58 protein-coding genes, 3 rRNA genes and 1 pseudogene are annotated in these 56992 nt (G+C 37.9%); 50 read left to right on the forward strand and 12 right to left on the reverse strand.

Going from position 1 to position 56992, the window contains the following annotated elements; all coding sequences use genetic code 11:
* The 4 genes from A37Q_RS0104060 to mutT form a co-directional block, all read left to right on the forward strand.
* Positions 1-103 (forward strand): 23S ribosomal RNA (locus tag A37Q_RS0104060); the annotation flags it as partial.
* 39 nt (positions 104-142) lie between these two features.
* A 5S ribosomal RNA gene (rrf, locus tag A37Q_RS0104065) occupies positions 143-257 on the forward strand.
* Between the two features lie 307 nt (positions 258-564).
* Positions 565-1638: an aldose epimerase family protein gene (locus A37Q_RS0104070; RefSeq protein WP_154648616.1), complete on the forward strand. Its 1074-nt coding sequence runs from the start codon at positions 565-567 to the stop codon at positions 1636-1638.
* Between the two features lie 37 nt (positions 1639-1675).
* Positions 1676-2083: an 8-oxo-dGTP diphosphatase MutT gene (gene mutT / locus A37Q_RS0104075; RefSeq protein WP_018299000.1), complete on the forward strand. Its 408-nt coding sequence runs from the start codon at positions 1676-1678 to the stop codon at positions 2081-2083.
* Between the two features lie 12 nt (positions 2084-2095).
* Here the strand turns inward: mutT and A37Q_RS0104080 are convergent, their stop codons facing one another.
* On the reverse strand, positions 2096-3157 hold the full coding sequence (locus A37Q_RS0104080) for an AI-2E family transporter (RefSeq protein ID WP_018299001.1): 1062 nt from the start codon (positions 3155-3157) through the stop codon (positions 2096-2098).
* 118 nt (positions 3158-3275) lie between these two features.
* Between A37Q_RS0104080 and A37Q_RS0104085 the strand changes: the two genes are divergently transcribed.
* From A37Q_RS0104085 to ispD, 4 genes and pseudogenes are all read left to right on the forward strand, one after another.
* A complete protein-coding gene (locus A37Q_RS0104085) occupies positions 3276-3698 on the forward strand; it encodes a hypothetical protein (protein ID WP_018299002.1) in 423 nt (140 codons plus the stop codon).
* A 112-nt stretch (positions 3699-3810) separates the two neighbouring features.
* Positions 3811-5163, forward strand: a pseudogene (gene eno / locus A37Q_RS0104090) (phosphopyruvate hydratase); the annotation flags it as partial.
* Between the two features lie 178 nt (positions 5164-5341).
* Positions 5342-5659 (forward strand): septum formation initiator family protein, encoded by a 318-nt coding sequence (locus tag A37Q_RS0104095; RefSeq protein WP_018299004.1) that lies wholly within the window; start codon positions 5342-5344, stop codon positions 5657-5659.
* Position 5660: 1 nt separating this feature from the next.
* On the forward strand, positions 5661-6353 hold the full coding sequence (gene ispD, locus A37Q_RS0104100) for a 2-C-methyl-D-erythritol 4-phosphate cytidylyltransferase (RefSeq protein ID WP_018299005.1): 693 nt from the start codon (positions 5661-5663) through the stop codon (positions 6351-6353).
* Here the strand turns inward: ispD and A37Q_RS0104105 are convergent.
* Positions 6350-7537, reverse strand: a complete 1188-nt coding sequence (locus A37Q_RS0104105; RefSeq protein ID WP_018299006.1) for an MFS transporter — start codon at positions 7535-7537, stop codon at positions 6350-6352. The two genes, ispD and A37Q_RS0104105, sit on opposite strands and share 4 nt — an antisense overlap.
* A gap of 131 nt (positions 7538-7668) precedes the next feature.
* Here A37Q_RS0104105 and nudE point away from each other — a divergent pair, with 131 nt between their 5' ends.
* The gene (nudE, locus tag A37Q_RS0104115; RefSeq protein ID WP_018299008.1) at positions 7669-8235 is read left to right on the forward strand and encodes an ADP compounds hydrolase NudE; all 567 of its coding nucleotides are present in this window, start codon (positions 7669-7671) and stop codon (positions 8233-8235) included.
* A 58-nt stretch (positions 8236-8293) separates the two neighbouring features.
* Positions 8294-9181, forward strand: a complete 888-nt coding sequence (locus tag A37Q_RS0104120; RefSeq protein ID WP_018299009.1) for a 2-hydroxyacid dehydrogenase — start codon at positions 8294-8296, stop codon at positions 9179-9181.
* 14 nt (positions 9182-9195) lie between these two features.
* Here A37Q_RS0104120 and A37Q_RS0104125 read toward each other — a convergent pair whose 3' ends face one another.
* Positions 9196-10416, reverse strand: a complete 1221-nt coding sequence (locus A37Q_RS0104125) for an amino acid permease (protein WP_018299010.1) — start codon at positions 10414-10416, stop codon at positions 9196-9198.
* A gap of 215 nt (positions 10417-10631) precedes the next feature.
* Between A37Q_RS0104125 and rrf (A37Q_RS0104130) the strand changes: the two genes are divergently transcribed.
* The 11 genes from rrf (A37Q_RS0104130) to A37Q_RS0104180 all read left to right on the forward strand — a co-directional run bounded on the left by rrf (A37Q_RS0104130) (position 10632) and on the right by A37Q_RS0104180 (position 19052).
* Positions 10632-10746, forward strand: a 5S ribosomal RNA gene (rrf, locus tag A37Q_RS0104130).
* Positions 10747-10849: 103 nt separating this feature from the next.
* Positions 10850-12100: a lipoprotein-releasing ABC transporter permease subunit gene (locus A37Q_RS0104135; RefSeq protein WP_018299011.1), complete on the forward strand. Its 1251-nt coding sequence runs from the start codon at positions 10850-10852 to the stop codon at positions 12098-12100.
* Entirely contained in the window at positions 12093-12776 is a 684-nt protein-coding gene (locus tag A37Q_RS0104140) for an ABC transporter ATP-binding protein (RefSeq protein ID WP_018299012.1), read from the forward strand. The genes A37Q_RS0104135 and A37Q_RS0104140 overlap by 8 nt, the downstream gene beginning before the upstream one ends.
* A gap of 79 nt (positions 12777-12855) precedes the next feature.
* Entirely contained in the window at positions 12856-13665 is an 810-nt protein-coding gene (locus A37Q_RS0104145; protein ID WP_018299013.1) for a methyltransferase domain-containing protein, read from the forward strand.
* Positions 13666-13800: 135 nt separating this feature from the next.
* A complete protein-coding gene (fdxA, locus tag A37Q_RS0104150; RefSeq protein ID WP_018299014.1) occupies positions 13801-14124 on the forward strand; it encodes a ferredoxin FdxA in 324 nt (107 codons plus the stop codon).
* Positions 14125-14132: 8 nt separating this feature from the next.
* Positions 14133-14690 (forward strand): D-glycero-beta-D-manno-heptose 1,7-bisphosphate 7-phosphatase, encoded by a 558-nt coding sequence (gene gmhB, locus A37Q_RS0104155; RefSeq protein ID WP_018299015.1) that lies wholly within the window; start codon positions 14133-14135, stop codon positions 14688-14690.
* Positions 14691-14830: 140 nt separating this feature from the next.
* Positions 14831-15430: a lysophospholipid acyltransferase family protein gene (locus tag A37Q_RS0104160; RefSeq protein WP_200403459.1), complete on the forward strand. Its 600-nt coding sequence runs from the start codon at positions 14831-14833 to the stop codon at positions 15428-15430.
* Positions 15431-15439: 9 nt separating this feature from the next.
* On the forward strand, positions 15440-16315 hold the full coding sequence (gene galU, locus A37Q_RS0104165) for a UTP--glucose-1-phosphate uridylyltransferase GalU (RefSeq protein ID WP_018299017.1): 876 nt from the start codon (positions 15440-15442) through the stop codon (positions 16313-16315).
* Between the two features lie 8 nt (positions 16316-16323).
* Positions 16324-16920: a guanylate kinase gene (gmk, locus tag A37Q_RS0104170; protein WP_018299018.1), complete on the forward strand. Its 597-nt coding sequence runs from the start codon at positions 16324-16326 to the stop codon at positions 16918-16920.
* Positions 16921-16940: 20 nt separating this feature from the next.
* Complete coding sequence (locus tag A37Q_RS0104175; RefSeq protein ID WP_018299019.1) at positions 16941-17744, forward strand: hypothetical protein; 804 nt, start codon at positions 16941-16943, stop codon at positions 17742-17744.
* An 87-nt stretch (positions 17745-17831) separates the two neighbouring features.
* Positions 17832-19052, forward strand: coding sequence for an aminotransferase class V-fold PLP-dependent enzyme (locus A37Q_RS0104180; RefSeq protein ID WP_018299020.1), 1221 nt, complete (start codon positions 17832-17834; stop codon positions 19050-19052).
* A gap of 3 nt (positions 19053-19055) precedes the next feature.
* Here the strand turns inward: A37Q_RS0104180 and A37Q_RS0104185 are convergent, their stop codons facing one another.
* On the reverse strand, positions 19056-19331 hold the full coding sequence (locus A37Q_RS0104185; RefSeq protein ID WP_018299021.1) for a DUF6812 domain-containing protein: 276 nt from the start codon (positions 19329-19331) through the stop codon (positions 19056-19058).
* Between the two features lie 100 nt (positions 19332-19431).
* Positions 19432-20214, reverse strand: coding sequence for a response regulator transcription factor (locus A37Q_RS15780; protein WP_018299022.1), 783 nt, complete (start codon positions 20212-20214; stop codon positions 19432-19434).
* A 260-nt stretch (positions 20215-20474) separates the two neighbouring features.
* Here A37Q_RS15780 and aroA point away from each other — a divergent pair, with 260 nt between their 5' ends.
* Genes aroA through can form a run of 5 tightly spaced genes read left to right on the forward strand, consistent with a single transcriptional unit; the run spans position 20475 to position 24586 of the window.
* Complete coding sequence (gene aroA, locus A37Q_RS0104195) at positions 20475-21764, forward strand: 3-phosphoshikimate 1-carboxyvinyltransferase (protein WP_018299023.1); 1290 nt, start codon at positions 20475-20477, stop codon at positions 21762-21764.
* 47 nt (positions 21765-21811) lie between these two features.
* The gene (locus tag A37Q_RS0104200; RefSeq protein ID WP_018299024.1) at positions 21812-22417 is read left to right on the forward strand and encodes a class I SAM-dependent methyltransferase; all 606 of its coding nucleotides are present in this window, start codon (positions 21812-21814) and stop codon (positions 22415-22417) included.
* Positions 22407-22877 carry a ribonuclease HI gene (rnhA, locus tag A37Q_RS0104205; RefSeq protein ID WP_018299025.1) on the forward strand — a complete coding sequence of 157 codons (471 nt, stop codon included), beginning with the start codon at positions 22407-22409 and terminating at the stop codon, positions 22875-22877. The genes A37Q_RS0104200 and rnhA overlap by 11 nt, the downstream gene beginning before the upstream one ends.
* Positions 22852-23907 carry an asparaginase gene (ansA, locus tag A37Q_RS0104210; protein WP_240402934.1) on the forward strand — a complete coding sequence of 352 codons (1056 nt, stop codon included), beginning with the start codon at positions 22852-22854 and terminating at the stop codon, positions 23905-23907. The genes rnhA and ansA overlap by 26 nt, the downstream gene beginning before the upstream one ends.
* Before the next feature lies 1 nt (position 23908).
* Positions 23909-24586: a carbonate dehydratase gene (gene can / locus A37Q_RS0104215; protein ID WP_018299027.1), complete on the forward strand. Its 678-nt coding sequence runs from the start codon at positions 23909-23911 to the stop codon at positions 24584-24586.
* On the opposite strand, the gene alr is transcribed toward can, so the two are convergent.
* Positions 24583-25722: an alanine racemase gene (gene alr / locus A37Q_RS0104220; protein ID WP_018299028.1), complete on the reverse strand. Its 1140-nt coding sequence runs from the start codon at positions 25720-25722 to the stop codon at positions 24583-24585. The two genes, can and alr, sit on opposite strands and share 4 nt — an antisense overlap.
* 165 nt (positions 25723-25887) lie before the next feature.
* Between alr and A37Q_RS0104225 the strand changes: the two genes are divergently transcribed.
* The 20 genes from A37Q_RS0104225 (at position 25888) to A37Q_RS0104320 (ending at position 48231) form a co-directional block, all read left to right on the forward strand.
* Entirely contained in the window at positions 25888-27009 is a 1122-nt protein-coding gene (locus A37Q_RS0104225) for an efflux RND transporter periplasmic adaptor subunit (protein WP_169710229.1), read from the forward strand.
* Positions 27010-27040: 31 nt separating this feature from the next.
* Positions 27041-30130 (forward strand): efflux RND transporter permease subunit, encoded by a 3090-nt coding sequence (locus A37Q_RS14585; protein WP_018299030.1) that lies wholly within the window; start codon positions 27041-27043, stop codon positions 30128-30130.
* A 159-nt stretch (positions 30131-30289) separates the two neighbouring features.
* Entirely contained in the window at positions 30290-30622 is a 333-nt protein-coding gene (locus A37Q_RS14590; protein ID WP_018299031.1) for a TrbC/VirB2 family type IV secretion system protein, read from the forward strand.
* Positions 30623-30649: 27 nt separating this feature from the next.
* Entirely contained in the window at positions 30650-30904 is a 255-nt protein-coding gene (locus tag A37Q_RS0104240) for a VirB3 family type IV secretion system protein (protein WP_018299032.1), read from the forward strand.
* A 5-nt stretch (positions 30905-30909) separates the two neighbouring features.
* Positions 30910-33372, forward strand: coding sequence for a conjugal transfer protein TrbE (gene trbE / locus A37Q_RS0104245; protein ID WP_018299033.1), 2463 nt, complete (start codon positions 30910-30912; stop codon positions 33370-33372).
* On the forward strand, positions 33359-33979 hold the full coding sequence (locus A37Q_RS0104250; RefSeq protein ID WP_018299034.1) for a hypothetical protein: 621 nt from the start codon (positions 33359-33361) through the stop codon (positions 33977-33979). The genes trbE and A37Q_RS0104250 overlap by 14 nt, the downstream gene beginning before the upstream one ends.
* Before the next feature lie 3 nt (positions 33980-33982).
* A complete protein-coding gene (locus A37Q_RS0104255) occupies positions 33983-34645 on the forward strand; it encodes a VirB8 family type IV secretion system protein (RefSeq protein ID WP_018299035.1) in 663 nt (220 codons plus the stop codon).
* Positions 34642-35682: a TrbG/VirB9 family P-type conjugative transfer protein gene (locus A37Q_RS0104260; protein ID WP_018299036.1), complete on the forward strand. Its 1041-nt coding sequence runs from the start codon at positions 34642-34644 to the stop codon at positions 35680-35682. The genes A37Q_RS0104255 and A37Q_RS0104260 overlap by 4 nt, the downstream gene beginning before the upstream one ends.
* Positions 35683-35693: 11 nt before the next feature.
* Positions 35694-36941, forward strand: a complete 1248-nt coding sequence (locus A37Q_RS14595) for a TraB/TrbI/VirB10 family type IV secretion system protein (protein WP_018299037.1) — start codon at positions 35694-35696, stop codon at positions 36939-36941.
* 11 nt (positions 36942-36952) lie between these two features.
* Positions 36953-37327 (forward strand): hypothetical protein, encoded by a 375-nt coding sequence (locus tag A37Q_RS14600; RefSeq protein WP_018299038.1) that lies wholly within the window; start codon positions 36953-36955, stop codon positions 37325-37327.
* 8 nt (positions 37328-37335) lie between these two features.
* Positions 37336-38469: a type IV secretion system protein gene (locus A37Q_RS0104275; RefSeq protein ID WP_018299039.1), complete on the forward strand. Its 1134-nt coding sequence runs from the start codon at positions 37336-37338 to the stop codon at positions 38467-38469.
* The gene (lepB, locus tag A37Q_RS0104280) at positions 38469-38981 is read left to right on the forward strand and encodes a signal peptidase I (RefSeq protein WP_018299040.1); all 513 of its coding nucleotides are present in this window, start codon (positions 38469-38471) and stop codon (positions 38979-38981) included. Before A37Q_RS0104275 ends, lepB begins: the two co-directional genes overlap by 1 nt.
* Positions 38978-39931: a P-type conjugative transfer ATPase TrbB gene (trbB, locus tag A37Q_RS0104285; protein ID WP_018299041.1), complete on the forward strand. Its 954-nt coding sequence runs from the start codon at positions 38978-38980 to the stop codon at positions 39929-39931. Before lepB ends, trbB begins: the two co-directional genes overlap by 4 nt.
* 78 nt (positions 39932-40009) lie before the next feature.
* Positions 40010-40966, forward strand: a complete 957-nt coding sequence (gene pilM / locus A37Q_RS0104290) for a type IV pilus biogenesis protein PilM (protein ID WP_018299042.1) — start codon at positions 40010-40012, stop codon at positions 40964-40966.
* A complete protein-coding gene (locus tag A37Q_RS0104295) occupies positions 40966-41535 on the forward strand; it encodes a PilN domain-containing protein (protein WP_018299043.1) in 570 nt (189 codons plus the stop codon). The genes pilM and A37Q_RS0104295 overlap by 1 nt, the downstream gene beginning before the upstream one ends.
* Complete coding sequence (locus A37Q_RS0104300) at positions 41532-42146, forward strand: type IV pilus inner membrane component PilO (protein ID WP_018299044.1); 615 nt, start codon at positions 41532-41534, stop codon at positions 42144-42146. Before A37Q_RS0104295 ends, A37Q_RS0104300 begins: the two co-directional genes overlap by 4 nt.
* Entirely contained in the window at positions 42139-42720 is a 582-nt protein-coding gene (locus A37Q_RS0104305; RefSeq protein ID WP_018299045.1) for a pilus assembly protein PilP, read from the forward strand. Before A37Q_RS0104300 ends, A37Q_RS0104305 begins: the two co-directional genes overlap by 8 nt.
* Complete coding sequence (locus A37Q_RS14605) at positions 42701-44614, forward strand: type IV pilus secretin PilQ (RefSeq protein ID WP_018299046.1); 1914 nt, start codon at positions 42701-42703, stop codon at positions 44612-44614. The genes A37Q_RS0104305 and A37Q_RS14605 overlap by 20 nt, the downstream gene beginning before the upstream one ends.
* Before the next feature lie 63 nt (positions 44615-44677).
* Positions 44678-45343: a tRNA (adenosine(37)-N6)-threonylcarbamoyltransferase complex dimerization subunit type 1 TsaB gene (gene tsaB / locus A37Q_RS0104315; RefSeq protein ID WP_018299047.1), complete on the forward strand. Its 666-nt coding sequence runs from the start codon at positions 44678-44680 to the stop codon at positions 45341-45343.
* Between the two features lie 74 nt (positions 45344-45417).
* Entirely contained in the window at positions 45418-48231 is a 2814-nt protein-coding gene (locus A37Q_RS0104320) for an ATP-binding protein (protein ID WP_018299048.1), read from the forward strand.
* Here the strand turns inward: A37Q_RS0104320 and A37Q_RS0104325 are convergent.
* From A37Q_RS0104325 to A37Q_RS0104350, 6 genes are all read right to left on the reverse strand, one after another.
* Complete coding sequence (locus A37Q_RS0104325; RefSeq protein ID WP_026196523.1) at positions 48219-48653, reverse strand: YcgN family cysteine cluster protein; 435 nt, start codon at positions 48651-48653, stop codon at positions 48219-48221. The genes A37Q_RS0104320 and A37Q_RS0104325 overlap by 13 nt on opposite strands.
* Positions 48654-48656: 3 nt before the next feature.
* On the reverse strand, positions 48657-49628 hold the full coding sequence (locus A37Q_RS0104330; protein ID WP_026196524.1) for a polyprenyl synthetase family protein: 972 nt from the start codon (positions 49626-49628) through the stop codon (positions 48657-48659).
* 103 nt (positions 49629-49731) lie between these two features.
* On the reverse strand, positions 49732-51081 hold the full coding sequence (locus tag A37Q_RS0104335; RefSeq protein ID WP_018299051.1) for a hypothetical protein: 1350 nt from the start codon (positions 51079-51081) through the stop codon (positions 49732-49734).
* A 91-nt stretch (positions 51082-51172) separates the two neighbouring features.
* Positions 51173-51772, reverse strand: a complete 600-nt coding sequence (locus A37Q_RS15785) for a TUL4 family lipoprotein (protein ID WP_018299052.1) — start codon at positions 51770-51772, stop codon at positions 51173-51175.
* Between the two features lie 120 nt (positions 51773-51892).
* Positions 51893-52264 carry an MTH938/NDUFAF3 family protein gene (locus A37Q_RS14615; protein ID WP_018299053.1) on the reverse strand — a complete coding sequence of 124 codons (372 nt, stop codon included), beginning with the start codon at positions 52262-52264 and terminating at the stop codon, positions 51893-51895.
* Positions 52265-52276: 12 nt separating this feature from the next.
* Complete coding sequence (locus A37Q_RS0104350; RefSeq protein WP_018299054.1) at positions 52277-52921, reverse strand: site-2 protease family protein; 645 nt, start codon at positions 52919-52921, stop codon at positions 52277-52279.
* A gap of 88 nt (positions 52922-53009) precedes the next feature.
* On the opposite strand from A37Q_RS0104350, the gene A37Q_RS0104355 reads away from it, so the two are divergent.
* The 4 genes from A37Q_RS0104355 (at position 53010) to A37Q_RS0104370 (ending at position 56924) form a co-directional block, all read left to right on the forward strand.
* Positions 53010-55049 carry a M3 family metallopeptidase gene (locus A37Q_RS0104355; protein ID WP_018299055.1) on the forward strand — a complete coding sequence of 680 codons (2040 nt, stop codon included), beginning with the start codon at positions 53010-53012 and terminating at the stop codon, positions 55047-55049.
* 1 nt (position 55050) lies between these two features.
* Positions 55051-55392: a YraN family protein gene (locus tag A37Q_RS0104360; protein WP_018299056.1), complete on the forward strand. Its 342-nt coding sequence runs from the start codon at positions 55051-55053 to the stop codon at positions 55390-55392.
* Positions 55389-56144: a hypothetical protein gene (locus tag A37Q_RS0104365; RefSeq protein ID WP_018299057.1), complete on the forward strand. Its 756-nt coding sequence runs from the start codon at positions 55389-55391 to the stop codon at positions 56142-56144. Before A37Q_RS0104360 ends, A37Q_RS0104365 begins: the two co-directional genes overlap by 4 nt.
* 135 nt (positions 56145-56279) lie before the next feature.
* Positions 56280-56924, forward strand: coding sequence for a PQ-loop repeat-containing protein (locus A37Q_RS0104370; protein ID WP_018299058.1), 645 nt, complete (start codon positions 56280-56282; stop codon positions 56922-56924).
* Positions 56925-56992: the final 68 nt, after the last annotated feature.

Here is a 56992-nt window from a genome sequence, read left to right on the forward strand (position 1 = left end):
TCCCCTAAAGGGTTGTTGAAGACTACGACGTTGATAGGCTGGATGTGTAAGTGCAGTAATGTATGAAGCTAACCAGTACTAATTGCCCGAGAGACTTGGTTATTACTCTATGATAGATTGTTAAAGCTTTATGCTTAAAAGTTTTGGCGGTAATAGTGCTGAGGCACCACCTAATTCCATTTCGAACTTAGAAGTGAAACTCAGTTACGCCGATGATAGTGTGGCATTCGCCATGTGAAAGTAGGTCACCGCCAAGTTATTCCAAGCCAGCAGGCTTTCATTATTTATTCAATAGCAAAAACAAAAATATACTAGAATCAAGTAAGATTCTCCATGTGAAAACTCTATATTCAATCACAAAAGAATAACACAATAAGCACATCATAAACACTACACTACACAACAAAATATTAATTATACGTTAATAGCACCAAATCATATTTGGGTGCCACACTTATTTGGGTGTGCCGTGTCTTAAAGAAATACTTTAATCTAATACCTAATAGCAGTCTCGTTGGGATAAGAAAGAATTTAATATTGAGTTTGTTTTGAGGGTTTGTTAATGTGAAGCAAACTATCTTACTAATGATCTTGATGTTTAAATCAGATAACGATACACAACTCATTGATGGAAAGGCTGTTGTTATAACACATATTAGCTCTCCTTCTATTCAAGGAATGTTTTTAAATATTGGTGCAGCGGTGCAGTCCTTGCTGGTAAAAGATAAAGATGGTTGCTGGCAGGATATTGTCCTTGGCTTTGATGATTTAGAGAGCTATCTATATAGAAATACGCCTTCACTAGGTGTGGTACATGCGGTCGTAACAAATCGTATTAAAGGTGGCACGTTTACTTTAAATGGCAATAAATACCTTTTAGCACAAAATGCTGATGGTCATGCACTTCATATTGGCAAATTGAGTGATAAAATTTGGCAAGTGGAGCTTGTGGAAGGTCAAAATCAAGTTGAAATTTGCTACTCAATTAATATTGAAGATGGCTATGGGGGTTTGCCGGGACCTTTGACGATTAAGGTGACTTATATTCTTACGGAAGGGGCTTTGAGTGTCTTTTATAAGGTGATAGCTTATAACCAGCCAGTTGTTGCAAATTTGACCAATCACAGCTACTTTAATTTAGATGGAAATATACAACAAGGGCTTAAAAACCATAGGCTGTCTATCAACTCCTCTAAGATCTTGGCAGTTGATGATAGTTTGATTCCAACAGGGGGGTTTGAAAGCCTTGATTCATGTTTGAGGTTCGAGCGTAAGCAGTTACTAGTAAATGAAGAATCCTGTCAGTTGCATCCGTTACTTTTGAAGGCCTCGGGGTATGACTTTCATTATGTTTTTGACAAGCACGCTAGTGCTAAACCTTGTGCAAGCTTATATTCATCTAAAAGTGGTATTGAAATGACTGTGAGAACTGACTGTCCGGGTTTGCAGCTTTATACTGCAAATTTTTTAAGTGGCATAACAGGGAAAGATGCTACAGAGTATACTCCCTATAGCTCCGTTTGTTTAGAAACACAGTATCCGCCTGATGCTATTCATCATCAAGGGTTTGAAAGTATTGTGATTCCAGCGCATTCTGAGCGGGAGAACTATACAAGTTTTCATTTTTCAATACATTAATAAACTTGAATATTGAAACATTAAATAGGATAAGTAGATGAGTAAAATAACAAAAGTGGTTGTGGGAATTGTTGTCAATGAAAATGACAAATCACTCTTGATCGCAAAGCGCCAACATGGAAAAGAGCTTGCCGGGTTTTGGGAGTTCCCAGGTGGAAAAGTTGAAAAAGAAGAACAGCCTCTGGAAGCATTAAAGCGTGAATTATATGAAGAAATTGGCATTATGTTAACTGAAGCAATGCTCTTTACAACGAAACAACATCAGTATAATGACAAAGTGATTGATCTTGCTTTTTTTATTGTATCTGCTTTTGAGGGCATTCCCTATGCAAAAGAAGGGCAAGCTTTAAAAGAAGTTGGTTTTGATGAGTTACATGATTTTCCTATGTTGGAAGCAAATAAAGAGATTATTGATTTATTATGTCAGCGTTATAAAGTCTCTTGATAGACTCTGGGGCTAGGTAAGGGGTTTTGGGTTTGCTTGTTGATTTTTTGTTTTTGCATTGCTAACAATCTCTTGCCACAGAAGGCTAAGCAGCATCATAATGACAGGTCCAAGGTAAATACCAATAAAACCAAATGCTTCAATGCCTCCCAGCACGCCAAAAACAGCAGCTAAAAAATGCATGTTAACATATTTTTCAATAATGGCTGGGCGAATCCAGTTATCAACAATGGTTGAAATAATAAAACCAATAATCAGCACGCTAATAGCGGCAACAAGGTTTCCCTGAACAAGCATAATCAAAAAAATAATCACCTGCACAATTAAAAGTGCAAATGGAATAGCTGTGGCAAGGGCGGTAAAGATTGCGAAAAAGGTTGGATAAGGCAAGGCAAATATATAATAAAAAATACCAAGGACAATGCCTGTTCCAATACCAGTGTAAATCATGCTATCAAGTACGCTTCTAATCACGAGCCTTGATTTTTCAAAATAGGTAGAAAAACTGGAAGCATAAGCCTTATTAATCTCTTTAAAAGAATCAGAGAGGCGAGCGCCATTTAAAAAGATAAAAAACATGATCAACAGCATTAATAAAAAATGCACACTTTGGCGAATGACAATAGCCGCAATTTCACTGGCTTGTTCATAAGGCAAAGTCAGTTTGGATGCAAGTGATTTTAAGCTATCAGGATTTAAAATGTACTGTTCCCATAATGAGTTTAAATGGGGGCCGATCCAAGGTAAATGTGCCAGAGTTGGCGAAATCTTGAGCTGGTTTTCTTGGGCATGTGATAAGAAAACTCCAAGGTTAATAAGCTCATTAATACCAACATACAGTACCCAAAATAATGGAAGAAGAATAATGACAGCAACTAGTAATGTGAAACTTAATGCTGCTATCTTTCGCCGATGCTGAAGTGCCTTCTCCCACCAAGTGTAAAAAGGCCAAACAGAGATGCAAATAATAATCGCCCAAAGTGCAATTTTAATGTAGGGGTAAAGTACCCATATAGTAAGAAGAATAATGGCAATATATAAGATAACAGGAATGGTCTTGCTGATTTTAGGCATAGGTGTTTTTTATAAAGCGTTATTGCTAACAGTGTAGTGAAACTAATAAGTTTTGACAAAGTGAATTATGCCTTCTAGCTTTAATAGTATGATATATCGATAGCATGGAGTGTTATGTATGCATAAATATCAAGGTGGTGATGGAATTGCTTGGTTGTACCGGACAAGTAATCGTTATCAGTGGCATCGTATCTTTGGCGCTTTTTTAGTAATTGTATGCCTTATTACTTGGGTTATGGAGCTTTATGGTTTAGTGGGCGTGTGCCCTTATTGTCAAACACAAAGAACGCTCCTTGGTATACTTGGGATTTTGCTTATTATTGACTCGATTACACTTCATTTTTTGATTTCTATTTTTCTCATTATCCTTGGTATTGATGTTGCTTGCGCACAGATATTTTTACATATTAAAACGGGGTCATTCCCTAATGGGATGTATACTTTATTGGCATGGGGATCGGCCTATTTGTTCCTGATTGTGAGTTTATTTATCATCGCAAGGGTCATTGCAAAGCTTTCCAAGAAAGCACAGCATGAATAAAACAATCGACAAAATCACAGGATATTGATGGAATAACTACCTTTTTAAGGAGAATATTGGTATTCTTGTCGGCAGTATTTTTTTGCAAAAATAACCTAGGATATAACTAATTATGATCTCAAGCATTGCTAATATTGTCGCAAGACAAATTATAGACTCACGTGGAAACCCAACAATTGAAGCTGATGTAATTTTAGAATCGGGCGCTTTTGGCCGTGCAGCGGTGCCTTCTGGAGCTTCTACTGGAACAAGAGAAGCACTAGAGCTACGCGATGGTGATAAGTCGGTATACTTGGGCAAAGGTGTATTAAAAGCAGTTAGCAATGTTAATGGCGCAATTAAAGATGCGCTTATTGGTATCGATGCATTGGATCAAAGACTTGTCGATCAGACAATGCTGACACTTGATGGTACCGAGAATAAAGAAAAATTGGGTGCAAATGCAATTTTGGCTGTGTCATTGGCTTGTGCAAAAGCAGCAGCATCACATTTAAGAAAGCCATTTTATCGTTATTTAATGAACTCAAAAGAGTATATTATGCCCGTGCCAATGATGAATGTGATCAATGGTGGTGAGCATGCTGATAATAATGTTGATATGCAAGAGTTTATGATTATGCCGATTGGTTTTGAGAAGTTCTCAGAAGCACTTCGTGCGGGAAGTGAAATTTTCCATACGCTTAAAAAAGTATTGGCTGAATCAGGTTATAACGTTGCCGGTGTTGGTGATGAAGGGGGTTATGCGCCTAATTTGCCATCTAATGAAGTGGCGATTGAAATGATCTTAAAAGCAATTGAAAAAGCAGGCTACAAAGCAGGTGAAGAAGTGTATATTGCGCTTGATTTGGCAAGTAGCGAGTTTTATAAAGATGGTAAATATGTACTTGCTTCTGAAAATAAAACACTGGATTCAAAAGAATTTGTTGCATACCTTGAACAATGGGTAGATAAATATCCAATCATTTCGATTGAAGATGGTATGGCTGAGAATGATTGGGATGGATGGAAGTTGTTAACTGAAAAACTAGGCAAAAAAGTCCAGCTTGTTGGGGATGATCTATTCGTCACAAATAGCAAAATCCTAAGTGAAGGTATTGAAAAGCATATTGCCAATTCTATTTTGGTTAAGTTGAATCAAATTGGTAGTCTAAGTGAAACTTTTGAAGCAATGGCTATGGCAGCTGAGGCAGGTTATACTTGTGTTATTTCGCATAGATCTGGTGAAACATCAGATACAACTATTGCTGATTTAGCTGTCGCAACAGGTGCTGGCCAGATCAAAACAGGATCGCTTTGCAGATCTGATCGTGTTTCTAAATATAATCAGCTTTTGCGCATTGAAGAAGAGCTTGGTGACAATGCAATATACCCAGGGATCAAAGCATTTAACTTTCTTGATGTAGCTGAAGAAGAGGTGACTACTGAAGAGGTAGTCATTGTTGATGAAGCAAAAGAAGTAAAGGTGGGTAAAACGCAAAATGATTCTCAAAATAATGCTTCTACTGTTGGTGGTGAAGATGTGCCAGCTAAGGAAAAGAAAGAAGCAATACAAGAAAATATCGAAATTGTTATCGAAGATGTAAAGCAAGAAAAAGCAGATAGCGCTGTGACAGTGGAACCTGAAGAGAAAGCATCAAAATAAAATGAGCATACGTTATAGTTTGTTCATTGCGATTTTAGTGCTTGTTATTTGCGTGCTACAATATGATTTTTGGTGGAGCAAAAGTGGATATTTTTCCATGAAAAGCTTACGCCAGTCAGTGGCACTAGAATCATCACAAAATCAAAAGCTAAAGCTGCGTAATGACAAACTATATGCTGAGATTCTATCGCTTCGCCATAGTAATGAAGTGCTCGAAGGAATGGCTCGAGAAAACTTAGGGCTTATCAAAGCCGGTGAAGTTTTCTATCAATTTATTCCAAAAAACCAAATTGCCACAGTATCATTAAAAGAAACTTAGTATGAAAAGAATTGCGATTATTCCGGCTAGTGGAATTGGCTCGAGAATGCATGCTAAAAAGCCCAAGCAGTATTTGTTATTGGATAATGGGATGACGGTGCTTGATACGACGATAGCAAGGCTGCTTGAGAGTCCTTTTTTTGACACATTGATTATTGCTGTTAATCGTAGTGATACTTATTGGAAGCATTCAATCCATACAAAAAATGAGCGTATTAAATTATGCTATGGCGGTGAAGAGCGCTCTGATAGTGTTAGAAATGCATTAATTAGTATTAAAGATATTGCTGAGGATGATGATTGGATATTTGTGCATGATGCTGCACGGGTATGTATTTCACTTGATGATATTAGAAGGTTATATGCCAGCGTTGTCGTTGAGAAATCTATTGGTGGCATTTTAGCCACAAAGGCAATTGACACAGTAAAAGAAGTTAACGATAAGGGTTATATCAGTAAGACTTTACATAGAGAGAAAATATACCTTGCGCAAACACCTCAAGTGTTTCGCTATAAAACCTTATTGATGGCATATTACTTCTGTCTTCATAACAATATTAAAGTGACAGATGAAGCATCTGCCATTGAAGCGCTCGATCATCAGCCAATGGTCATTGAAGGTGATAGAAGGAATATTAAAATTACCACTCCAGAGGATTTGGTTCTAGCAAATTATTTTTTGTCGACGCTCTAGCTATTATCTTGCGGGTTTGCCGGGAGCATTCTAATGGCAACAAGTGCGCTAATAGCAAGTGCTGAGAGAATGACCGCAAGTGGTAATTGACTATGAAGTGGAATTAACGCACTAAGTGCAGTTAAAATACCGGCGCCTAAATTTTGAGTTCCACCAAGAACAGCACCCGCTGTTCCAGCAATGTTCGGAAATGCTTCCAATGCTTTTGTTGTTGCTGTTGGAAAAATAATGCCACAGCCAAAAAAGTAAATTGATCCTGGTAAGATGATCGCAAGTAATTCAACACCAATGAGATAATAAAAACCAACCATGAAAATGCCGCTGGTAATTAACACTAAACAGCCTATGATCAATAAGCGATCCAATGTATAAAATCTTGCAAGCTTCCCAGCAACAAAACTTCCAATCATATAAAATGGTAAAGGAATAATAAATAGAAAGCTTGCAGTTGCTGGTGAGAGTTGTAATATGGATGTGAAAATTGCGCCTGAGCTCACTTCAAATATCGCAATGCCTCCATTTGCTACAATCAATAAAATTAAATTAAGCATAAAATTTGGGTTGGATAGAACAATTTTATATTTCTGCAAAAAGCTGCCCTTTATGCCTTTATATAAATTGGTCTCTTGAAAGAAGAGCATTTGAATGATAAGAAGGGCGATACCGTAAGCGCTTAAGAATAAGAAAATAACTCTCCAGCTATATAGATCAGTGAAAAAACCCCCTAAAATTGGCGCTAGTAATGGTGCGAGGATAAGGGCAATTGCCATAAGGCTATTGGCGCTATGAAGTGCTCGCCCAGAGTATAAATCACGCATCACGGTTCTTGCCATCACACCTGCCACTGCAATGCCTGACCCCTGAATAAAGCTTGCTAGAAGTAAAGTGGCAAAATGCGTTGCAAAAAGAGCGATCAATGAACCTAAAGTGAAAAGTGCAATACCAATTAAAATCAGTGGTTTTCTGCCAAAGTAATCTGACAAGGGGCCGTAGGCAAATTGAAAAAGGCCGTATGGGAAAAGATAGCACGCAATAACTGCTTGCATTCTGCCTGCATTAACTGAGAACTCTTCGGCCATTTGTGACAAAGCTGGAACATAGATCGTGTTTGTCATTTGTCCTGCCGCGGTTAAGATAATGATCAAAAATAAAATGCGGTAGAAGTTTCTGTCAAATTGCGCCATAGCCAGTGATTGCCAAGTTTATTGTGCGGCTATGATAGCTTATTTTTTGTGGAAATAAAGCTTTTAATAAGTATTTACAAGGCGAATAAATAAGATGCATAATGAGACATGCTTTCCTGAATAAATAACATATGACTATTAAAAATCCACCGGCTATTGACCAGAAAAAGGTGATTGCAAAAACAAGACTATTTTGTATTGAAGAGATAAATCTAACTTTTTCAAATGGTCAAAAGCGTGTTTATGAGCGAGTTGGACCAACAACGGCGTTACACCGAGCTGTTTTGATAGTTCCAATGTTAGATGATGAGACTTTTTTATTGGTAAAAGAGTATTCGGTGGGAGTTGAGGATTATACTTTGAGTTTTCCAAAAGGTGCGGTCGATAGTGGAGAGAAGCTCTTTGCAGCAGCTGATCGAGAGCTTATGGAAGAAGTTGGATTTAGCGCAGAGAAATATACTTTTTTAAAAGATGTGTATTTATCTCCCAACTATATGCGTCATCATATTTCTATTGTTAAAGCAGAAGGTTTAAGCGAGAAATCATTGATAGGTGACGAGCCAGAACCTTTAGAAGTTGTAAAGTGTAAACTTTCACAAATTGATGCACTAATTGAGAATCCTAAGTTTATTGAATGTAGAAGTTTTGCTGCGCTTTTATTTATTTGGAAAAATCATTTAGAAAGCGTGAGCGGTTAGTTTTATTTCGCTTAATCTTGACTAAGCTAGAAGTCATCGAAGATAATTGGATGTTAAAATGAAAAAAGTTGCCATCATAGAGCCTATTGGCCAGCCTTTTGAGGTGATCAAAGAAAAGCTCTTTCAATTTGAAGTTCATGAGTTTGATTTAAAAGAAGCATCAGACGATCTTTTGATTGAAACATTGCAGGACTTTGAAGTGATACTGTTAACTTATCGAGTCTTGTCTTCTAAAGTTATTATGGCACTACCAAAGCTTCAGATGATTTCAGTTGCTTTTGCTGGGGTGGATCATGTTGATAGCAAGGCAGTTAAGTCTAGAGGCATCCATTTAACCAATGCAACAGGATATGCCAGTATTGCTGTTTCAGAGCTGGTGATGGGACTTATGGTCTCATTGGCAAGAAGGATCCCGCAAAATAATACAGGCATTCGCGCCGGGATGCTGAGTAATACGGGCAGTGAGCTTCATGGTAAGACGCTTGGGATTGTTGGTTATGGACATATAGGTAAAGCGCTTGAAGTATTGGCTCGCGCCTTTTCGATGAATATTCTTCCTTATAATCACGGCGATGAGTATGCAGCTTTGGAGGCGCTATTTTTTCAATCAGATTATATCTCTTTACATGTGCCGCTTAATGGGCAGACTAAAGGGATGATTAATCAGCCATTACTTTCAAAAATGAAATCAACCGCTTTTTTAATTAATTGTGCAAGAGGTCCTATCGTTGATCATGACTCATTGATCTGGGCGCTTGAAAATAAAGTGATTGCCGGGGCTGCGCTTGATGTGTTTAATCAAGAGCCACCAATTAATAATGAACCGCTCCTTGGGTTTGATAATGTTATCGCAACGTCTCATATTGGGTTTAACACAAAAGAGGCGCTCATTAGAAAAGCCAATATTGCTATAGACAATGTGGTTAGCTTTTATCAGAAAAATTGATCTAGATTCGTATTTTAAGCAAAACGTATTAGGATGATAACAATGCCCGCAATAAATGCAATTGCCCAAAAAAGGGGGATGCGGCTGATTCTATAGTGAAACTCGTGCCCTTGGCGTGAGAGCTTGTATGCAATCACAGCTGGCATCATAAGAAGGAGCACAGCAATACAAACGCCGACATAGCCAATAGCGCTAATAAATAAGTTTGGATCTAATAGATTCACCAAAAGAGGAATAACAAACGTCAATAAAATTGCGATAGCAGTTTTCATCTTTATGTTAAGTTTGTTTAATTTGTAGCTATCAATATTAAAATGGTATAAGCCAAGACTCACGCCAAGATAAGAAGTCATGACTGATATATCAGTGAAAATATTTAAGCTAATAGTCGCCATTGAGGTGGTAATTTTTTCGTGTAAGGCAGATAGAATATCGCCAACATTTGCAGATTCAACGCTAACGTGGTTAAAAATGGATCCCATGAAGCTCACAGGCCCATGAAGGGGTAGTACTCCTAACACAGAAATAAGCCATAAAAAGTACAAAATAAGCGGGATGAGGCTGCCAAAAAAGATAACACGAAAAAGTGCCTTTGCATCTTTATTTAAGTATTCAGTTAAAGAGGGCACGATAATGTGTGAGGTAAATGAGGTGATAATAACAGGCACTGCAATCATTAAGCTGCTACCAAGGGCAATTGGGCTTGCGGTTAAATTTGTGATAGATACAAGCTTCAAAAATAAAAAGCAGACGATGACAAGAAATATTAGCTTAGCGCTGAGCAAGATTCGATTGATAAAGTCCACGGCGCTTACGCCTATAGTGACAATCAGTCCAAAAACAACCACAAATATTAAAGACCAAGCATTTTGCGAGATGCTTTGAGTCAGCGAGTGAAATGCAGAAGATGCTCCTGATATATAGGCAACCGAGATACAATACATTAAAAGGACAAAACTTATCCATGCAATAATTGCGCCAGGCATTCCAAGTGTTTTTTTTGCAATGGAGGCAAAGCTTGAGCTTTTTGGCATAGAGAGTGATATATCCGCAATTAAAAGCGCAGTATAAGTCATAATTAGCCAAGCTATTACCATAATAACGCTGCTAATTAAAAAGCCGAGTTTGGCGGTAATAATAGGGAGTGCCAAAATACCGGCGCCAATTTCTGTTCCAGTCACAATCATAGTGCAGCCAAGTTGCTTGGCAAAGCTGTTGTGTGCATTGGCAGTCATGAAAGTCGTCCTTTTTAAGAGAGTATCAAATACAAAACATTTATAATATAAGCAAACTCAAAACATGCAAGCGTAAATGCTTTTTTTGTCCTATATTTTGACTATTTTTTGTTTCAATAGGGTGGGCTATGCGGTAAATGATATTTTTTTGGATAAAGCGATAAAAGTAAAATTAATGCTAGATTTTTTCAATTTTTAAGTTACAATGGCCTGCATCTGACGATAATAGCAAGTTGGCACCACCTGATTCCATTTCGAACTCAGAAGTGAAACAATTTAGCGCTGATGATAGTGTGGCATTCGCCATGTGAAAGTAAGTCATCGTCAGATTTTTCATCTTTTCAATCGAGTTAGAATTCCAGATTAAATTTCACTTGATACAACGAATTTGTGTTATGATTCCATCATTCAAGATAGATAGAGCTTTAGTTTAATGTATCGTCCTTTACCACTATTTATTGGACTTAGATATTTGCGTGCGAAAAAAAGAAATCAATTTATTTCGATTATTTCTGCCATTTCGTTTGTTGGAATTGCACTTGGTGTTGCTGTGTTGATTACCGTTATGTCGGTAATGAATGGTTTTGATGAGCAAATAAAAGATCGAATCTTAATGATGGTTCCCCCTGTGAAAGTGTATCAAGCTGGTGGCAAGCTTTACGATTGGCAAGAGCTGTCAAATAACCTGAAAGAAAAGTCAAAAGAAATTACAGGGACAGCGCCAGTAATTGAAGGGCAGGGAATGCTCTCAGCAAATGGAACAAATGCCTTTGCCGCACTACAGGGCATTGACCCAAAATATGAAAATGAAGTTGTTCCCATTTCTGAGCATGTAACACAAGGAAAGTTAAGCTCTCTTCAATCTGGGAAATTTAACATTATATTAGGAAAGTATTTAGCACAATCTTTAGGTGTTGGGATAGGTGATAAGGTGACAGTTATCGTGCCTGAGGCCAATCTGACACCAGCGGGGATGGTGCCAAGATTAAAGCAATTTACCGTGTCAGGCATTTTTTCAGTAAGCTACCAATACGATAGCTATTATGCGCTTATTAATATTAAAGATGCAGCCAAATTACTACAAATGGGTAATGCTGTGAGCGCACTTCAATTAGGAGTAAATAATATCTATCAGGCGCCATTTGTGAAGTATTATTTAAACGCTAAGGTATTGCCAGATTTTTTTATTGCGCGAGATTGGACAGATGAAAATAAAAGCTTTTTCCAAGCGCTTCAAATGGAAAAAACAATGATGTTTTTTATTTTGCTTTTGATTATTGCAGTTGCTATTTTCAACCTTCTGTCCTCACTTGTCATGGTGGTAACTGATAAGCGTTCAGATATTGCTATTTTAAGGACAATGGGCATGTCATCAAGGCAGATTATCATGATCTTTATTATTCAAGGTCTTGCTATTGGTGTAATTGGCACGCTTTTAGGGATAGTACTTGGCATTGTTCTATCGCTTAATGCTACTGAAATTGTGAATTGGATACAAGTGATCTTTCATGTGCAGTTTTTAAGTCCAAGTGTTTATCAAATTGATTTTATTCCATCAAAATTAGTTTGGTCTGATATCTATCATGTCGGCATTGCTGCGCTTGTGTTAAGCTTTTTAGCAACGCTTTATCCTGCTTGGAGTGCTTCTCGTGTTCAACCGGTGGAGGCGCTTCGTTATGAGTGATTATGTACTAAGTTGTGAGCATGTATTTAAGAGTTATCAAGATGGTAAAAGCACCATTCAAGTCCTTGATAATGTGAGCTTTCATCTTAATCAAGGTGAGAAAGTGGCGATCTTAGGGCTGTCAGGCTCTGGCAAGACGACATTGCTGAACCTGTTGGGTGGGCTTGATAAGTTAGATAAGGGTGAAATTTATTTAAATGCTAAGCGATTTGATCATTTATCGGCAAATAAAAGAGCTTTGATGCGAAATAGGCATTTGGGTTTCGTTTATCAGTTCCATCATTTGCTGCCTGAGTTTAATGCGCTTGATAATGTTCTAATGCCGCTGATGATGCGCCCAAAAACAACAAAGCGTGACAACACTATTTTAGCAAAGGAGATGTTGGATGCGGTTGGATTATCTCATAGGTTTTATCATAAACCTGCTGCACTTTCAGGTGGCGAGCGCCAGCGTGTTGCAATTGCAAGAGCACTTGTTACCAAGCCAAGTTGTGTGTTAGCAGATGAACCAACGGGTAATTTAGATAGCCATAACTCTGAAAAAATACTGGAATTAATTGAAAAACTAAGCCAAGAATTTTCCGTGAGCTTTATTGTCGTGACACATGATAAACAGTTGGCAGCGAAAATGGATAAAATCTATGTTATTGAGAATGCAAAGTTAGCAGTGTTGTAATTTTAGGTGAGTAGGCTAGTCTAAAGTTATATCCCAAGTTGTTTTGATTTGTCTGATATTGACATAAGGAAGGTGAGAAATGGATGAGTATTATTTGGGCTCTTCAGAAGGTGAATTTAACCGCTTAAAAATACAATCAAATGTTTTTAACAGGACAAGCACCACAATTATCGATCAGTTTTTTTATCCCGGTCTTGATGTTGTTGAGCTTGGCTCTGGCGTGGGTGGTGCAAGCTTTATGATTGCACAAAAGCTGTTAAATGAAGGTAGCTTACGCTGTTTTGAAAGAGAAGAGCGCTATGCTGAGTATCTACAAAATCAAGTCAAGAGCTCGATTTTTACTAATATTGATATTTACCCAGAAGATATTACAACTTATAAACCTAACTTTAGTTTTGACCGACTTTACATAAGAGCAGTACTACATCATTTGAAGGCTCCATTTCCCAGCATTAGTTCATTTATTTCTAGTCTTAAAGTAGGTGGGCTTATGGTGATAGAAGAACCATTAATTCGCTATACAGGTCAACTTCCTACGAATAGCATTTTAATGAAGTGGGGTGAGCTTAATTTTCAACGAATTATGGATGTAGGTGGGAAATTAGCCGTTAGTTTAGATATTGCTGAAAAGTTAAAAGAGTATGTAGAGAAATATGGCTTTAAGGTGATCGTGCAACATATTTCACAGACAAATCTAAAGCTAAAAGAGGAGAAAAGTATTTTAACGCAATGGCTGGATATGCATAGAGATGAGCTCCTTAGAAAGAAGGCAGTAAATCAAAGTGAGTTTGATGATTTATATATACAGATGAAGAAACTAGTTAGCTGTAAGGATGAGCCCGTTTTTTACGTTCCAATGATGCAGATTGTTGCACAAAAAGTAGTGTAGTTTTCTTAATGGCTGGGGCAAATCGCGATAATTTTGAAGGTAATCTCTTTAAAATGTTGATAGCAATGGTAGAATATCCCTAACTTGCTGAGGCGTTATGATATGCCGTATAAATGAATAACCAGGAAAGAGATTATGCCCTTTATTGTTACAGAAGCTTGCATAAAGTGTAAATTAGGCGATTGTGTTGAAGTTTGCCCTGTTGATTGCTTTTATGAAGGACCCAATATGCTTGTTATTAATCCCGATGAGTGTATAGATTGTGCGTTATGTGAACCTGAGTGTCCTGTTAATGCCATTTACTCTGAGGATGAGCTACCAGAGGATCAAATGGAGTTTGTTGAGCTGAATCGTAGATTGTCAGAGAAATGGGAAAATATTGCAGAGAAATGCGATCCCCCTGAAGATGCTGATCAGTGGAAAGAGGTTAAAAATAAGCGCCAATATTTAGAAGAGTAACTACTCTGATGACCCAAATTACTTCACAGCCTTCTCTTGTTATCCTTGATCGTGATGGTGTCATTAATGAAGACTCGGATCAATATATTAAAACAGCGGATGAATGGCAGCCTATTCCAGGTTCTATTAATGCAATTGGACGTTTAAAAGCAAAAAAAATTCCACTTGCTGTTGCGACAAATCAATCAGGGATTGCAAGAGGGTATTTTAGCTATGGTACACTGACTGAAATGCACAATAAGCTGTTTTCTTTATTGGGGGATGCAAAAGATGCAATTTACTATATTGCTATTTGCCCTCATGGTCCTGATGATGATTGTCGTTGTCGAAAGCCAAAAATAGGTCTTTGTGAGGAGATAAGTCAAAAACTATCCATTCCATTATCACAATCTGTGTATTTTGTTGGCGATAGTTTAAAAGATATTGAAGCTGCGATAGCAGCAAATTGTACACCAGTTCTTGTGAAAACAGGCAAAGGAGTAAGAACCTTGGCAACTAAGAGCGCTTTACTCGATGATTGTTTAATCTTTGATAATTTAGAAAAATTTGTGGATTATTTGCAATGAATATTTTGAAACTTTTATGGTGCGCTTTTTTATGGCTTAGACAAATTGTATTTGTCCTATATATGGCCGTGATCACTATTATTTTGGCGAGCGTCACGATACTTTTATATCTGTGTAAGGCGCCTATACGAGTAAGACTCATGCCGGCATGGACATGGTCAAAGCTTGCCTATTTGGGGATGGTGGTTTTGTTGTGGCTTCGTATTAAGGTTGAAGGTAAAAAGAATATACCACAACATGCATGTGTCTTTATTTGTAAACATCAATCTTCTTGGGAAACAGTCATTTTTCATGGGCTGATTCCAAGGGCGTGTTTTGTGCTAAAGCAGGAGTTGTTGAAGATTCCTTTTTTTGGGCAGGGGCTAAAAGCAGTTGATAGTATTGCCATTGATAGAAGCCAGAATTTGAAATCGTTTAAAAAGATTTTACAAAATGGCAAGGCAAGACTCAAAGATGGGCTGAATATTGTTATTTTTCCAGAAGGAACAAGAGTGCCAGTGGGGCGTTATCCTAAGTTTCATAGAACGGCAATGATGCTAGCAAAATCAACAGGCGCTGATGTTGTGCCCGTTGCGCATAACTCTGGTAAATTTTGGCCTAATAAGGCGGGTCTTATTAAACCTGGATGTGTTGTAATTCGTTTTGGTGAGGTGGTATCTTCTAAAAATTTTGATGTTGATGCGCTCAATGAGCATTGCTATAACTGGATTAATGATGAAGTTAAAAAGCTTGGTGCTTAAGGATAAAAAATGAAAGTAACAAAAGCAGTTTTTCCTGTTGCAGGTCTTGGAACACGATTTTTACCAGCAACAAAAGCATCGCCTAAAGAGATGTTAACTGTAGTAGATAAACCACTTATTCAATATGCGGTAGAAGAGGCGATTGAAGCAGGAATCAAAGATTTGATTTTTGTAACCAGTACGCATAAACGTGCGATAGAAGATCACTTTGATAAAAACTTTGAGCTTGAATATAACCTAGAGCAGAAAAATAAACTTGAAATGCTGGAAATGGTGCAAAATATTTTGCCACCAGATGTGAACTGCGCCTATGTGCGTCAAAAAGAAGCCTTGGGACTTGGGCATGCGGTATTATGTGCAAAGCCTTTGGTGGGTAATGAGCCATTTGCTGTTTTGCTGGCAGATGACCTTATTAGCAATAGTGATTCTGGTGCACTTAGTCAAATGATGAAGCAGTATTATTATCAAAAATGTGGTGTTATTGCTGTACAGGAGGTACCTAAAAAAGACACGGGATCATATGGAATTGTGAAAACAAGAGCTGATAAGAGTATTGAAGCTATTGTTGAGAAGCCCGCTCCAGAGAAAGCGCCATCAACGCAAGCAGTGGTTGGGCGGTATATTCTGACACCAGAGATTTTTTCTCTTCTTGAGCAGGTAGGTAAAGGTGCTGGCGGTGAAATACAGCTGACTGATGCGATTGCACGGTTGATTGATTCACAACGTTTAATCGCATACCCTTTTCAGGGGAAACGTTATGACTGTGGGGATAAGCTTGGGTTTTTGATTGCAAATTTTGAGTTGGCTTGTAAAGATAAAGCATTAGGTCAAAGCTTTGCAGAGTATGTTTCTAAAGCGATGAGCAAGCAAAGTCAAAGTAATTAAGGTAATATATGCTAAATAAAAAAGGGCAGGTGTATATTATCTCTGCACCATCTGGGGCTGGAAAAACCTCACTTGTAAAGGCGTTTCTTGAGAAAAGAGATGATATTGGTGTTTGCATATCACATACAACGCGTGTACCAAGAGCCAAAGAAATAGATGCTCAAGATTACTTCTTTATAAATAAAGAACATTTTGAAGAGAAAATCTCCAAGGGTGATTTTGTTGAGTATGCCAAGGTGTTTGATCACTACTATGGGACATCAAAAAGTGAAATTGATAAGCTGATTAATCAAGGCAAATCTGTAATTTTAGAGATTGATTGGCAAGGAGCAAGACAAGCAAAAGCAATTTTTACTGATCAGTGTATTAGTATTTTTATTCTGCCACCATCTTTATCTATTCTGGAAGAAAGACTGATTGCGCGAGGCCAAGATGCCAAAGAGATTATTCAAAATAGAATGGATAAGGCGCTTAGTGAAGCCTCGCATGCTAATGAGTATGATTATGTTATTATTAATTCGATATTTGAAGAAGCATTAGAAGATCTAAAAGCAATTTTCCGTGTGCAAACCTTAAAAGATAATCTACACTTCCATTTAGGTTAAAATGGATTTGTGGAAGGTGAATGCGTTATTATAAGCGATTTTTTTTAACAACTGTACTTTGTGCGCCACTGTCTCTTTGGGCGGGTTGTTTAGAACAGCCGCAAGGAGGCTGTTCAATTTTTTCTCTTTCTCCCTCTTTGGGATATTATAAATATGCAGAACCCAGTCTTATGAATATTCAAGGGCCTTTGGTTGGCATTGAGGGTGAATACCAATATATTAGCACTAAGAATATAGTACTTTGGATAAATGGCGGGTTTGCCTTTGTCAATGGGCGATATGATGGGAGTAGTGTTAATCTTATTACGCTCGAGCGAACACCGTTGACTTTTCACAATGATAAAAGTTATATCTTAAATCTCTCACCCAAAATAGGCTATCGTATTTCTTTTTATTCTAAAGGGGTTTCTCTTCTGCCATATATTGGTGCTGGATATCGCTATTTGTATAATAATACGACGGATAATGTAGAAGGGGGATATGAGCGTATCTCAAATTATTTCTATGTGCCGATTGGCCTTCAATTGACGAAAGTTTGGAATAAGTGGATTTGGCAGAGTCAAATTGAGTTTGATATATTTGCTTATGGTTATCAATACTCTGGTACAGATGGTGGATTTACCAATGCGCAGCATGATGGCTATGGTGCAAATGCATATACGCTATTTGGTCGCAAAGAGCATATGCTTAGTTGGCTTATTGGTCCATATATACAATATTGGAATATTAAACAATCGGAGTTTGCTAAAGGAGATACACGCACATGGTATGAGCCTGAAAATTATACTATTAATACTGGCGTAATGGTGAAATTCATTTTTTAAGTTTGTTGTTCATGGTAACTATGCCTTATCACATCTAGAAAATTCGATTACAATGGTGGCAGAAAAACCAAGCTAATTCCAAAGTATATGTTTGAAGTTGAGAAAGTAAAAAAAGACTTCCCTTTTTTACAGCAAAAAATTCATGGGAAACCTGTCGTCTTTTTAGATAGTGGTGCATCAGCACAAAAGCCTGCATGCGTGATCAATGCAATTGCTGATAGTTATACAAATAACTATGCTAATGTACACCGTGGTGTTTATACTTTGAGCGATCAGGCGACAGAGAAATATGAAGCAACGCGAAAAAAAGTACAAGCGTTTATTCATGCTGAACATCTAGAGGAAGTGATTTTTACAAAAGGAACGACAGAGGCAATTAATCTTGTTGCCTTTTCACTTCTAGAGAATTATTTTAATGAAGGTGATGAAATTATTATTACTGAAATGGAACATCATGCCAATATTGTCCCGTGGCAGTTAATTGCCAAACAAAAAAAACTGACATTAAAATATATTCCTGTTACAGATGATGGTGATTTGGATCTTGAAAAGTTGTCTAAGCTTGTCTCAGATAGAACTAAAATGTTGGCGTTGACGCATTGCTCTAATGTGCTTGGAACAATCAACCCAGTTAAAGAAATTATCGATCAAGTAAAAGCAAAATATAACCTTGCTGTATTGATAGATGGCGCGCAATCTGTTGTGCATCAGCGTATAGATGTAGCGGCGCTCAATTGTGATTTTTATGTGTTTTCTTCGCATAAATTATATGGACCGACAGGTGTTGGCGTATTATATGCAAAGAAAAAATGGCATGATGTTATGACCCCTTATCAAGGCGGGGGTGATATGATTAAAGAGGTTAGCATGCATGAGGCAACGTTCGCTGATGCGCCTTATAAGTTTGAAGCAGGGACGCCTGATATTGTTGGTGTTATCGGATTGTCTAAAGCAATAGAGTATATAGAAAAGTTGGGCTTTGCGTCTATTCAAAGCCATGAAAAGGTGCTTTTGGATTACGCCACTCAGAGACTTTCTCAGATTAAAGGTTTGAGAATCATAGGGCAAAGTGAATCAAAAGCCGCCATTATTACCTTTATCATAGAAGGCTTTCATGCAAATGATCTAGGGATGCTCCTTGATTTATCGGGTGTCTGTGTAAGAACGGGACACCACTGTGCTCAACCATTATTAAAGCGTTTTAATGTACCTTCAACAGTGCGTGCTTCATTTGGGGTATACAACACGCTTGAGGATATTGACCTATTGGTTAAAGGGCTTGAAAAAGCAATGAAAATGTTAAGTTAAAGATTATTTTTTATCTAAGGGGCAAACTAGGATGATGTGTTCAGTGCTCACATTTAAAAAGCCGTACTCAGCAATGGCTTGATTATTGCTGTTATAGATCTTAGCATTTTTAACAGCAACAAATTTGCCGTCAATTTCAGTATTTAAATGGTCAGTTAAGCGAATGCCAACACGAACAGAAATTTCGCCGGTTAGTTGATAGAATGGGGTGTAAATAGCAACCTCAATAAACTCTCGTGCACTATTTTTTGAATCAGCAGCATTAAAGTAAAACGGCATAGTAACTCCTAACAATCCTAGTCTGTGATGAATGCTTTCATCTCTAGTATAGCTAGAAAACAAGAAAAGTTAGGTGGGTTTGATTAAGTTAAGCTTGTGCTTATTTCAAGCAAGAGATCTCTTTGCCATCATAAATATAGGTGAGATAAGAGTCTAATGTGTAGCCATGGGAGCGTACAGCTTTAATTGGGGAGCTTGAGTTATGTCCTTGAGTGAGTTTGCTACGCAATCTATGCACATGAATATTAACATCACGAATCATGCTCTCTTTGCCTGCTAGGTTAAGATACTTTGCAATGTCCTCGCGTGAGAAAGTACGACTGGGATCTGATAGTAGCAATTTTAACAACGCATTTTCTTTATCTGTTAAGTAGATTTCATTGTAATCTGGATGAGTTACTAGAGATTTGCGTGGTTGATATAGCCATTTTCCAAACTGAATCTTTGAATATTCATTGATATTGATATCAGCAACATCGACAACTTCTAGTGGTTGATTGTTGGGCTTTCTCGTACGCAATTTTGCCTTTAAACGTGCTAAAAAGATATGTTGGTTATAAGGTATTTCAACATAGTCATCTGCGCCAGCTTCAAATGATAGTACAATCTCAGTTGGGTCTGTCACGGTCGATAAAAACATGATCGGTGTATGAGGTAGGCGTTGTCTAATGTTTTTACACAGCTCAATTCCGTACATGTCAGGTAAAAGTAGATCAAGGATAACCGCTTGTGGGTTGGTGTTATCCTGTAGAATTTCCATTGCTTCATTACCTGATGAGGCATGAACAATTTCAAAAAGATAACGACCAAGGAATCCCGTCAGCTGTTTGCTATGTTCCTGATCTGTGCTCACAAGTAGCACTGTATTATTATTGTCTTTCATCTTTACTCCCCAGAAAGTTGATAATAAAATTTAATAATTTAATGTGACCAAATAATGCTCACTGTAAAAATACTATTATATTTATAAAATTGCAAGATATATACAGTAAATTACAGCGAAATCATGAAAAGTTTTGCTAAGTTTGAGATGGACAGAGTATATCATGAAAATACGCCAATTAGAATGTTGATTAAACAATGAAAAGTCGTAAACTAGCGTTTAACGTTTATGAATAAACAATAAGTTGTATAAAAATCATAATGCAAAAAAGTCTATCTCCTGCGCGTTGTCCAGTAAAAGCATGTGTCTCGCTTTCAGGCTCAAAGAGTATATCAAATAGGGTGCTGTTGATCGCAGCGTGTGCAAACGGCGTCTCGATTCTTGAAAATTTGCCACAAAACAAAGATGTTATTGCAGGCGTAGAGGCTTTAAAAGCGCTAGGGATTCCTGTTGAAGAGGATAAAATAAAAAATACAATCAAAATTACAGGCTCTGGCGGCGCATTTCCAAATAAAGCTGCCCAAATATACTGCAATGAGGCTGGAACATTAACTAGATTTATTATTCCTCTTTGTGCGGCACAACAAGAAGGTGTTTATACAATAGATGCAGCGCCCAGAATGAAAGAAAGGCCTATTCAAGATCAATTGAAAGTATTACATGACTTGGGTATGACAGCTGAGTATTTAGATGTGCCTAATCGATTGCCAATGAAAATACATGCCAAGGGACTGCAATCAAAACCTGTTAGTGTTTTCGGTGGGAAAAGTAGTCAGTTTCTATCAGGCATTTTAATTGCAGCGCCTTATATAGAAGGCGGGTTAGAAGTCCACTCTCAAACAGATCATCCTCAGCCGTATGTTGAGATGACACTGGCTATTATGAAGCAATTTGGGGTGACTGTAGAGGTGCTTGAAGTGGATGAAAATCGTTATTATGTTCCTTATCAAGAGGGTTATAGGGGCGCGCATTATTATATTGAGCCTGATATTTCCACTGCCTCTTATTTTTGGGCTGCGGCAGCACTCACTCAAGGTGAGGTTCGTATTTTAAATGTAACGAAAAATGCCATACAAGGGGATATTCAATTTTTATCTGTTTTACAGAAAATGGGTTGTACCATTGTTGAAGAAGACAATGCGATTTGTGTTATTGGTCCAAGAGTACTTAAAGGTGTCAGCGTTAATATGAGAAACTTTTCAGATACATTTATGACCCTGGTGGCACTAGCCTGTTTTGCTGACTCAGAAACGCATATCAGTGGTTTGACACACACAAGAGGTCAGGAGTCTGATCGTGTTAGTGCAATGGTGGATGGCCTAACAAAACTGGGCGTTTATACTGAAGAAACTGAAGATAGCATCCATATTTATCCAGATAAATCAAATTTAAAATCTGCTGTTGTCCAAGGCTACAATGATCATAGAATTGCAATGTCTTTAGCGCTTATTGGTCTAAGGCAGGAAGGTGTCGTGGTTGATGGGGCTGAGTGTGTCGCTAAGACTTGTCCTGATTACTTTGAAAGAATGAATAAAATGTTTTGCCAATAAGCCCTTTAACGTTACACTACTAGCTATATTCAAAAAGACTTGCTTGCATGAAAGAAAAACAGCTTAAGGATGCAAAAGTAATACTAGGTGATCTAAGTGCTCGCCATTGTTTAGTCATTACAGCAAACTCGCAAAGCGAAGTAAGTGATGCAGTTAAGGCGCTTTATTGTTATAAAACAAGTGGGTTTTTGACAAATATTGAAACATTTGGTGCTAAGTTTTCAGCTAGCGCATGGCCGTTTTTAAGCAATATTTTTGAGCTGATTGTTCTGGAAAATGTTTTTGAAGAAGATTACAAAAGAACGATCAGTATTCTAAAAGAAGCAGAACGTGTGATGAGTGAAGGTGGGCAAATTTTGATTTTGCAAAATGGCAAAGCCTCGATTAAATGGATTAATCAATTCTTATTAAAAAGGCGATTTAAAAAATCAATTTGTTATTATTATGATAGCTTTGTCTTCTATCAGGTTCGCAGCTGGGTGAGTCATTTAATTCCAGAGATTTATTCAAAATCCTTTACCATTTGCTGTAATCAAAAACATATTCCTATGACCCCTGTGTTAGAGCAAGCAAAGAAGCTAAGAAGCACTCAGGGGAAATATGCAGTTGGTGCAAATAAGGTTTTTTCAAAAGAGAGTAGGCATGTTCTTTAAAACAAAAAAAGTAGTTATTTATACAGACGGTGCATGTAAAGGCAACCCCGGAGATGGAGGATGGGGGGCTGTTTTGTTGTATAAAGGTAAAGAAAAAGAGATTTTTGGAGGCCAGAGGGATACAACCAATAATCAAATGGAGCTAAGAGCTGCCATTGAAGCATTGTCTCAATTGAAATATAAATGTCAGGTTGAGCTTTATACAGATTCAAGTTATGTGAAAAATGGCATTGAGTCTTGGCTGGACAATTGGATAAAGAATAACTGGAAAACATCCGCTAAAAAGCCGGTTAAAAACCAAGCGCTCTGGCAATCACTTCATGTGCTTTGTCAAAAACATGAGGTGCAGTGGCGCTGGGTGAAAGGGCATAGTAATCACCCTTTAAATGATCGTGCAGATGCTTTAGCAAACAAAGGGGTGGAAATGTTGAAAAATGGGAAGGTCAATGCCGGTGAATAAGCGTGTTTATGTAATCTATACAGGTGGCACCATTGGTATGGTAAAAACTGTCAATGGTTATGCGCCAAAGAAAAATTACTTGGTTGACAAAATAAAGACGATCGTTGATTTTTACCATGATGAAGTGCCTGAGTTTTATATTCATGAATATGAACACCTAATTGATTCGGCAAATATCAAACCTGAAGATTGGATTGATATTGCAACCGATATTGTTAAAAATTATAACGATTATGATGGTTTTGTTATCTTGCATGGTACAGATACGTTAGCCTATACAGCATCGGCGCTGTCTTTTATATTAGGTGGGCTATCAAAACCAGTTATTTGTACCGGTTCGCAAATCCCCATCTCTGAGCTGAGATCAGATGCAAGTGATAATATTCTACATAGTTTGATTTTAGCCGCGAATGAGCATATTTCAGAGGTGTGCTTATTTTTCCATAAAAAGCTACTTCGTGGCAATCGTGCGGTTAAAGTAAACTCAGAGGGAATGGATGCATTTTCCTCCCCTAATTATCCTGCTCTTGGGGAAGTTGGGATTGATGTGAAGCTCGATAAAGCAAGGTTGCAGCCTAAGATGGCTTTTAATGTTCAAAGGAAGTTAGAAGAGCTTCAAAACTTTCAACGATCCAAAGTAGCTATTTTGAGCATTTTCCCTGGGTTTGACCCTGAAATTTTGTCGCAGGTTTTAAAGTCGAATTTAAAAGGGCTTGTGCTTAAAACCTATGGTGCGGGTAATATTATGGATAACCCCAAAATCATAGAAATTTTAACAAAGGCTTCAACTGAAGGAGTAATAATTGTTAATTGCTCACAATGCCTGACTGGAAGCGTGAAAGCTGGGGTTTATGAGGCAGGAACAGCGCTTATTAAAGCGGGTGTTTTATCAGGGTTTGATATGACAGATGAAGCAGCATTAACGAAGCTTTTTTACCTATTAAGTAGTGAGAGGGATTCTCTAGAGAAGGTTAAAGGCTTACTGGTAGAGAATTTATATGGTGAATTGACAGAGAAACAAGAGGGTTAAAATGAAGCATTTGACACAATTAATGAAACAAAACCGTAGATGGGCAGAGCGCGTCAATAAGAAAAATCCAGATTTTTTTGCACAGCTATCAAAACAGCAATCGCCTGAATATTTGTGGATTGGCTGTTCTGACTCTCGTGTGCCAGCAAATGAAATTCTAGGTCTTTTGCCGGGGGATGTTTTTGTACACAGAAATGTAGCAAATGTGATTGTTCACTCGGATTTAAATTTTTTATCAGTTCTTCAATATGCGGTAGATGTTTTAAAAGTAAAGCATATTCTAGTTTGTGGGCATTATGGTTGTGGCGGTGTTAAAGCGGCGATAGAGAATGCATCACATGGCTTGATTGATAATTGGTTGAGACATGTTCAAGATGTAGCGGTTAAGCATGAAGATTTTGTGAGTCAGTGCCTTGATCGGGTCCCGGCTGAGCAAAAACATGGCATTATGTGTGAGTTAAATGCAGTTGAACAAGTGGAAAATGTTGTTAGAACCACGGTTATTCAAGATGCTTGGAAGCGAGGGCAAAGTGTCATGATCCATGCGGTTGTTTATGGTTTGTCTGATGGACATTTAAAACAAATTGCCTTTGGTGTTGAGTCAAATGAAGAGTTAAAGTCATTCAAAACAAAAGCACTTGAACAAATAGAGCAAGATGCAGGGAACCTAAAATATTAAATATAAATCCTTTTTACACGAGGTGAGATTCCTGTAAGTAGTGAATAAGCGCTAATATCTTGTTGCTGAATGACTGTATCAATAGGCAAATTTTCACCAAAAAGTGTCACAATTGACCCTATGGAAACCTTATTTAAGCTATCTGTTATATCAACCGCCATAAGATCCATAGACACCTTGCCTACTGTTGGGTATATCTCACCTTCAATCATCACAGGGGTGCCATTTTGTATAGTTTGAGGGTAGCCATCACCATAGCCAATAGAAACAATGGCAATGGTGCTTGGACGTTTTGTAATAAAACAGCGGTTATAACCAATGCTTTGCCCTTTATCGACTTGTTGTATTGCAATGACATGTGAATGTAGACTCATCACAGGTTTAAGTGTAATGGTGCGCTTTAATGGGGTCGGGTTAATGCCATAAAGCGCAATGCCAAAACGAATCGTATCACTTAATGTATCCTCTGGATAGGCAATGGTTGCACCAGAGTTAAAAATGCTGATATGCTTAATTGATTTTGACTGAATAAGCTTTATAAACGCTTCTATTTGATGCAGTGTGAAGCTTCTATCTGGGCTTTCAGATTCAGCAAGATGAGTAAGAACATTAATGGATTTATCTGTGTTTGTAGAGAGCTCTTCATAACAAAGATTAAACTCTTCGAAATTAAGCCCAAGGCGATTCATGCCAGAGTTAACCTTTAGCCAGATCTCTGAAAAACTTTTTTGAAAGTATTTGGTTAAAAACGCACATTGATAAACACTATGTATAATGGGAATGAGCTGAAACTGAATTAAAATATCACTGCTTTGCGCGCAAAAAAAGCCTGAGAATATAATAATTTGCGTCTGATAAATGCCATTTTCTCTAAGCTCAACGCCTTCTTCAATACTAGCAACACCAAAGTAATCACACCTTCCATCTAGAAGCTTTGCAATCTCCACAGCACCATGACCATAACCATTTGCCTTTAGCATTACGATGGTTTTTTTATTTGGATGGAGCATTTTTATCTGCGTTAAGTTATGCAGTAGGTTATCTTTTTCAATGTAGGCATATGCTCTTAAATTCTCATGGTCAAAGTGTGTCATGTAGGAGGGTAAGAAAATTTGGTTTGAGATAGCTAATAGCATATCTTAACTTTTATCAAGCACAACTGGAATCCAAAGCTTTAGATAAACTTACTGTAGATTTGCTGTTTTAAGACATATTTTTATTTAGATTTATGCCAATGAGTAGCTATAATCAGGGTATGTAGTTAAAGCTCTGTTATGTATATTACATTTAAGATTTATATGATGATTGAAAAATTGACTAAATCCGTTGGTTGCGGTTTGGCAATAGGTGCCTTGTTGATTTCCACCTTACAAGCTAAATCGGAGGAAAAGACGCCACCTACCTATGTTAATGTTGGTGAGGTAAAAGAGATTACAGTGCCTGAAACGATTACAGCTGTTGGGCATTTATATGCGATTAATCAGGTGAATTTAAGTTTCAACAATAGTGGTAAGCTTGAACATAAATATTTTAAAAATGGTGATAGAGTGCTTGCTGGAGAAAGTGTTGCATCACTTGATGATACCCAAGATATGGCGAATTTGAAATCTCTGCAAGCGCAGCTTAATCTTGCCAAACAAACTTATCAGCGCGTCCAGTTGTTAAAAAAATCAGGGGCTATTTCTCAGGAAGATATCGATCAAAAATTTGCAGATTTACAACAAGCAAAAGCAAATGTAGAGCAACAGCAAAATGTTGTTCAGCAAGATACCTTAAAAGCACCGTTAACGGGCGTGCTGGGGATTTACCAATTTGATGTTGGCGCGTATATTCCATCTGGAACTGCCGTTGTTCAGTTAACGCAGGAAAACCCGCTTAAGATACGCTTTGCCATACCTTCTGATTTTAAACCAAAGGTGGCAATTGGCAATGAAGTCTCTTTAACGACAAATACATACAAAGATAAAACCTTTACAGGAAAAGTGAACTATATTTCACCAACGGTCAATACAGATAGTGGCACGATTCAAATAGAAGCTGAAGTTGCTAATGATGATTATTTATTGTCTCCTGGTATGTTTATGTCTGTATCGCAAATATTAAAAGAAGATAAAAAAATACTGGTGATTCCAGATATGGCTGTTCAAGTTGAGCAGCAGGGTAGTTTTGTGTATGCGCTTGAAGGTGGAGACACTGTGAAAAAAGTGCCAATTGAGACAGGTATAATTCGCTCAGGCTGGACGCAGGTTGAATCAGGACTTAAAAAAGGACAAAAGATTGTAACGATCGGTGGCAATAAGTTGTTTGATGGCGCAAAAGTGAGTATTTCAGATATTCCCCCGCCTAATTTTGAAGCGCTGTCAAAGAAAATTAAAATCAATATGAATACAGATAAAAGTGGAATGAGCACGCCTTCTAAATAGGCAGCTATAACTTACGGTAGAAGATTTATAGATGAAATTATCGAAAATATGTATTGAGCGTCCAGTATTTGCTATTGTTCTAAGCCTGATGATTATCGTACTTGGTATCGTAGGGTACAGCTATCTTGAAATCCGATATTTCCCAAAAATTCAGCAAAAAATTGCACAGGTTTCTATTTCTTATTCAGGCGCATCCCCCTCTTTAATGCTAAATGATGTCACAATCCCTGTTGAAAATGCCCTATATAATATCGATGGGCTTGAAAAAATGACTTCAACTAGTTCATATGGGAATAGTAAAATTAATTTGACCTTTTTAGACTCAGCAGATTTAACTGATGTCATGGGGCAGGTGAGAGATAATATTTCAAGTATAATGTCACAAAAGCTGCCAGCAGATATTGATCCGCCGAGCATCACTCAAGGGGGTGTTGAAAGACCTGTTGTCAATTTAGGCTTTACTGATAATAAGATGAGCTCTGCGCAAATTCGAGATTATGTGCAAAGAAATGTGCTGCCAATCTTTCAAGCCATTCCGGGCATGGGCGCTGTTTGGGTATATGGTGCGAGCGACTATGCTATGCGGATTTGGTTGAATCCGCAGAAAATGGCAGCCTTAGGTATCACTGTATCTGATGTGCAAACTATGCTGGAGAGTAATAACATTAGCTTTGCTGGCGGTAGCGTTCGCGGAAAGTATAGGAATTTTTCTATCAGCTCTGATACTGACATTAAGACTGCAAAACAGTTTCAAAACTTGGTTGTCAAAGAAGTCAATGGACAGCCAGTATATTTGAAAAATATAGCACAGGTGAATTTAGGTAATGCCAGTCTTGCTGATTCACCAATGTTGATTAATGGCAAAAATGCCATTAGTGTTCAGCTAAGGCCTACTGATAATGCAAACCCAATTGAAGTGGCTGATCTAGCAAAAGCTGAGATGTCGAAGGTAAAAGGAAATCTTCCCTCTGGCATGAAAGTGGATATTATTTATGATCAGTCTATATTTTTGCAAAAATCAATCACGGATGCCTATCATACTTTGATTGAAGCAATTATTCTGGTAATGCTCGTTGTCTTTATTTTTCTAGGGAGTATTCGAGCCTCTTTAATTCCTATTTTAACAATACCTGTCTGTGTGATTGGCGCCTTTGGCGTTATGCTCTTGTGTGGATTTAGTATTAATGTTGTCACTTTGCTGGCTATTATTTTAGCCATTGGTTTAGTGGTGGATGATGCTATCGTTGTGTTGGAAAATATCCATCGGTATATCGAAATGGGTAAAAAACCAAAAGAAGCAGCTATTCAAGGTAGTGCTGAAATTGGCTTTTCGGTGATCGCAATGACATTAACATTGGCAGCAGTTTATGCGCCGATTGGGTTTTTATCTGGCTTTACAGCAACCATATTCAGAGAGTTTGCTTTTACTTTGGCAGGAGCTGTGCTTATCTCTGGCTTTGTTGCATTAACCTTATCACCGATGATGTGCGCGTATATCATGCACGCCAGAGAAAAAGAAACACGCATTGAGATGCTGTTAAACAAAGCATTTGTATGGCTTAATGCATTTTATGCGCATGTTTTGGATGTGATCCTTAAAATCAAATACTGGATTGTATTACTTCTTGTTGCGTTAGCGGTGCTTTGTTATGTGCTATTTAAAGTTGTACCTCAGTCGTTTATTCCTAAAGAAGATATTGGCTATTTTGAGGCTGCCATTACCTCACCACCAAGTGCTGCGCTTGATTATACAAACTATTACATGGGTATATTAAGTAAAAATGTTTATAAGGACAATCCGTATATTCTGAATAATGCAGAGTATATCTTCCAAGGGAATGCGGATAATTTTATTACGATGCAGCCTTGGGGAGAAAAAAGAGAAGTTCCAACCAATGAGATTATTACCAAGTTATTAAAAGAGGCACAAAAAATCCCAGGGATTAAAGTGAGTATGAGTATTCCTGATCCTGTTAGTTTTGGCTCTGATGCAGATTCCTCAGATGTCATAGTTTATTTACATAACGTAGGCCCCATCGATACTTTGGCAAAAACAGCGGCAACCTTAACCAATAAGTTAATGAGTTATCCGGGACTGAATAATGTCAATAATGGGCTGAAGTTTGATAATGTTGTCTATAATGTTTCATTTAATCGCAACCTCTCAGCAAGTGTCGGGGTTGATCCGCAAAATATTGCCGATACCTTTAGTATTTTAATGAGCGGTAAGCATATCACGGATGTTAAAACGAACGATAAGAGTTATCAGGTATTGGTGCAAATGAACATGCAAGATCTGACAAGCTTTGATAGTTTGAATAAAATTTACGTGCCAAGCTCATCTGGTTTAATGGTGCCGCTGGCAAATTTGATTAAAATGACGCCTGAGGTTAGGCAAAGCAGCTTATTTAGATATAATCGTGTCAATACAGCGCAAATTAGTGCCAATATCTCTGATGGCTATAGTATGAGTGAGGTATATAATAAGATCAATAGTATTGTGAATGATACGAATTTACATGGCGCGAGTATTGATTATGGCGGCAGGATGTCAGCCTTTTTATCTTCAAGTGGCACGATGTTTGGCTTGTTCGCATTAGCGCTTATTTTCATTTATTTGGTGCTTGCCGCGCAGTTTGAGAGCTTTGTTGATCCTTTTATCATTCTTTTAACTGTCCCGTTATCGATTGTGGGGGCGTTAGTTACGATGCTCTTAACAGGAGGGGATTTGAATCTATTTACCAATATAGGCTTAATTACACTGGTGGGGCTGATTAGTAAACATGGGATATTGATTACACAGTTTGCAAATGAAAATTTCAAAGAAGGTGTGACATTAGTTGAAGCAGTTAAAAAAGGTGCAATCACACGCCTTAGACCTATTTTAATGACGACTTTAGCGATGGTGCTGGGCTCCATCCCGCTTGCACTTGCAACAGGCCCTGGCAATATATCAAATAATATGATTGGCTGGGTTATTGTCGGGGGCTTATGCTTTGGAACAATTTTCTCTTTGCTGATTGTCCCTGTTGCGTATTTGATTCTTTCTCCTTTAGACCATAAAAAGAAAAAGATATTGTTAAAAAACAAAATGTTACTAACAGCAGATCAGAGAAAATAGCGAGTATTTTCACTATTGACTTGACTTTTGCTTGTAATGATCAACGCTTGTAAATAAAGGTTTATCTAGGCATCACATGCTTGATTTGTTAGGTAATTAAGCTAATATTGTGAAGTGTTTTAGTTTGAGTATTGCTTAATTCTACTAAGGAGAAAATGAATGAAACGATATTGTGCGTGGCTAAAAAGGGCGCTTTTCAGCGTGTCTATGATGCCGTTTATGTTTGTATCTGCTTATGCTGTTGATACACAAAACAATGCCTTCTCGGCAATGACGGGGCCTCTAGAGCAAATTATGAATGTCATTTCAGGACCAATTGCCCAGATGGCAGGTGTTATTTGTATTGTTATTGCAGGTCTTGGTATTGCATTTGGTGAAGGTGGAAGTGGGGTGAGAAGACTCTTTCAAGTTGTGATGGGTCTTGCAATTGCCTTTACTGCCGCAAGTTTAATTTCAGGGCTATTTCATCGTGGCTCTGGGCTTGTCTTTTAATCAAACGACTATTTGCAGGGAGAAGGTATGGCTGTAGCAGGGTTTGTTATTAAAATTCATAATTCCTTAACAACACCAATGCTGACTGCTGGGGTTCCTAGGCAGTTTTTCATACTCAATGCGACACTTTGTGCTGCAATTGTACTTGGTATGCAGTCTTGGTATGGGATTCCTATCTTTATTATCTTGCATACTGCTGCGGTGTTGATGACTAAGAAAGATCCACAATTTTTTCAGGTAATGGTAAGGCATGTTAAACAAAAAAATTACTACGGTGTATAGTCTCTATGTTTAATATCGGGGAGTTTCGTAAAAAACCGGATCGTTTAACGGATCTTTTACCATGGGCAGTGCTCGTTGCCAAGGGTGTTATTTTAAATAAAGATGGCTCTTTTCAAAAGACCTTCCGTTTCCGTGGGCCAGATTTAGAATCATCTACACAATCCCAGTTGGTTTCGATTACTGCAAGATTAAATAATACCTTAAAACGCTTGGGCTCAGGCTGGGCACTTTATATAGAAGCAAGGCGAAAACCAGCCCAAAGTTACCCAACAGAAAACTATTTCCCTGATCCAATTAGTTGGCTTATTGATGTTGAACGTAAAGATTTGTTTGAGCGAGAAGGTGAAAACTATGAGAGTGAGTATTTTCTAACCTTTCAATATTTGCCGCAAAAAGAGTCAGTATCTAAAATCTCAGGCGTTTTTGTTCGCCAAAAGAAAAATGATGAGCAGGATGTGGGTTATAAGAAGCTAATGAATTACTTCTCAGCCACTGTGAATCAGCTGTATGACATCATGCAGGATTTTATGTATGAAATCCGTGAATTGAACGATGAAGAAACGCTAAGCTATTTACATAACTGCATCTCTGAGCGAGCGCATAAAGTAGCCGTTCCAGATAACCCAAGTTACTTAGATGGGGTGCTTGCCGATACACCGCTTTTAGGTGGGCTTGAGCCAAAGCTTGGAAAGTATCATTTGAAAACAGTTTCCATTTTAGGCTTTCCTTCAACCTCCGTGCCAGCCATTTTAGATGGGCTTAACCATCTGCCAATTCAATATCGTTGGGTGACACGATTTTTACCACTTGATAAAACAGATGCGGAGAAAATTCTAAAAAGTTATAAACGTCAATGGTTTGCCAAGAGAAAAGGTGGGTTGACGATTTTAAAAGAAGTTATGTCAAAAAGCGAAAGTGCGATGGTAGATAGCGCTGCCGTGCAGAAGTCACATGATGCAGATGAAGCTTTATCTGAAGTGGCAGATGATCTGGTTTCTTTTGGCTATTATACTGCCACGGTTACTGTATGGGATGAAGATCAAGAAAAAGTATATGAGAAACAGCGTGAAGTAGAGCGGGTTATCAATGGACTTGGCTTTGTAACAGTCGCTGAAACGGTTAACGCGGTAGAAGCATGGCTTTCATCTATTCCTGGACAGGCTAATGCAAATGTAAGAACTCCCTTAATGCATAGTTTGAACCTCTCTCATCTGTTACCATTTTCAGCCGTTTGGGCGGGTCCTGATTATAATACACACTTAAATGCGCCTCCACTTCTATACGCCAGAACCTCAGGAAATACACCGTTTAGGCTGTCAAATCATATTGGTGATGTTGGTCATCAGATGATACTAGGCCCAACAGGTGCAGGTAAGTCTGTTCTTTTAAATGTGATGGCTGCACAATTTTTACGTTATAAAGATGCGCAAGTGTTTATTTTTGATAAAGGGGCAAGCTTTTTTGCACTGACTCAGGGGGTAAAGGGGCATTTTTATGAAGTAGGTGATATTGGCAAAGGCGGTCTTGTCTTTCAGCCATTAGCAGAAATAGATCAAAATGCAGAGCGTGTTTGGGCGCATGATTGGGTGCTAGGGTTATTAGCTAATGAGCGAGTGGATATTACCCCTGAGGTAAAAGAAGCTGTTTGGCAAGCACTTGTTAATCTATCTGAAGCTCCAAAGGAGCAGCGCACCCTGACAGGGCTTCGCTCTTTTGTGCAAGATAGAGCACTTCGTATGGCGCTTGATTCGTATGTTTTAGGTGGCCCTTATGGTGAAATTCTTGATTGTGATCAAGAGTTTTTCAGTGAAGCAAACTGGCAGTGTTTTGAAATGGAGCGCCTAATGGCGATGCCTAATATTATTGCGCCAGTATTGGCTTATATATTTCATGTGCTAGAGAAACGCTTTGATGGCAGGCCTACTTTAATGATTCTAGATGAAGCTTGGCTGTTCTTAGATCATCCTATCTTTGCAAATAAAATTAAAGAATGGCTGAAAACATTGAGAAAGTTAAATGTTTCAGTAGTATTTGCCACACAGTCTGTGGATGATGCCGTTAAATCGCCATTGGTATCAGCATTAAATGAGTCTTGTCCATCACGCATTTTTCTGCCAAATGATCGGGCAATGGAGCCTGCTGTCGCACAAGGTTATGAAGCTTTAGGTTTAAATTTGCGCCAAGTTCAGATTCTAGGTCATGCAATGCCAAAGCGCCAGTATTACTTTCAGTCGCATAAAGGAAACTGCTTGTTTGAGTTAGGGCTAGGGCCAATCGCGCTTGCCTTTTGTGCAGTGAGTCGACCTGAAGATAGAAAGTATATTAGAAAGTTATTAGCACAAGATAAAGGCTATGAGCATTTTATTCATGCCTATTTACATGCTAAAAACTTAGATTGGGCTAATGATATTATTAAAGAGCACTATCTAGAAAAACCAAATGGGGAGGGTCTGGATGCAGCCGACTAGTTATCCATTTGGTAAAGAGATACAAACCTATAGACAAAGTGAGGTTATTACGCCGTTTCAGCCATTGGGTCAAGCATTTGATAAGCCTGTTGGTAAATATGTGCAAAAAGCGTATATGTGGCGCTTGGTCTTTTTTATATCTTCTACGGTCGCATTTATCTTTAGCCTTATTTTAATTAGTTTTTTTAATGCAACGCCTTATCATATTATTACTGAGCAAATTACAAATAAAGGCTATTTGAAATCTCCGCCAGCGCTATTAGGCTTACGCTATACTCTTCCAACACCTATTTTGGCGGAATTTGTAAAACAAAGTCTATTTGAGCCAATGCATCAGTTGGAGGGAAATAGTTATATTTCTCTTGAGGCAAAAGAGGCAATTAAAGAAGAGGCTCAATGGATGCATCAGCTTTCTGCCAACAAAGTCGTATTTGATAAATTTGTTATTAATGGCATGAGTTTTGCAGGTGAACTTGTTGATGATAAAGGAAACCCGCTTGCCAACATGACAGGCATGTTTAGTCAAACAACAATAAACTCCCCAGATAAAGTAAAAACAAATCCACTTGGTATTTATATTAATCGACTATCGATACAAAGGTTGTAGTAAATGAGTGATAATCAACAAGTTAATTATCAAAAAGCATATGAAGAGTGGGAAAACCGCATCGGAAATGCGAAAAAGCAAGCAAGGAACTGGATGGCTGCCAGCATTTTTATTTTGCTGATTTGTGTTCTTTTGTTAGTGGCTATTATTATTGAAGCCAATCGTCAGCAAACCTATGTTTATGTGGCTGAAGTTAAGCCAAATGAAAGTATAGTCAATGTGCAGCCTGCATCTCAAGGATATCTTCCAACTGATGCACAAAAGATCGCATTTGTCGGTGAGTTTATCAAAAATATCACAGAAGTACCGCTTGATCCTGTTGTGTTAAATAAACAGTGGCAGATTGCACTTTTGTCTGTCTCAGGTAGAGCAGAAGATCAATTAAAACAGGTTTATCAGGCATTAAACCCATTGAAAAAAATAGGGGATTCTACTGTTACAACCGTGATTAATAATGCAAATAAAGTCAGCAATAATAGTTTTGAGATTACTTTCCAAATCACTACCTATAATCACAGTGGTCAAGTTGAAAGTGCAAATATTTACTCAGGAATCTTTACATTAGCGCCAAGCATTGCGCCAAAAACATTAAATCAGATGTTGGTGAATCCACTTGGATTAAGAATCGGTTTCTTCTCATTTAGCGAAAAAGGGTCAAGTCAATGAAATTACGAAAAATAGCCTATATGGTGCCACTTTCTAGCGTTGTATTAGCAGGATGTGCTTCAAATGCTTACAAAGCTGATATCCAATCAGGTCATTTTGTCCAAGCAAAGCCGGCAAGTGAACAGTCAAAAGTCATTAGAGAATATGTGCCAGTGCCGGTTCCAGGTCAACTTCGACCCGTACCAAGCACCGCTGCAGTGAAAGCAGTGAAAGCGCCACTTGCTACGAAAGAGAAGGCAGTTAAAGATGCAAATTTGACCGCGACCCAATACCCTGATCAGAATGATTTTTTCAATGCAATGATGACGTATAATTATATGCCAGGGGCATTATATACTATCTATACAGCGCCTTTGACGATTACGGATATCCAATTTGGCGCAGATGAAAAAATCATCTCTCAAGCTGCAGGAGATACACTTCGTTGGCAAATTGCGTCTACTTACAGTGGGGATGAGAAAACCTTACGCTGGCATATTCTGATTAAGCCGCAAAAGGCAGGGTTGACTAACTCGATGATTGTCACAACGAATAAACGCACCTATCATTTGGTGTTAAAGTCAGTAGACCCAGATCAAGCAATGGTGTCTGTGAAGTGGCAATATCCAAGCGATATGGTGCAAGGTTTTGATGCTGCAAATTTAGGTAAAATGAATGCAAGCACGACAGGAACACCTATTCCACCGCCGCCAAAACAATCAGGTGGTGATTTAAATATAGATATTTCTAAAATGCAGTTTAACTATAAATGGGAAATGCTAAAAGGAGATATTCCAACTTGGTATCCACAGCAAATTTTCTCTGTTGGACATCAAACCTATATTAAATTCCCACATGAGGTGGTTCAAAGTAATGCGCCTATGCCAGTTCCATTTGTGGAATCAAGTGGTGACTCTGGTTATGGCACATCAAATTTCAACTGGCGCATGCAAGGGGATTATATGGTCATTGACACAGTTATTAAGCATGCTTATCTAAAAGTTGGAACGAAAAAATCGGGTGAAACGATTGTTGAAATCGCCCCTAAAAGTGAGTAGAAGGTGTACTGATGTCTAAAAAAGAGCGCCAAAAGTTATCGGTTAAAACACCGCCGCCAAAATCTTCAGAGTTGAATAAAAAGCTCATTACAGTTGTGGGTGGTGCAATTCTGCTGATCGTTATTATTGCGTTTATATTTTCAATTAATACGCAAAAAAGACAAAGTGGTAATGTAAACTCTTCTAATTTATCTGCAAATAGCTCAGGTAGTAGCCTGAAAATAAATAATGACCTATCAAGTTATAAAGATGCTGAGGCGATTAGAAAACGCTTAGGGATGGATCAGCCTGTTAAGGTTGTTCAGCAGCAAAACCCAGAGCTTCAACGTATGATTGATCAGCAGAAAAATCAGCTTCAACAGCTTCAAGCTCAAATCAATTCTTTAAAGAGTACACCAAGAACCACTCAGCCAACGCAGCCTAGCTATTCTCCAATGGATAGAGAAGCGATGAATGCGCCAATATTTTTTGGTGGTGGGGCGCCAAGACCTATTCCTCAGGATAATAAAAAAGAGCAGCAAAAATTAGGTAATCAGCCATCAACGGGCAAAGAAACTCCAGAGCAGCAGCGTGCCAAGTTTATGCAAGGTGGGTTAACGGCAAAAGATATTACCAACCAAAATACTATTCAAAAACCCATCTCTGAAAATGTCATTATGGCGGGTAACTCAATTCCTGCTATTTTGCAAACGAAAATCTCATCAGATTTACCGGGAACCATCGTTGCTCGTGTGGCAAAAGATGTTTATGACACCCTAACTGGCACCGTTTTATTAATACCACGAGGGAGCTCTCTTATTGGAGAGTATAACTCCAGCGTTCAGTATGGAGATACACGTGTGCAGGTGAAGTTTATTCGTTTGATTCGTCCAGATGGCACCTCAATTATTCTGCCGAACCAGCAAGGAATGGATGATGAGGGGATGTCTGGTTTATCAGATGAAGTTGATAATCACTGGGGGCAGTTAATTGGTGCTGCGGCATTATCCACCGTCTTTAATATTCCAGCAGTAGCAGCACAGGTTGCACAGCAGCAAAATACAGTAGTGTGTGATAGCAGTGGGAATAACTGTGTACCAAACTACTCAGGTGTCGCACAGAGCTCAGTGTTACAAAGTTTGGGTCAGACTGCTCAGCAAGTGGGTGGTAAAATTACTGATAGGGCAATGAATATCAAGCCAACAATTACGATTAATGCTGGGAAAGAGTTTTCTGTATTAGTAACGAAAGATACCTACCTTCCGCCTTATAACGGTTAATGGGGAATATGATGAAAGTAATCAGTGTGATTTTAATGTTTTTAATGAGTATAACATTTAGCTTTGCTTATGATTACAACAGTAATAATAACTATTCCAATAACGATTATAATAATCAAAATAACACGCAAAATTCAAATAATAGTAGCAGTAATAACAACAATAGTAATAATCAGTTAATGCAGGAGATGAACAAGAAAACTACTAAGGGCTTGAAAGTCTTTGACAAATTATTGAAAGATGATGGTCAGTCAAAGCAGGACTTTTTTGCCGATGTTGGACAAGACCCAACCTCTGATCAATTTGAAGGCGGAGGAGGCGATGGCACGCCAGTTAAGAACCCATTTAAAGGTATTTTAAATGATAGTAATAATCAAGGAAATTAGGGTGTGCTATGGATAATGTAACCAGTATTTTAGGGACACAACTACTCGATAAGATTCAATTTGGATTTATTGAGCATATTAATGCAAAATTTAGTGCGCTGCAGTCTTCAGCAGTAACTTTATTGGCTGTAGTGGCAGCGCTTGAGTTAGCTATTTTTGGGCTAGTGTGGGTGATTAAACAAGATGAAGGCGTAGGCAATCTGATTGTAAAATTTATTAAGATAGGCTTTTTCTTTGTCATCATACAATACTTCCCAGCACTCTTACAGTTTGTCTTGGAAATTTTCATCAAGGTGGGATACATCGTGTCGCCTGAGAAGTCTAAAGCATTATTATTTAGCCCTGGGAAAGTCTGGGTGATTGGCTTTAAAGCCGGTGTTTCCATGCTAAAAGTCTCTGTGCAATATGGTACATTTAACATTGGATTGTCAATGCTGTATCTTGTCCTTGGGATGGGCCTTCTACTTATCTTTGCAGCAATCGGCGCACAAATTATCATCTCAGTTGTGTTATTTTATTTTGTTGCTGTTTTGTCATTGATTATTATACCTCTTGGGGTTTTAAAACCACTTCAAGATTTGTTTAATCGTGCCATACAAAGCCTTTTAAGGGCAGGGGTCAGGCTATTTGCCGTGATTTTGATTCTAGGGGTGGCCTTTACATTATTCCAAAGTTTAAAAATCACCTCGATTACTGATTCAACAAGCCTTGAGAAGCCATTGGCATTATTTTTTACGTCCTTTGTTTTATTGATCTTGCTTTATACGTTGCCTTCTTATTTGGCGCGAGCCGTAGGTAAACCAGGTGGAAATCTTTTTGAAAATGTAAGCTCTCCACATGCCAGTAATGTGGTTGTGAATCAGCCTCCAGCGTATGTGAATCCAAATGTATCTTCAGTGCAGGCAGGCTCTTCTATGCAAAGCACACAATCAGCAGCAAATAACACTGTTTCCATGCAGGCGGCTTCAACAGTGGTATCTGGATCACAAAGTGTCAGTACACCAGCGCAAGCGGCAAATATTAACGTCTCTACAACAGTGCACGGCGGAGGCGGTGGAAAACAAGAGAAAGTATCAGATGCATCGAATATTAATCGTAGTATTTCAGATAGCACGATCAAAAAGGTTGTTGATAAAGAATAATGCGCAAAAAGCATGGTCGGTTTTTTGCGCTTACCTGTGGGATAGTGAGCGTACTTTTAATGTATGCTATTTATGTATTATTACAATATTACCATGTTGGGATAATAAAACAGCTCACCCCAAGCATGCCGGAGGGATACTATTTGACTTATTACACTAACAAGATAGAGCGAAATGATGATGTTGTTTTTTGGCCAAATCAAAAAACACAAGAGCTTATTGTTAAGCGTAAGTGGTTGGCAAAAGGGGTGCCACTATTAAAACAAGTGGTAGGGGTTCCCGGAGATCAGCTTTGTATTAAAGACCATAAGGTTTATTTAAATACAAAAGAAATTGCCAAGATTGAGCGTTTTGATGACCAGCATAGAATGCTTCCGGTGTTTCGCTATTGTGGTATTATTCCTAAGGGGCATTATTTTATGCAAGGTATCTCAAATCCAAAATCATTTGACAGCCGTTATTATGGCTTAATTAGTAAAGCACAAATTACCGCAAAGGCAGTGAAATTATGATACAGCAAAATGTGATTAAAGATCGCCAATTAAAAATGTTGGAAACAGCATTTGGCCCACAAATTATGTCGTATTTATTTGATGAAAAAATCATTGAAATTATGCTTAATCCAGATGGGCGACTGCATTATGAAAAAATAGGTGAAGGCAAGGTCGCAACAGATACAATTATTTCTCAAGAGCAAAGTGAGAACATATTAAAGCTGGTTGCTTCATTTAAAAATCAGGTAGCTAATGAAGAGCACCCAGAAGTCTCAGCGGAATTGCCATTTCAAAGTGCGCGCTTTCAAGGCTGGCTGCCGCCTGTTGTATCTCAGGCATGTTTTTCTATTCGAAGAAGAGCGGTTGCCATTTTCTCATTAGATCAATATGTTGAACAAGAAGCACTGTCAGTGAATCAAAAGCAATATTTAAAAAAATCGATGCTTGAGCGCAAAAATATTGTTATTGTTGGCGGGACAGGTTCAGGAAAAACTACCTTTGCCAATGCACTTTTAGCGGAGCTCTCGGGAAGTGATGAGCGTGTTTTAGTGATTGAGGATTTGCCTGAGCTTCAAGTGAAAGTTGAAGACCTTGTGACCATGACAACTACACTGCATATCAGTATGAAAGATTTGGTTAAGGGGTCACTTAGAATGCGCCCTGATCGAATCATTATTGGTGAGGTTCGAGATGGTTCAGCACTTGATTTATTAAAAGCTTGGAATACGGGGCATCCAGGCGGTGTTTGTACTATCCATGCAAACAGTGTTGAATCGACGCCATATCGTTTTGAAGATTTGATTCAAGAAGCAGTGGTGCGTGTACCTAGAACATTGATTCTTCAAGCAATTGACATTATTGTTTTTATTGAGCGAGATAAATCAGGAAAGCGTAAGATCAAAGATATTGTTGAGCTTGCAGGCTATGAAAATAATCAATATATTTTTACTCCTTGTCAAATGGGCTAATGCCCTTTACAGCCTTTGCTAGTAATCTTTAAAAAGCTGACTATACTTTGATTGAGTGTAGTAAATGGAAGCGCTTGCATGAAGCTAGCAAAGTTCTTGAAAATATCTGAAAAACGGATCGTTGCGATTGAGTGGTCAAATGCATTTTTACGTATTGCGCAATTATCAAAAAGTACCTCTGGTTATCAGCTTATTGCCGTGGATGCTGCGGCTCTGGGTAATGAATGTGTCAGTAATGGCCAGATTGTAGATTATGCTGAATTTGCTGAAACACTTATAGATTTATTAAAAAGAAATAATATTCAAACGCACTATGCAGGCTTTGTTCTTGCACAAGGCAATACGATTATCAAAGGAGTGCGTTATGATAAAAGCTTAAGTGCAAAAGGGCTTTATGATGCATTGCTATTAGATATGCAAAAACATATCTCTCAAGGTGCAGAAGACACCTATTTTGATTATCAGCTCTTAGGGGATAGCATGCAGGAGGGAAAACAAGATGTGCTGTTGATTGCTGCGCATAAAAGTGATGTTGAGCCGTTTGAGAAAATTGCCAGAATGTGTCATTTATTGCCTGAGGTTTTAGATATTGATAGCTATTTACTAAGACGGTTTTTACAGGTTCTGTATCCAATGGATTTACAGGAAAATAGCTGTGTTGCTTTGGTTGGATTAAATACTTTCAGTTATAAAATTCACTTTTTAGATGAAAATGAAATCTACTTTAATGATCAAAAAGCACTGGGGGTGAATTTAAACGACGAGGAATATATTAATTCACTTATTCCTTGGTTTGCGCGCAACATTCAAATGTTTGAAGTTGGGCATTCTGATATCCAACTAAAGAGGCTTTTTCTATACGGAGAAAGAGTTGAGATTGAGAGGCTCATTGATAATTTGAAAGAGCAAACAGAAATAGAGATTGAAATTTTAGACCCCTTTAAACATATATCATTAAACAATAAAACACTGCCGCAATGTCCAGAGAGCTATGTTCTAACCTTGGCTCTGGCAACAAGGGAGGTAATTGGTTAATGAGTATGCATGGTATTAACCTTTTCCCTTGGCGTGAGACCTTAGAAAAACGCCGTGCAAAAACATTACTCTTTCATATGCTTGCTAGCGTCATTGCTGCAATTGTTGTGCTGATTATCTGGTTGGTGATTGCATTAAGCGCATTGAATGAGCAAGAAGCAAGAAATGCCTATATTAATAATAAAAATAAAATGCTGACAACTAAAGTTAGTCATATCGGTCAGCTAAAAAAAGAGAAAGCTGAGTTACTAAGACGGATTATGTTATTAAATCAATTGCAAATTAATCGGGCCAAAGAGCTTTTGATGCTGGTTGATTTAGCAAAGGCAATGCCAGATAGCGTTTATTTGCTATCGATAGACAAAAAAACAGATCATATTCTCTTACATGGGCGGGCTGAAAATAGTAAAGGGATTTCAGCTTTGATGAGGCAGCTTTCAGAGAGCCCATTTTTTACCAAAGCGCATTTATCAAACATACGCTTAATTGGTGATGTTGGCTTTGGTGCTGAGCATGAGTTTAAAATTACGCTCCCTATTGTCAAAGAAACGGCAGGAGAGAAAGTATGAAATGGATTAACATGCTCCTCTACAAAGCCGCAGCACAGCCCTTATGGGTGAGGTTGCTGATTAATATTATTGTGTTGCTAGTTGTAATTGTAATAGGCTATTGGTTGATTATTGGCTTTGTGAATCAAAAAACGCTTGATGCTAAAAAGTTAGAATCGCGTTATAAGCAAATATACCTGAAAAATGTTGCTAATAGTAAAACTTTGTCTCAGGTCCAATCACAGGTGCAAAGTATTAATAAGGTTTATCTGGAATTGGCTGATAAGCTGCCGCAGAATAATGAGCTTTATCAGCTGATTGATCAGCTATCTCAAGTTGCTTTCGACGCAGGCTTAAAAGTAAAATCATTGACGCCACAACCACTTGAAAAGAAAACAGGCTATGATGTTTTTAGCATTGATTTAAATGCCGATGGTAGCTTTGATGCGTTTGTTCAGTTTGTTAAATCTATTGTGACCTTATCAAGAATTATTGTCGTAGAGAGTTATCAGTTGAGTCCATTAAATCAGACAAATAATCATCGTCTCTTACAAATGAAAATAACGCTAAAGACTTATAGTATCAACCCATCCAATGCTAAAGAGGCACTTGTGGGGGTGGGAAATGGCTAGGCGTTATATTTATCAGGCAATGTGTATAGGCATCTCTACATTAGGTGTGAGCGCGTGCTCAAATCATCACGATTTTCCTGATTTGAAAGCTTACAGTGATAAGGTGATGCAAGATACAAAAGCCACCAATATTCAAGCATTGCCTGAAATTAAATTATATCAAATGCCTAAGGTAGATATTGAAGGGCTCCGTAATCCCTTTGAGACACCTTTACAACTAAAGGCGAAGCAAAGCGCTGAGAAAAACACATCTTCCTCCCAATATAAACCAGATTTATCTAGAGTTAAAAAAGCACTAGAGAAAGTGCCACTAGCAAATTTAGATTTTGTCGGGGTTATTCATCAAGATGGTCAACTATGGGCTATTATTACTAATAATAACACAGGCGAAGTCTTTACAGTGAAGGTGGGTGAGTATCTTGGTGAGAATTATGGACGTGTACAAAAAATCACAGACAATGCAATTCAAATTGATGAAAGGGTGCAAGATGCCAAAGGCAACTGGAGTAAAAAATTGACGGTGTTACCGCTTCACTTACACAAGGAGGATGAAGATGAAAAAGAATCCCCTTAAATATGCGATGCTTTTTGCTATGTTTGGTGGCAGTATTTCTATTGCTGATACCGATACGCTGACCTTTGGAAAAAATTTAACTGTAGAAGTAGGTATTCCAACTGCCTCTGATATTGCCTTGTTGTATGATGATAATCACACGATGACACATGCACCTTTGACTAAGACAGATCAAGAGCATAAGGCAATTCAAAATATGGATCAAGCTTTAGATACAAATACTATAGTGCATGAGCTCAGTGATGAGCATACAGGTGATGATTTAGGGGAAGATGTAGGCAGTGCTTTTAGTATTGATGATATTATCAATGATCAAGTAAATCGTGTCACGCCAGATTTAATTACACCTCACTCAGAGACTAAAATAACAGATATCAGCTTTAAGCGGGCACTGAATAATGGCAGTGTTATTAGCTTTAATTGGAAGCAGGAAAATGCCGAAATTCATTTTTCAGATGCGAAAAATACACTCTTGATTACTTTTTTCAATGCGCAAATTGACCAAGATTGGCTGCATAGCATTGATGCCTCTGTATTTAATACGATTGTCAATACGATTGATATTACTCAGGTTGGAAATAATATTGAAGTTGTTCTACATATGGGGCAGGCGTTTAGTTATGAATATCAAAAGCTTGCTGACCGGTTAGTAGTAACCATCAATAAAGCATATAGCGAAATAGAAGGCTTCAATGTGAATAAAAGCATTAGCCTAAAATTTCAAAATATAGAAGTGCGTTCCCTGTTACAAATTTTGGCGCAGTTTGCAGGGTTAAATTTGGTGGTCAGTGATGGTGTTACTGGAACCATTTCACTGAATTTAAAAGATGTTCCTTGGGAGGAGGCTTTACAGATTGTATTAATGTCTAAAGGCTTGGGTAAACGTCAAATGGGGAATATTTTATATATTGCTCCAGTTGCAGAGATTGCTGCTCAAGATGAGCAAGAGGCATTAGCAAAAAAAGCCAATCAACAGGTAGCACCACTAAAAATAGCCTATATCCCTTTGAATTATGCTAAGGCGCTAGAGACGACAAAAATGTTAACTTCAGGTTCTGTAGATTTATTCTCAGCACGTGGCTCTATTGTTGCTGATGAGCGCACGAATACATTAATTGTATCTGACACAGCAGATAGTATAGAGAAGATAAGAGCAATGATTAGTGAGCTGGATCAGCCTGTTGATCAAGTGCTTATTGAAGCCAGAATTGTTGAAGTGACAAAAGATTCAGTGTTTGAGCTTGGCATTGGCTATAATGCTGTTGATTCTAATAATGAAAATAATGTTATTAGTATTTTACCAAATTATATTAAAGGCGCTGATGCTAAAGCGGGATCTTCCAATGCTGCTATATCATTCACTGGACTTTTTGGTGGAATTGATTTGAGTTTGGAGCTATCGGCTTTGGAGACAGAGGGTAATGCAAAGGTTGTTTCATCTCCACATTTAGTTGTTGCCGAGAATAAAGAGGCATATATCAAACAGGGTAAGGAGATCCCATACAATGAATCTACTGCATCGGGGGCGGCGAGTATCGCATTTAAAGAAGCGGTTTTGGAGCTTCAAGTTGTGCCACAAATTGCACCCAATGGTAAAGTGATTTTGGAAGTAACCGTGAAAAAAGATGGTGTGACACAAGATACTGCCGGGCTTACCGAAGAGCCAATATTAGATAAGCGTGAGATACAAACAAAACTAATGGTGCAAAATGGTCAAACAGTTGTGCTCGGGGGCATTTATGAGCGCTCAGCAACCAAAAAACAAAGTCAAGTACCACTTTTAGGTGATATTCCACTTTTGGGCTGGTTATTTCGTAGTGTTTCAAATGAATATGAAAATAAAGAGCTTTTGATTTTTATTACCCCTAAAATCATTGAGCAAGATGAGTATTAAATTTACATCCGAAAAAAGACGCTCTGGTGGTATAATACCATAAAAAGTATAACTTAATTTCTTATGAAAACCCTCGCGATTGATACCTCAAGCCATTTTTGCAGCGTTGCTGTATTTGATAATGACGCTCTAGTTATGAGTGAAACCAAAGAGATTCCTCGTCTGCATAATGTGCATTTGTTAAATATGATAGATGCGCTACTGAGTAACACTTCTCTGGATAAGCGTGAAATACAAAAATTGGCTTATGGTGTGGGGCCTGGTAGCTTTGTTGGCGTGAGACTTGCAGCTGCTGTGATGCAGGGCTTTTCTCTAGCGCTTGATTTGCCGGTAAGAGGATTTTCAAGCATGGCGCTGGCTGCAATGTATTATATAAAAGAGAGGGGTTTTAATAAAATATCAGTCCTATTAGATGCTAAGATGGGAGATGCTTACATTGGGAATTATATATATGATATACGCGCTGATCAGTTGATGTTTTTTGAAGAAAAATGCATTGAAGAGCATTTGGTATCAGAGGCAGTTAATGCCTTTAAGCCTGAAATAATTGTGGGGGAGTCATTTGGATTAGAAAAACATTATCAAGTAGAAAAGGCCTTATTTGATTGTAAGTATGCTGCCCCACTATTCAAGGATGATGCCTTAGATAGTCTAAGTGATCAGCTTTCAGATAATGCGATGCCCGTTTATTTGCAGGGAACCAAAAAATGGAAAAAACTATCTTCATAATTTACATCCGCAAAATGATTTGTGAATGATATACTTGTAGATACTGATGTTATAAGCTGATAGCGGATGCGTATATGATAAGTAAAGTAGGTATTCGAGGTCGTATGATCTTATTGACGATTGTACCGACATTAACCGTCTCTTTACTATTGTCATTTTATTTTTTAAGTATGCGTTTTGCGGACCTTGAGCGTAATTTATCGATTAGAGGTGAGGCCATTTTATCTGAACTTGTTGCTTCTTCTGAGTATGCGCTTTCCCAAAATGATCAGGCTGTTTTACAAAATATAACCGATAATATTATGGGTTATCCTACCGTAAAAATGGCGGCAATTTATGGCGTTGATGGTAAGCTATTAAGCTTTAGTGGACAGGTGCCGCAGCTTGAGAATAAATTTTTCACAGAACGTAAAAGTATTGCTTCACCAAAAGTGATACGACTGGAGTCAGATCAAAGTATTCAGCTCATTTCCCCAGTGTTTGCAAGTTCAATTAATCTTAGAAACATGCCAGATGGCTCCAAGGCCTATTATGGTTATGCACACAAAGTGGGATGGGCTGTTGTCACTTTAAGTCGTGAAGATACAGTATTTAGTCAATATCAAGCGATTATTGCAGCGCTTTTAATTGTATTGATTGGGCTGACTATTAGTATCTTATTTGGGCTTAGATTGGCAGGCGAGTTGATTAACCCACTTTTTGCTATTATTAATGCTGTGAAGCGTATTCGAGATGGAAAATTAGATACACATGTCAGTACTGATCCACCAGGAGAGATGAAAGTGCTTGAAGAGGGGATTAACAATATGACCCATTCCATTCGTCACTCTCATGAAGAAATGGAGCAGAATATTAAAAAAGCGACATCGGATCTTCGAGAAACCTTAAAAACAATTGAAAAACAGAACCTGCAATTAGATGCCGCGAGAAATGAAGCAATAGAGGCAAGTCAGGTTAAAAGTAAATTTTTGGCAAATATGAGCCATGAAATTCGCACGCCAATGAATGCCATTATGGGATTTTTAGAGCTATTAGGCAACAGTCCTTTAAATGAAACGCAAGCAGAATATGTCAGAACAACACTACAGTCGTCAAAGCACCTTTTAGAGATTATTAATGATATATTAGATTTTTCTAAGATAGAATCAGGTGGTTTAATCTTGGAGGCGCATCCTTTTAATATTATAAATACAATTGAAAATGTTGCTGTCTTATTTCGACCTGCCATTATTAATCGGAAATTAGAGTTTGCTTTAATGATTGATAATAAGGTTCCAGAAGTGGTGATTGGCGATGAGCTTAGGTTTTCTCAAATTATCACGAACCTATTAAGTAATGCGTTGAAATTTACACCAAAAGGTGGTGTTAAGCTTGTAGTGAAACGTGAGAGTTATAGTAAGGATGAAGTTGGGATTAATGTTCAAGTGGTTGATACAGGCATTGGGCTAACCCAAAAACAAATGGTAAATCTATTTAATGCCTTTACGCAGGCAGATGCCTCTACTAGTCGCAAATACGGCGGAACTGGGCTTGGTTTGACCATTACTCAGAGCCTTGTGGAAAAAATGGGTGGTGTGATTCGTATCAATAGTGAGCTAAACGAAGGCTCTACATTTCAATTTACGCTGGAATTTAAAAAATCAGATAAACATGATATTAAAGAAATAGGCCATAAATCCAGTAATACTGAGTTAAAAAATAAAAGGATTGTGGTATTTGATCAAACTGAGTTCTCCGCTAGGGCGCTGATTAAGAGTCTTGAGAGTCTATGTGCTGAAGTTATTGCTGTGAATACGGAAGAAAATCTTATTGATTATATTGCTGAGAATAGTGTTATTGATTGTGTTATCATTGCCTATACACAAGAGAATCTTCCTGATGCCAAAAAGCTTTATCGTTCACTGATTATGGATATTCAGGCGTTCTCACAAGCAAAAAGTTTATTATTCAGTAATCTCAATGACAATGATTTAGCTGAGTATGTGCTTAATGCCAAGATTGATGGCTTTTTGGGCTTTCCATTTAGGCAGGAGCGATTGGTTAAAGCGCTGTTATTTGAAGAAGAGGTGAAAGCTTCTTCCTTAAAAGCCAAAGAGCCTAAAAAACAGCCTATTGTTTTAGACAAGGTGTATACGGTCCTTGCTGTTGATGATAATGAAATTAATTTGAGATTGTTAAAGCTTTTATTAGATAAGCAAAAACTAATCGTTTATAGTGCGCTAAGTGCAAAAGAAGCGTTGGATTTGATTTCACGTTATAATTTTGATCTTATTTTAACAGATTTACAAATGCCTGAGATGGATGGGGTTGAGCTTTGCCAAGCCCTTAGAAATATTGAGCGCTATAAAACAATTCCTATTATTGCAGTGACTGCTGATGTATTAGATTCCAACGATGAAAGACTTGTCAAAGCTGGGTTTGATGAGGTAGCCATTAAGCCTATCAATGAGGCAAAAATAAGTGAGATGATCGCTAAGTTTTTGCAGAAAACTACATACAAAACAAAAGAAAATGATATGTTGCATCACAGTGAGCAAACGGATAGTTATATTGATATAGAGTTTGGTAAGTCGCTTGCTGGTGGAGATGAAGCCTTTGCTAGAGAAATGATTAAAGCATTTATGGATGCGCTAGAGCAAGCGTGGCTGGAGATTAAAACATCCTATGATAACAAGGATAAAGTTGTACTTAAGGCTGCAGTGCATAAACTTCATGGTGCCAGTAGTTATTGTGGACTTCCCAAAATGAAAGAGGCGTTGCTCACACTGGAAAAGGCATTATCAAATTCAGATCAAGTCTTTTCAGAAACGGCGATACAAGCTTATGATGTGCTGAATGAGATAAGGGAAAAAACAATCTTAGAATATCAAGAAGCTTATAATAAATAATCCTCCAAATCGCCATCGATATCTTTTTCAGAGATGGCAAAAGTGCGTACCGAGATTTTGGCTGTATGAACCGTGTTTTTATCACCACTAACAAGCGGATGCCAACTGGGTAAACCTTCTTTAAGATAAAGACGCCTATAAGCACAGCTTTCAGGCAGCCAGTGATATGCTTTTTTTAGCTCTTTATAGTCAAGCTTTAAACACTCTGGCACAAGTAATTTTCGATGAGGGTAATTTGTACACTGACAGCTATGGCAATCAAGTAATCTACAGGCAACTTGAGTGTAGTAAATTTCATCGCTGTCTTCATCCTGAAGTTTATGTAAGCAACATAATCCGCAGCCATCACAAAGGGATTCCCACTCAGCATGACTCATTTTCTCAAGCGGGGTCGTTTGCCAAAATGGTCGATTCTTCTTCATAAGCTAGTGGGTGCGTTTAACAGCAAGTTTGGTAAGTAGAATCAAGGCATCTTTATAAGCTGAGTGAGAAATTGCATCTAATGCTTGGGCAGCTGATTTAGCTTCTAAGTGTGCTTGATCCAGCGCATAATCAATAGCGCCACAGCTTTGCACAATCTCAATGATTGTATCCATTTTAGGATGATGTCCCTGTTTGATGGCATCATGAATCAATCTTTGATTTTCTTTATCAGTATGGTTAAGTGTATAAATAAGTGGCAAAGTCACTTTCCCCTCAGCAAGATCATCTCCCATGTTTTTGCCCATGGTTTGACTGTCTGAAGTGTAATCAAGTACATCATCGGCTATTTGAAATGCATTGCCTAAATGAATACCATACTGATGTATGGCGTGCGCTTCAGTGTTATTTGCCTTAGCCAAAATTGCTGAGATATCACAGGCAGCTTCAAAAAGTTTTGCCGTTTTGCAATAAATCACATTCATATAATCTTGCTCATTAATCTCTGGATTATTACAGTTTAACAGCTGTAGAACCTCTCCTTCGGCAATTTTGTTGGTTGCATCAGCAAGCACTTTCATAATCGACATTTGTTCCAGTTCAACCATCATTTGAAATGCGCGTGAATAAAGAAAATCACCTGTTAAAACAGAAGCGGCATTACCAAAAACATTATTGGCTGTTTTCTCACCTCTTCTCAATGCAGATTCATCAACGACATCATCATGGAGCAGGGTTGCTGTATGAATAAACTCAATAATAGCAGCTGCTTTATGGTGACTCTCTCCTTTGTAGCTTAATGCGCGAGCACACAGCATCACCAAAAGTGGGCGCAAGCGCTTACCACCACTTTGAATAATGTACTGGCTAATTTGATTAATAAGAGCAACATCAGATGAAAGTGAAGTGATAATACACTGGTTATTGTGCTTAATATCATCCGCCATAAGTGTGCGAATATCAGAAAGTGTTTGCATAGTGAATATTGTATTCATTTTGTAAGCCTTGAGGATAGATAATGCCAATCCAATCGTCAAGATTAAACGTTAGAAATACGAAAAAATGGACAGAGTTAATCGATTATTTAAATTTTTGATATAAAATGCGGCCAAGTACGATTGTGATGACAAAGGACAAGACAAATACAATGATATCTAATAAGTAATTAGTATTAAGATAAATGCTCACAATACTATTGATTAAAGTTCCCAGTATTGCAGTAGGTGCAATGAGTCTAAGCGAGATATTAAACAGCGCACTCATTTTAATTTGTGTGTGTTTGTAAAGCGCATAATGCATTTTTTGCGCATCAAAAATCCAACCAAAAAGAAGTGTCTCTACATAAGCAATAAAGAGCACCAAACTAAAGATAAAGCTTTCAGAGAAAATACTGAGCGCTGTTTTTGAGAAATCAAGCTGGTAAAATAAAATCGCTAAGAATAAGAGCACAAATAGGATAAGACGAATAGGGAATGTGGCTTTTTTAGTATAAGGCATAGCCACTTTGCCAACCTGGCAGAGCAAGGTTGATAGGCTTAAGTTAAGTAAAATCACAAATAAAAGCATTAAAGACGTTAGCACAAAAGGGTTCGCATGTGCGGTCATTTGCGTGGTGTGCGAAGTCGCGCTATAGCTGTGATATAAAATCATAATAATCGCAGCAAAAATAACGCTACTAATAAGATAAATGCCCGTTAATTTACGATATGAGAAATGTGTTTTTATTTCCCTACCAAGTGCGATATGGGCGCCAAAGCCAATTAAGCTTGTAAAAAGTGCAAGTGTAATGGCACTATACCAAAGCGAAAAATGGCTTAACAGGGTGAAGTTAGGTGTGAAAAAGCTTGATAGGGCGACAAGTAGATTTTGAAAAGCAATGCTATAGATAAAAAAAGCAATAAATAAGACAATACCAAATAGGCTTAGGATCATTGCACTAGCAATAAAAAAGCGCCTTAGTTGTAATATGAGTAAAAGCACGATTAAAACAGCACTGGTAATAATCGTAATAACAGCAGAATAGGTGTGTGCATTATCAAGCGTATGCTGTAAGTTTTGCGTGGTTGCCATATGTGTGCTGAAGACAAAGGCGCTAATAAAGCTTGAAAGATTTCCCATTGTAAAGATCAGCATAAGAATTGATGCCAGTACAATCAATATACCAAACCAGCGAAACCGCTCGGAACCACTCAAGTAACGCAAATTTGCAAAGAGCGTTTTTTTACTTAGAAAACTGCTGGCGGTTTCTGCAACAAAAATAGGTGCTGAGATAAAGATAAGAGAAACAATATAAGCAATCAAAAATGAGAGGTTGTAGTAAGTCTCTGGTAATTTGGGGATTTGCCAGAATAAAATGCCACCAATGGCAGCGCCTATCAGTATGATGCTATGAGAGGTTAAAGTTAAGATTGATTTGTTATTCGATGACATTGCTATCTACAAAAGCTAATAAAATAGCCTTATGATAGCAAGCCCAGCTAGATTGTCATTAGCTTATCGCAAGATTTTTTAGGAATAAACTTTATTTGTGCTTCGCTGGCGCTTTTGTGGTAACCGGTGCAGTTACATCAAGGCTGTCGCTGGCAATAATCTGCATGGTCGGCTTATAGATAACTTCTACTTGCCATTTTCCAGAGCAGTTTACTTTAGCACCATTGATATTATGATCAAAGGTGCGATATGCCCATGAGTAATCATTTTTCTCTTTATACTTCATGATGGTAAATGTTGTGCTAATACAGCTAGAGTTTGGTGGTGCGATCCAATGTAGTTTCAAATCACCTTGTTTGGCACCATTCCATGTGCTGTATACTTTAGCAATTACGCGATTATCTTTTTCACTTAGGCTCACCTTTGCTTGAGGAATGCTGGTATCAACCTTCGTGATAGGTTTTTGCAGGGTGTTGACTTTTTCTGTTGTCTCTTTCCCTTTAGCATTTGCGCTATCTGTATTTGCGTTTGTGCTTGAAACAGGTTTTACAGCTGAAATAGGTGCTACTGTTTGCGGCGCACTTACATTATCAGCTGGAGAAGGCTCAGCTTGTGGTGCAGATTGTTGGGTTGCACAGGCAGATAATAAGATAGCGGAACCAATAATGGACGCTGCGGCTAAGTATTTCATTATATTATCCTCTTTCTAGGTTTTTAGATTGTTATACTCAAGTTGATTACTGTAGTTTATAGCATTGATTTTAGAAGAATGAAATAACATATATACCCAATTCATTATTTTGTATTAAATTCAAACAATAATGGCGGCGATGACCTCTCTTTCATCATGAGCAAGCAGGTTAAACGTTCTGCAAGCGGCGTTTGAATTCATAAAATCTAAAGATTTTCCGATCTTGGCAAATGCATGTAAAATCTCTTTGGGCGGAATAATAAGAGAGTTACCTGTGCCTAATAAAACAATTTCATACTTCGGATGAATGAGTGCTTTAATATTCTCTTCGTTTAAACAAGTAATCTTGGAAACAGACCAGTCAGGGACAATGATTTTTTCACGGTCAAAGATCACATTTTTTGAGCTTTCATGTTGTGGAAAAGCGATTTTTCCATTTTCAAAGTGTTTAATATAAATATTACTATCAGGTTGCTCTAGTTCTAAGTTCATTGTTACCGCTCCTTAGAAAATACTTTGAATAATCATTAGTAGCACATTAATAATCGGATATAAGATGCTTGCTAAAAGGTTTGTTTGCCCAAATGGGATGAACAGTAATAGGAGCACAATTAAAATGCCCCAGCGTTCGATACGGTTATAACGCATGGCAGCTTTATATGGAAGAAATGCGCTGATAATGCGACTACCATCTAAAGGCGGAATCGGGAGTAAATTAAATACCATCAGCATCAGATTGAGCATGACGCCAAAATAGGCCATTTGATGCATGCCAAAATTAGGCACATACTTCCATAATATAAACCAGATAATTGCCATAATAAAGTTGGCAAGCGGCCCCGCAATAGCAACAAGTACGCTATCTAACTTTGGCTTTTTTAGTTGGCTAAAATCGACAGGGACAGGCTTGGCCCAGCCAAATAGAAAACCGGTGCCCAACAGAAACATTGCAGTGGGTAGAATAATGGTGCCAAGTGGGTCAATATGGCGAATAGGGTTTAAAGAAACCCTTCCTAGCATTGAGGCTGTGTTATCGCCTCTTAGCCTAGCAACATAGGCATGAGCGGCTTCATGAAGGGTGATTGCAAAAAGCATTGGGATGATAAACATGACAAATGCGGCCAGAATACCAGTAAAATTTGCAGACATTTAGCTGTGCTTACTTTTCTCAGAATTGAATAAGTGTATTATAAAGGAGGATGATAATGAAGTAATTATGAGTGAAAAAAGGTAAACCATGACAGAAGTACTAATTCAAAAATATGAGACAGAATTACCCATTTTTAGCGCGTTGGATATTAATAAGGCAGAAGAAGAAATTAAAGAGATTATCGCATTTTGCCAAAAAACAAAAGAAGCGCTGTTAACGCAGAAGCATTATACATGGCAAAATTTTGTCTATCCTTTGGAAGTGGCAGAAGATACTTTATCCAAAGCATTTACGCCAATTTCACATTTAAATGCAGTGCAAAATACGCCAGAGCTAAGAGCAGTATATCAAAGCACTTTAGAGCTTATTTCAGCCTATAATACAGAATCGCTACAAGATGAGCGCTTACTCAAAGCGTATAAGATCGTGCTTGAAAGTGATGAAACACTAGATGAAGTACAGAAAAAAGCACTGAATGATGTGATTCGTGATTTTAAATTATCAGGCGTTGATTTGGCACAAAAAGAGCGTCAAAAGTTTAAGGAAATGTCAATTAAGCTCTCGCAGCTGCAAAGTCAATTTGAGAATAATGTGCTTGATGCAACGATGAAATGGCAGTATGAGACTACGGATGAAAACGAGTTATCTGGGCTTTCAAATGAGGTGATTTATGCAGCTAAAGAAAAAGCCAAAACACTAGGGAAAAATGACAGCTATGTGCTTGGCATTGATCCTCCAACTTATTTGGCAGTGCTTCAGCAAGCTGACAATAAAGCCTTAAGAGAGAAGTTCTATCATGCCTACAATACAAGGGCTTCAGAGTTGTTTGATTATCCAGAGTATGATAATACTGCATTAATGAGTGAGATCTTAGAATTGAGAGAGGCTCAGGCAAAGCTCTTGCAAATGGACTCACATGCTGAGGTATCTATTGCCAGCAAAATGGCATCTTCAGTAGATGAGGTTGAAGGGTTTTTATTGGATTTGCTCCATAAAACCAAAGCACAGGCAAAAAATGAATTAGCAGAGCTGCAATCATTTGTAAAAACATTGGGTGTTAAGGATGATTTGGCACCTTGGGATATTGCTTATTATAGTGAAAAACTGAAAAAGAAAGCATTTGATTTTACAGAAGATGAGCTTCGCCCATTTTTTCCGTTATCACAAGTCAGTCAGGGACTTTTTGATATTCTACGGGATATTTATGGTTTGGAGGCAAAAAAAGAAGTGAGCTTTGATCGTTATAATGAAGATATTGCACTTTATAGCTTTTATGATGCAAAAGGCAAACTGAGAGGGAAAATCATCACAGATTTATTTGCCAGAGAGAATAAACGCGGCGGAGCTTGGATGGATGAGGCAAGGGTGCGTTATAAACACAAAGATGGCAGTATTCAATTGCCTGTTGCTTATGTGAATTGTAATTTCATGCCGCCACAGGAAGGCAAAGAGGCGCTTTTAACACATAATGATGTGTTAACGCTTTTTCATGAATTTGGTCATGCACTTCATCATGTTTTAACGCTAGTGGATTACCCAAGTGTTTCCGGAATTAATGGTGTTGAGTGGGATGCAGTTGAATTACCAAGCCAGTTTATGGAGAATTTTTGCTGGTGCAAAGAAGGACTTGAGAAATTATCAAAGCATGTTGAAACAGGCAAGATGTTACCACAACATCTATTTGATCGATTGGTGGCATCCAGAGAGTTTCAATCAGCCTTGGCAATGGTACGCCAATTAGAGTTTGCCATTTTTGATATTCGTCTTCATAAAGCACATGCGGATAATGTAAATGTACATGCGATTTTGGACGAGGTGCGCAAAGAAACAGCAGTTATCATGCCGCCAGAATATAATCGCTTTGAAAATAGTTTCTCTCATATTTTCGCAGGTGGTTATGCAGCAGGGTACTACAGTTATAAATGGGCTGAAGTGCTATCAAGTGATGCCTTTGCCATGTTTGAAGAATCTGGGGAGCTCTTAAACAGTGATGTGGGCACAGAGTTTTTATCGCATATTCTTGAAAAAGGCGGCTCATCTTCTGCGGCAAAGCTGTTTCATAACTTGCGTGGACGAGATCCAGAGGTTAATGCACTTCTAAGGCACTCAGGGATTAAATCAGTATAAAATGAGTAAATCAATCGGCAATGAAGCTGAAAAGAAAGCCCTTGAGTATTTAGCGCAAAAAGGCTTTAGGGTTCTTTTTCAAAATTTTTCGACACCACTTGGAGAGATCGATCTCATTGGTTTAATGGAAAATACCTTGATATTTGTTGAGGTGAAATATCGCGCTTCGGATCTATTTGGCAGCGCACTTGAAATGGTTGGTTATCAAAAACAGCAAAAACTTAAAAAAACAGCAGCAAGCTTTTTGCAAAAACATAAACAATATCAGTCTTTAGCGTGTCGATTTGATGTGGTGGCAATTACAGCGAATCAGATCGAATGGGTGAAAGGAGCCTTTCAGTGAGTATTAATTATATAAGAGAGTTTATTTCACTATTTTCTAGGAGCTTTAGTTTAACCTATGGAGGAAGTAAGTTATCTGAAGCTATTATTAGAACAATACTATTTATAATAATTGTTGCATATATAAGCTTCTACGCAGGGGAGTTGGCAATAGGTTCAGTGCTGTTCTCAGCATTTGCACCGGTAACGGATGTGCTGCATATTTCATTTTTCTCTATATACCATGTGAATACCATATTCATAGGAGTGATATCATCAACATTGATACACACTGTTGTGTTGACAGTAATAATTCTTTTAAGTCTTAGGCTTAAAACAACTAAGGATAATGTGCTATATATTGCTTTATTAGCTATTAGAACTGCTTTTATGGCATATATTATGGTTGTTCTGTTAAGCATAACTGTCTTATCAGCAGGGTTGCAAAGTATAGGTACAAATGATGGAATGCAAGCAAATATTATTATATTTTATGGAGTATCATTTGTGATTGCTGTTTTGCTTGTCATAAATTTGTCTCTAAAGTTACCAGCATCTATCGATAAAGGTGGAATTGTTTGGAACTTTTTTTCTTTCGTGGTAGTGTTTAGCTCTATCCTATTTGCTTGCGTTGCAATAAATCATATTAAACCTGATCAGCAGGTGATGAGTTCAGGGGTAGATATGAATGCCTATAAGAGAGCGGCTTTACATATCACAGAATATAGGATGAGAAATATAGTTTTAGAGTATAACCGGTCAAATTCTTCATAGCAGCCCCTCTTAAACATGGGCTTGAATGGGCTTTAAGTCTTAGTAAGCCTATTCTCACCATAAGCTATGACTATGAATCTTTATCAAATGGCTCTATACTAGCGCCATCAATTGTATGAGAGTGTGGAAATTTAGGTGGCAGCTAGCAGTATTGGGATGATAACCATTAATATTTCGTTTTTAATTTATTGTTTATATTTTCTTCCTCAGTTGTTACATAATCAACTCAAGCATAAAACAGCGGATATCAGCATGAGCACACAAGCTTTAATGGTGTTGGCAAATGTGCTTGATTTGATTTATGGCTTTGGCTATGGGCTTCAGTGGCAGTATAGAGCAGTAACGATTTTAACGTTGGCATGTTTAATTATACAACAATGGCAAATCTATCGTGACAGTAAAAAAATAAGCTATCATTTTCATCTTTTTATCGTTGTGATGATTCTATTGGGTGTGATTATTTCAACTCAAAATGCATTTAGACTCTCTGAATCAATATTGGAGAATATTGGCTTTATCAGCATGATTTGCTATTCAGTTTATTGGCTACCGCAAATTATTAAGAACTTTCAAAGTAAAAGTGCAGAGGGTTTTAGTCTTTGGTTTATTTTATTAAATCTAACGGCTCTTGTGTGTGATGAAATTTCAGCGTTAACTTTGGGTTGGCCACTTCCAAGCATCATCAGTCCGATTTTAATTATCCTATTTTTATGTGTTCTAATCGGGCAGTATATTTATTATCAACGCGTGAGAATGATTATTGATTCATCATCAAACTGATAGATATGATCGTTTTTTATGTACAAGTTATTCTGATTGCGTATTATCCTCTAACATGAAGTAGGATT

It is taken from the genome of Fangia hongkongensis FSC776 = DSM 21703, from assembly GCF_000379445.1.
Taxonomy (GTDB): domain Bacteria; phylum Pseudomonadota; class Gammaproteobacteria; order Francisellales; family Francisellaceae; genus Fangia; species Fangia hongkongensis.

Bases quoted from the DNA above. Each gene is read 5' to 3' on its own strand.
- A37Q_RS0104325 (WP_026196523.1), bottom strand. From the start codon at position 48,653: ATGAAGAAGAATCGACCATTTTGGCAAACGACCCCGCTTGAGAAAATG.
- A37Q_RS0104260 (WP_018299036.1), top strand. From the start codon at position 34,642: ATGAAATTACGAAAAATAGCCTATATGGTGCCACTTTCTAGCGTTGTA.
- A37Q_RS0104200 (WP_018299024.1), top strand. From the start codon at position 21,812: ATGAAAGAAAAACAGCTTAAGGATGCAAAAGTAATACTAGGTGATCTA.
- galU (WP_018299017.1), top strand. From the start codon at position 15,440: ATGAAAGTAACAAAAGCAGTTTTTCCTGTTGCAGGTCTTGGAACACGA.
- trbE (WP_018299033.1), top strand. From the start codon at position 30,910: ATGTTTAATATCGGGGAGTTTCGTAAAAAACCGGATCGTTTAACGGAT.
- A37Q_RS14615 (WP_018299053.1), bottom strand. From the start codon at position 52,264: ATGAACTTAGAACTAGAGCAACCTGATAGTAATATTTATATTAAACAC.
- ansA (WP_240402934.1), top strand. From the start codon at position 22,852: ATGGGAAGGTCAATGCCGGTGAATAAGCGTGTTTATGTAATCTATACA.
- A37Q_RS14605 (WP_018299046.1), top strand. From the start codon at position 42,701: ATGAAAAAGAATCCCCTTAAATATGCGATGCTTTTTGCTATGTTTGGT.
- A37Q_RS0104275 (WP_018299039.1), top strand. From the start codon at position 37,336: ATGGATAATGTAACCAGTATTTTAGGGACACAACTACTCGATAAGATT.
- A37Q_RS0104250 (WP_018299034.1), top strand. From the start codon at position 33,359: ATGCAGCCGACTAGTTATCCATTTGGTAAAGAGATACAAACCTATAGA.
- A37Q_RS0104145 (WP_018299013.1), top strand. From the start codon at position 12,856: ATGGATGAGTATTATTTGGGCTCTTCAGAAGGTGAATTTAACCGCTTA.
- A37Q_RS0104355 (WP_018299055.1), top strand. From the start codon at position 53,010: ATGACAGAAGTACTAATTCAAAAATATGAGACAGAATTACCCATTTTT.
- A37Q_RS0104125 (WP_018299010.1), bottom strand. From the start codon at position 10,416: ATGACTGCCAATGCACACAACAGCTTTGCCAAGCAACTTGGCTGCACT.
- A37Q_RS0104305 (WP_018299045.1), top strand. From the start codon at position 42,139: ATGGCTAGGCGTTATATTTATCAGGCAATGTGTATAGGCATCTCTACA.
- can (WP_018299027.1), top strand. From the start codon at position 23,909: ATGAAGCATTTGACACAATTAATGAAACAAAACCGTAGATGGGCAGAG.
- A37Q_RS0104095 (WP_018299004.1), top strand. From the start codon at position 5,342: ATGAGCATACGTTATAGTTTGTTCATTGCGATTTTAGTGCTTGTTATT.
- A37Q_RS15780 (WP_018299022.1), bottom strand. From the start codon at position 20,214: ATGAAAGACAATAATAATACAGTGCTACTTGTGAGCACAGATCAGGAA.
- A37Q_RS0104320 (WP_018299048.1), top strand. From the start codon at position 45,418: ATGATAAGTAAAGTAGGTATTCGAGGTCGTATGATCTTATTGACGATT.
- A37Q_RS0104175 (WP_018299019.1), top strand. From the start codon at position 16,941: ATGCGTTATTATAAGCGATTTTTTTTAACAACTGTACTTTGTGCGCCA.
- A37Q_RS0104120 (WP_018299009.1), top strand. From the start codon at position 8,294: ATGAAAAAAGTTGCCATCATAGAGCCTATTGGCCAGCCTTTTGAGGTG.
- gmk (WP_018299018.1), top strand. From the start codon at position 16,324: ATGCTAAATAAAAAAGGGCAGGTGTATATTATCTCTGCACCATCTGGG.
- mutT (WP_018299000.1), top strand. From the start codon at position 1,676: ATGAGTAAAATAACAAAAGTGGTTGTGGGAATTGTTGTCAATGAAAAT.
- A37Q_RS0104105 (WP_018299006.1), bottom strand. From the start codon at position 7,537: ATGGCGCAATTTGACAGAAACTTCTACCGCATTTTATTTTTGATCATT.
- A37Q_RS0104240 (WP_018299032.1), top strand. From the start codon at position 30,650: ATGGCTGTAGCAGGGTTTGTTATTAAAATTCATAATTCCTTAACAACA.
- A37Q_RS0104350 (WP_018299054.1), bottom strand. From the start codon at position 52,921: ATGTCTGCAAATTTTACTGGTATTCTGGCCGCATTTGTCATGTTTATC.
- A37Q_RS14590 (WP_018299031.1), top strand. From the start codon at position 30,290: ATGAAACGATATTGTGCGTGGCTAAAAAGGGCGCTTTTCAGCGTGTCT.
- A37Q_RS0104160 (WP_200403459.1), top strand. From the start codon at position 14,831: ATGCCGGCATGGACATGGTCAAAGCTTGCCTATTTGGGGATGGTGGTT.
- fdxA (WP_018299014.1), top strand. From the start codon at position 13,801: ATGCCCTTTATTGTTACAGAAGCTTGCATAAAGTGTAAATTAGGCGAT.
- A37Q_RS0104085 (WP_018299002.1), top strand. From the start codon at position 3,276: ATGCATAAATATCAAGGTGGTGATGGAATTGCTTGGTTGTACCGGACA.
- A37Q_RS0104330 (WP_026196524.1), bottom strand. From the start codon at position 49,628: ATGCAAACACTTTCTGATATTCGCACACTTATGGCGGATGATATTAAG.
- pilM (WP_018299042.1), top strand. From the start codon at position 40,010: ATGAAGCTAGCAAAGTTCTTGAAAATATCTGAAAAACGGATCGTTGCG.
- A37Q_RS0104135 (WP_018299011.1), top strand. From the start codon at position 10,850: ATGTATCGTCCTTTACCACTATTTATTGGACTTAGATATTTGCGTGCG.
- A37Q_RS0104295 (WP_018299043.1), top strand. From the start codon at position 40,966: ATGAGTATGCATGGTATTAACCTTTTCCCTTGGCGTGAGACCTTAGAA.
- A37Q_RS0104225 (WP_169710229.1), top strand. From the start codon at position 25,888: ATGATTGAAAAATTGACTAAATCCGTTGGTTGCGGTTTGGCAATAGGT.
- rnhA (WP_018299025.1), top strand. From the start codon at position 22,407: ATGTTCTTTAAAACAAAAAAAGTAGTTATTTATACAGACGGTGCATGT.
- alr (WP_018299028.1), bottom strand. From the start codon at position 25,722: ATGCTATTAGCTATCTCAAACCAAATTTTCTTACCCTCCTACATGACA.
- A37Q_RS0104140 (WP_018299012.1), top strand. From the start codon at position 12,093: ATGAGTGATTATGTACTAAGTTGTGAGCATGTATTTAAGAGTTATCAA.
- A37Q_RS0104335 (WP_018299051.1), bottom strand. From the start codon at position 51,081: ATGTCATCGAATAACAAATCAATCTTAACTTTAACCTCTCATAGCATC.
- gmhB (WP_018299015.1), top strand. From the start codon at position 14,133: ATGACCCAAATTACTTCACAGCCTTCTCTTGTTATCCTTGATCGTGAT.
- tsaB (WP_018299047.1), top strand. From the start codon at position 44,678: ATGAAAACCCTCGCGATTGATACCTCAAGCCATTTTTGCAGCGTTGCT.
- A37Q_RS0104185 (WP_018299021.1), bottom strand. From the start codon at position 19,331: ATGCCGTTTTACTTTAATGCTGCTGATTCAAAAAATAGTGCACGAGAG.
- nudE (WP_018299008.1), top strand. From the start codon at position 7,669: ATGACTATTAAAAATCCACCGGCTATTGACCAGAAAAAGGTGATTGCA.
- A37Q_RS0104080 (WP_018299001.1), bottom strand. From the start codon at position 3,157: ATGCCTAAAATCAGCAAGACCATTCCTGTTATCTTATATATTGCCATT.
- A37Q_RS14600 (WP_018299038.1), top strand. From the start codon at position 36,953: ATGAAAGTAATCAGTGTGATTTTAATGTTTTTAATGAGTATAACATTT.
- aroA (WP_018299023.1), top strand. From the start codon at position 20,475: ATGCAAAAAAGTCTATCTCCTGCGCGTTGTCCAGTAAAAGCATGTGTC.
- A37Q_RS15785 (WP_018299052.1), bottom strand. From the start codon at position 51,772: ATGAAATACTTAGCCGCAGCGTCCATTATTGGTTCCGCTATCTTATTA.
- ispD (WP_018299005.1), top strand. From the start codon at position 5,661: ATGAAAAGAATTGCGATTATTCCGGCTAGTGGAATTGGCTCGAGAATG.
- A37Q_RS0104300 (WP_018299044.1), top strand. From the start codon at position 41,532: ATGAAATGGATTAACATGCTCCTCTACAAAGCCGCAGCACAGCCCTTA.
- A37Q_RS0104180 (WP_018299020.1), top strand. From the start codon at position 17,832: ATGTTTGAAGTTGAGAAAGTAAAAAAAGACTTCCCTTTTTTACAGCAA.
- trbB (WP_018299041.1), top strand. From the start codon at position 38,978: ATGATACAGCAAAATGTGATTAAAGATCGCCAATTAAAAATGTTGGAA.
- A37Q_RS14585 (WP_018299030.1), top strand. From the start codon at position 27,041: ATGAAATTATCGAAAATATGTATTGAGCGTCCAGTATTTGCTATTGTT.
- A37Q_RS0104255 (WP_018299035.1), top strand. From the start codon at position 33,983: ATGAGTGATAATCAACAAGTTAATTATCAAAAAGCATATGAAGAGTGG.
- A37Q_RS0104360 (WP_018299056.1), top strand. From the start codon at position 55,051: ATGAGTAAATCAATCGGCAATGAAGCTGAAAAGAAAGCCCTTGAGTAT.
- lepB (WP_018299040.1), top strand. From the start codon at position 38,469: ATGCGCAAAAAGCATGGTCGGTTTTTTGCGCTTACCTGTGGGATAGTG.
- A37Q_RS14595 (WP_018299037.1), top strand. From the start codon at position 35,694: ATGTCTAAAAAAGAGCGCCAAAAGTTATCGGTTAAAACACCGCCGCCA.